Source organism: Polycladomyces abyssicola, assembly GCF_018326425.1.
GTDB classification, from domain to species: Bacteria; Bacillota; Bacilli; order Thermoactinomycetales; family JIR-001; genus Polycladomyces; species Polycladomyces abyssicola.
The window spans coordinates 2,950,881-3,008,551 of sequence record NZ_AP024601.1 but is presented as its reverse complement, the minus strand read 5'-3'; the positions used below and the strand labels follow the sequence as shown (position 1 = coordinate 3,008,551).

At 52.7% G+C, this 57,671-nt stretch carries 53 protein-coding genes and 2 riboswitches (2 of these 55 cut by a window edge); of the genes, 39 read left to right on the top strand and 14 right to left on the bottom strand.

Annotated elements, in window-relative coordinates; translation table 11 throughout:
• Nucleotides 1–804, top strand: the 3' portion of a protein-coding gene (locus KI215_RS14915) for a glycosyltransferase family 4 protein (RefSeq protein ID WP_212773473.1). The gene continues 420 nt to the left of window position 1, outside the view; 804 of the gene's 1,224 nt are visible here — the last part of the coding sequence; its start codon lies beyond the left edge, outside the window; the stop codon is at nt 802–804.
• A 213-nt stretch (nt 805–1,017) separates the two neighbouring features.
• On the opposite strand, the gene KI215_RS14910 is transcribed toward KI215_RS14915, so the two are convergent.
• Complete coding sequence (locus KI215_RS14910; protein WP_212773472.1) at nt 1,018–1,962, bottom strand: LCP family glycopolymer transferase; 945 nt, start codon at nt 1,960–1,962, stop codon at nt 1,018–1,020.
• A 311-nt stretch (nt 1,963–2,273) separates the two neighbouring features.
• Here KI215_RS14910 and KI215_RS14905 point away from each other — a divergent pair, with 311 nt between their 5' ends.
• From KI215_RS14905 to KI215_RS14880, 6 genes are all read left to right on the top strand, one after another.
• Nucleotides 2,274–3,713 (top strand): NAD-dependent succinate-semialdehyde dehydrogenase, encoded by a 1,440-nt coding sequence (locus KI215_RS14905; protein WP_212773471.1) that lies wholly within the window; start codon nt 2,274–2,276, stop codon nt 3,711–3,713.
• Between the two features lie 306 nt (nt 3,714–4,019).
• Complete coding sequence (locus KI215_RS14900) at nt 4,020–4,943, top strand: SDR family oxidoreductase (RefSeq protein ID WP_212773470.1); 924 nt, start codon at nt 4,020–4,022, stop codon at nt 4,941–4,943.
• Nucleotides 4,944–5,210: 267 nt separating this feature from the next.
• On the top strand, nt 5,211–5,858 hold the full coding sequence (locus KI215_RS14895) for a sugar transferase (protein ID WP_212773469.1): 648 nt from the start codon (nt 5,211–5,213) through the stop codon (nt 5,856–5,858).
• Between the two features lie 460 nt (nt 5,859–6,318).
• Nucleotides 6,319–6,432: riboswitch (SAM riboswitch) on the top strand.
• Nucleotides 6,433–6,513: 81 nt separating this feature from the next.
• Nucleotides 6,514–7,500 carry a methionine ABC transporter ATP-binding protein gene (locus KI215_RS14890; RefSeq protein WP_212773468.1) on the top strand — a complete coding sequence of 329 codons (987 nt, stop codon included), beginning with the start codon at nt 6,514–6,516 and terminating at the stop codon, nt 7,498–7,500.
• Nucleotides 7,493–8,149 (top strand): methionine ABC transporter permease, encoded by a 657-nt coding sequence (locus KI215_RS14885; RefSeq protein ID WP_212773467.1) that lies wholly within the window; start codon nt 7,493–7,495, stop codon nt 8,147–8,149. The genes KI215_RS14890 and KI215_RS14885 overlap by 8 nt, the downstream gene beginning before the upstream one ends.
• Nucleotides 8,150–8,193: 44 nt before the next feature.
• Nucleotides 8,194–8,988 (top strand): MetQ/NlpA family ABC transporter substrate-binding protein, encoded by a 795-nt coding sequence (locus KI215_RS14880; protein WP_212773466.1) that lies wholly within the window; start codon nt 8,194–8,196, stop codon nt 8,986–8,988.
• Nucleotides 8,989–9,071: 83 nt separating this feature from the next.
• Here the strand turns inward: KI215_RS14880 and KI215_RS14875 are convergent, their stop codons facing one another.
• Entirely contained in the window at nt 9,072–9,707 is a 636-nt protein-coding gene (locus KI215_RS14875) for a YigZ family protein (protein WP_212773465.1), read from the bottom strand.
• Between the two features lie 396 nt (nt 9,708–10,103).
• Complete coding sequence (locus KI215_RS14870; RefSeq protein WP_212773464.1) at nt 10,104–11,213, bottom strand: LCP family protein; 1,110 nt, start codon at nt 11,211–11,213, stop codon at nt 10,104–10,106.
• Between the two features lie 301 nt (nt 11,214–11,514).
• Between KI215_RS14870 and KI215_RS14865 the strand changes: the two genes are divergently transcribed.
• From KI215_RS14865 to prfB, 14 genes are all read left to right on the top strand, one after another.
• Nucleotides 11,515–13,812 carry a S8 family peptidase gene (locus KI215_RS14865; RefSeq protein WP_212773463.1) on the top strand — a complete coding sequence of 766 codons (2,298 nt, stop codon included), beginning with the start codon at nt 11,515–11,517 and terminating at the stop codon, nt 13,810–13,812.
• Nucleotides 13,813–14,052: 240 nt separating this feature from the next.
• The gene (gene metK, locus KI215_RS14860; RefSeq protein WP_212773462.1) at nt 14,053–15,246 is read left to right on the top strand and encodes a methionine adenosyltransferase; all 1,194 of its coding nucleotides are present in this window, start codon (nt 14,053–14,055) and stop codon (nt 15,244–15,246) included.
• 302 nt (nt 15,247–15,548) lie between these two features.
• Nucleotides 15,549–16,298, top strand: a complete 750-nt coding sequence (locus KI215_RS14855; RefSeq protein WP_246512137.1) for a response regulator — start codon at nt 15,549–15,551, stop codon at nt 16,296–16,298.
• Between the two features lie 58 nt (nt 16,299–16,356).
• A complete protein-coding gene (locus KI215_RS14850; RefSeq protein ID WP_212773460.1) occupies nt 16,357–16,764 on the top strand; it encodes a hypothetical protein in 408 nt (135 codons plus the stop codon).
• Nucleotides 16,765–16,913: 149 nt separating this feature from the next.
• The gene (locus KI215_RS14845) at nt 16,914–18,614 is read left to right on the top strand and encodes a helicase-related protein (RefSeq protein WP_212773459.1); all 1,701 of its coding nucleotides are present in this window, start codon (nt 16,914–16,916) and stop codon (nt 18,612–18,614) included.
• Complete coding sequence (locus KI215_RS14840; RefSeq protein ID WP_212773458.1) at nt 18,611–19,315, top strand: ComF family protein; 705 nt, start codon at nt 18,611–18,613, stop codon at nt 19,313–19,315. The genes KI215_RS14845 and KI215_RS14840 overlap by 4 nt, the downstream gene beginning before the upstream one ends.
• 122 nt (nt 19,316–19,437) lie before the next feature.
• Nucleotides 19,438–19,713, top strand: coding sequence for an HU family DNA-binding protein (locus KI215_RS14835; protein ID WP_212773457.1), 276 nt, complete (start codon nt 19,438–19,440; stop codon nt 19,711–19,713).
• A gap of 320 nt (nt 19,714–20,033) precedes the next feature.
• The gene (locus tag KI215_RS14830) at nt 20,034–20,804 is read left to right on the top strand and encodes a basic amino acid ABC transporter substrate-binding protein (protein ID WP_246512136.1); all 771 of its coding nucleotides are present in this window, start codon (nt 20,034–20,036) and stop codon (nt 20,802–20,804) included.
• Nucleotides 20,805–20,953: 149 nt separating this feature from the next.
• The gene (locus KI215_RS14825) at nt 20,954–21,640 is read left to right on the top strand and encodes an amino acid ABC transporter permease (protein ID WP_212773455.1); all 687 of its coding nucleotides are present in this window, start codon (nt 20,954–20,956) and stop codon (nt 21,638–21,640) included.
• A gap of 10 nt (nt 21,641–21,650) precedes the next feature.
• Entirely contained in the window at nt 21,651–22,373 is a 723-nt protein-coding gene (locus KI215_RS14820) for an amino acid ABC transporter ATP-binding protein (protein ID WP_212775227.1), read from the top strand.
• Nucleotides 22,374–22,708: 335 nt separating this feature from the next.
• Complete coding sequence (locus KI215_RS14815; RefSeq protein ID WP_212773454.1) at nt 22,709–22,909, top strand: cold shock domain-containing protein; 201 nt, start codon at nt 22,709–22,711, stop codon at nt 22,907–22,909.
• Between the two features lie 207 nt (nt 22,910–23,116).
• A complete protein-coding gene (hpf, locus tag KI215_RS14810) occupies nt 23,117–23,668 on the top strand; it encodes a ribosome hibernation-promoting factor, HPF/YfiA family (protein WP_212773453.1) in 552 nt (183 codons plus the stop codon).
• A gap of 366 nt (nt 23,669–24,034) precedes the next feature.
• Nucleotides 24,035–26,566 (top strand): accessory Sec system translocase SecA2, encoded by a 2,532-nt coding sequence (gene secA2, locus KI215_RS14805; RefSeq protein ID WP_212773452.1) that lies wholly within the window; start codon nt 24,035–24,037, stop codon nt 26,564–26,566.
• Nucleotides 26,567–26,748: 182 nt separating this feature from the next.
• A protein-coding gene (gene prfB / locus KI215_RS14800) for a peptide chain release factor 2 (protein WP_212775226.1) occupies nt 26,749–27,868 on the top strand; the annotation gives its coding sequence in 2 pieces (ribosomal slippage) (nt 26,749–26,820 and nt 26,822–27,868; 1,119 coding nt in all).
• Nucleotides 27,869–28,140: 272 nt separating this feature from the next.
• Here prfB and KI215_RS14795 read toward each other — a convergent pair.
• From KI215_RS14795 to KI215_RS16215, 3 genes are all read right to left on the bottom strand, one after another.
• Nucleotides 28,141–28,341 carry a cold-shock protein gene (locus KI215_RS14795; protein WP_212773451.1) on the bottom strand — a complete coding sequence of 67 codons (201 nt, stop codon included), beginning with the start codon at nt 28,339–28,341 and terminating at the stop codon, nt 28,141–28,143.
• Between the two features lie 392 nt (nt 28,342–28,733).
• A complete protein-coding gene (locus KI215_RS16220; protein ID WP_338048309.1) occupies nt 28,734–29,597 on the bottom strand; it encodes a flavin monoamine oxidase family protein in 864 nt (287 codons plus the stop codon).
• 93 nt (nt 29,598–29,690) lie between these two features.
• Entirely contained in the window at nt 29,691–30,155 is a 465-nt protein-coding gene (locus KI215_RS16215; RefSeq protein ID WP_338048308.1) for a flavin monoamine oxidase family protein, read from the bottom strand.
• A gap of 214 nt (nt 30,156–30,369) precedes the next feature.
• On the opposite strand from KI215_RS16215, the gene KI215_RS14785 reads away from it, so the two are divergent.
• A complete protein-coding gene (locus KI215_RS14785; protein WP_212773450.1) occupies nt 30,370–31,470 on the top strand; it encodes a DUF6687 family protein in 1,101 nt (366 codons plus the stop codon).
• An 84-nt stretch (nt 31,471–31,554) separates the two neighbouring features.
• Here KI215_RS14785 and KI215_RS14780 read toward each other — a convergent pair whose 3' ends face one another.
• From KI215_RS14780 to KI215_RS14770, 3 genes are read right to left on the bottom strand one after another with little or no spacing between them, the layout of a single operon-like run.
• Complete coding sequence (locus tag KI215_RS14780; RefSeq protein WP_212773449.1) at nt 31,555–32,199, bottom strand: ABC-2 transporter permease; 645 nt, start codon at nt 32,197–32,199, stop codon at nt 31,555–31,557.
• Nucleotides 32,196–33,059 (bottom strand): ABC transporter ATP-binding protein, encoded by an 864-nt coding sequence (locus KI215_RS14775; protein ID WP_420830148.1) that lies wholly within the window; start codon nt 33,057–33,059, stop codon nt 32,196–32,198. The genes KI215_RS14780 and KI215_RS14775 overlap by 4 nt, the downstream gene beginning before the upstream one ends.
• Nucleotides 33,056–33,445, bottom strand: coding sequence for a GntR family transcriptional regulator (locus KI215_RS14770; RefSeq protein ID WP_212773448.1), 390 nt, complete (start codon nt 33,443–33,445; stop codon nt 33,056–33,058). The genes KI215_RS14775 and KI215_RS14770 overlap by 4 nt, the downstream gene beginning before the upstream one ends.
• A 192-nt stretch (nt 33,446–33,637) precedes the next feature.
• Between KI215_RS14770 and KI215_RS14765 the strand changes: the two genes are divergently transcribed.
• The 15 genes from KI215_RS14765 (at nt 33,638) to KI215_RS14700 (ending at nt 51,289) form a co-directional block, all read left to right on the top strand.
• Nucleotides 33,638–34,066: an RrF2 family transcriptional regulator gene (locus KI215_RS14765; RefSeq protein WP_212773447.1), complete on the top strand. Its 429-nt coding sequence runs from the start codon at nt 33,638–33,640 to the stop codon at nt 34,064–34,066.
• A 111-nt stretch (nt 34,067–34,177) separates the two neighbouring features.
• The gene (locus tag KI215_RS14760) at nt 34,178–35,227 is read left to right on the top strand and encodes a sulfite oxidase (RefSeq protein ID WP_212773446.1); all 1,050 of its coding nucleotides are present in this window, start codon (nt 34,178–34,180) and stop codon (nt 35,225–35,227) included.
• A 93-nt stretch (nt 35,228–35,320) separates the two neighbouring features.
• Nucleotides 35,321–36,106 carry an enoyl-CoA hydratase-related protein gene (locus KI215_RS14755; protein WP_212773445.1) on the top strand — a complete coding sequence of 262 codons (786 nt, stop codon included), beginning with the start codon at nt 35,321–35,323 and terminating at the stop codon, nt 36,104–36,106.
• Nucleotides 36,107–36,315: 209 nt separating this feature from the next.
• Nucleotides 36,316–36,942: a hypothetical protein gene (locus tag KI215_RS14750; protein WP_212773444.1), complete on the top strand. Its 627-nt coding sequence runs from the start codon at nt 36,316–36,318 to the stop codon at nt 36,940–36,942.
• Between the two features lie 159 nt (nt 36,943–37,101).
• Nucleotides 37,102–37,236, top strand: a complete 135-nt coding sequence (locus KI215_RS16150; protein WP_275956716.1) for a hypothetical protein — start codon at nt 37,102–37,104, stop codon at nt 37,234–37,236.
• 146 nt (nt 37,237–37,382) lie between these two features.
• Nucleotides 37,383–38,417, top strand: coding sequence for an N-acetyl-gamma-glutamyl-phosphate reductase (gene argC / locus KI215_RS14745; RefSeq protein ID WP_212773443.1), 1,035 nt, complete (start codon nt 37,383–37,385; stop codon nt 38,415–38,417).
• A gap of 40 nt (nt 38,418–38,457) precedes the next feature.
• A complete protein-coding gene (gene argJ / locus KI215_RS14740) occupies nt 38,458–39,723 on the top strand; it encodes a bifunctional glutamate N-acetyltransferase/amino-acid acetyltransferase ArgJ (RefSeq protein WP_212773442.1) in 1,266 nt (421 codons plus the stop codon).
• Nucleotides 39,724–39,857: 134 nt separating this feature from the next.
• On the top strand, nt 39,858–40,730 hold the full coding sequence (gene argB, locus KI215_RS14735; RefSeq protein WP_212773441.1) for an acetylglutamate kinase: 873 nt from the start codon (nt 39,858–39,860) through the stop codon (nt 40,728–40,730).
• Nucleotides 40,657–41,859 carry an acetylornithine transaminase gene (locus tag KI215_RS14730; protein WP_212773440.1) on the top strand — a complete coding sequence of 401 codons (1,203 nt, stop codon included), beginning with the start codon at nt 40,657–40,659 and terminating at the stop codon, nt 41,857–41,859. The genes argB and KI215_RS14730 overlap by 74 nt, the downstream gene beginning before the upstream one ends.
• The gene (locus KI215_RS14725; protein WP_212773439.1) at nt 41,819–42,889 is read left to right on the top strand and encodes a carbamoyl phosphate synthase small subunit; all 1,071 of its coding nucleotides are present in this window, start codon (nt 41,819–41,821) and stop codon (nt 42,887–42,889) included. Before KI215_RS14730 ends, KI215_RS14725 begins: the two co-directional genes overlap by 41 nt.
• A gap of 22 nt (nt 42,890–42,911) precedes the next feature.
• The gene (gene carB / locus KI215_RS14720; RefSeq protein WP_420830198.1) at nt 42,912–46,148 is read left to right on the top strand and encodes a carbamoyl-phosphate synthase (glutamine-hydrolyzing) large subunit; all 3,237 of its coding nucleotides are present in this window, start codon (nt 42,912–42,914) and stop codon (nt 46,146–46,148) included.
• Nucleotides 46,145–47,104 (top strand): ornithine carbamoyltransferase, encoded by a 960-nt coding sequence (gene argF, locus KI215_RS14715; RefSeq protein WP_212773437.1) that lies wholly within the window; start codon nt 46,145–46,147, stop codon nt 47,102–47,104. Before carB ends, argF begins: the two co-directional genes overlap by 4 nt.
• Before the next feature lie 477 nt (nt 47,105–47,581).
• A complete protein-coding gene (locus KI215_RS14710; RefSeq protein WP_212773436.1) occupies nt 47,582–48,961 on the top strand; it encodes an MFS transporter in 1,380 nt (459 codons plus the stop codon).
• Between the two features lie 265 nt (nt 48,962–49,226).
• On the top strand, nt 49,227–49,877 hold the full coding sequence (locus tag KI215_RS14705; protein ID WP_246512135.1) for an ABC transporter ATP-binding protein: 651 nt from the start codon (nt 49,227–49,229) through the stop codon (nt 49,875–49,877).
• A gap of 149 nt (nt 49,878–50,026) precedes the next feature.
• A complete protein-coding gene (locus KI215_RS14700) occupies nt 50,027–51,289 on the top strand; it encodes an ABC transporter permease (RefSeq protein ID WP_212773435.1) in 1,263 nt (420 codons plus the stop codon).
• A gap of 131 nt (nt 51,290–51,420) precedes the next feature.
• Here KI215_RS14700 and KI215_RS14695 read toward each other — a convergent pair whose 3' ends face one another.
• From KI215_RS14695 to KI215_RS14680, 4 genes are read right to left on the bottom strand one after another with little or no spacing between them, the layout of a single operon-like run.
• A complete protein-coding gene (locus KI215_RS14695; protein ID WP_212773434.1) occupies nt 51,421–52,158 on the bottom strand; it encodes an ABC transporter ATP-binding protein in 738 nt (245 codons plus the stop codon).
• On the bottom strand, nt 52,142–52,915 hold the full coding sequence (locus KI215_RS14690) for an ABC transporter permease (RefSeq protein ID WP_212773433.1): 774 nt from the start codon (nt 52,913–52,915) through the stop codon (nt 52,142–52,144). The genes KI215_RS14695 and KI215_RS14690 overlap by 17 nt, the downstream gene beginning before the upstream one ends.
• Nucleotides 52,899–53,198 carry a thiamine-binding protein gene (locus KI215_RS14685; RefSeq protein WP_212773432.1) on the bottom strand — a complete coding sequence of 100 codons (300 nt, stop codon included), beginning with the start codon at nt 53,196–53,198 and terminating at the stop codon, nt 52,899–52,901. Before KI215_RS14685 ends, KI215_RS14690 begins: the two co-directional genes overlap by 17 nt.
• Nucleotide 53,199: 1 nt before the next feature.
• On the bottom strand, nt 53,200–54,198 hold the full coding sequence (locus KI215_RS14680; RefSeq protein WP_212773431.1) for an ABC transporter substrate-binding protein: 999 nt from the start codon (nt 54,196–54,198) through the stop codon (nt 53,200–53,202).
• A gap of 84 nt (nt 54,199–54,282) precedes the next feature.
• Nucleotides 54,283–54,393, bottom strand: a riboswitch (TPP riboswitch).
• 415 nt (nt 54,394–54,808) lie between these two features.
• On the opposite strand from KI215_RS14680, the gene KI215_RS14675 reads away from it, so the two are divergent.
• Nucleotides 54,809–57,022, top strand: coding sequence for a cell wall-binding repeat-containing protein (locus KI215_RS14675; RefSeq protein ID WP_212773430.1), 2,214 nt, complete (start codon nt 54,809–54,811; stop codon nt 57,020–57,022).
• Between the two features lie 155 nt (nt 57,023–57,177).
• Nucleotides 57,178–57,579: a DUF2283 domain-containing protein gene (locus tag KI215_RS14670; protein WP_212773429.1), complete on the top strand. Its 402-nt coding sequence runs from the start codon at nt 57,178–57,180 to the stop codon at nt 57,577–57,579.
• A 79-nt stretch (nt 57,580–57,658) separates the two neighbouring features.
• Here KI215_RS14670 and KI215_RS14665 read toward each other — a convergent pair whose 3' ends face one another.
• Nucleotides 57,659–57,671, bottom strand: partial view of a zinc-binding dehydrogenase gene (locus KI215_RS14665; RefSeq protein ID WP_212773428.1) — the 3' end only. It continues 998 nt past the right edge of the window; 13 of the gene's 1,011 nt are visible here — the last part of the coding sequence; the start codon falls outside the window, past its right edge; its stop codon occupies nt 57,659–57,661.

Here is a 57,671-nt window from a genome sequence, read left to right as displayed (position 1 = left end):
TCGTTGATCAAGATGGGCGGGCTGAAAAATCCGCGCGTGGTCCGTCTGCTCACGTGGATGGAATCATTTTTGTATCGTCATGCCGATCATATCGTCGTGTTGACGGAACACCAGCGGAAGTTTATCAGGGACAAAGGAATCGATCCGGCCAAGATCGAGTTGATTCCCAACGGGATCGTGGTGGGTTCGTGGGAGCCCGATCCGTCCCGCAGAAGCGAAATACGAAAGAAGATGGGGGTGCCGGAGGATCATTTCGTCGCCATCTATTCGGGGGCGCACGGTCCGGCCAACGCATTGGAATACGTGGTCAAGGCTGGACGTCATCTTGAACCCGGCATTTCCATCGTCCTGATCGGGGACGGTCCGGAGAAGGAGAAATTGAAGCGGATCAAGGAAGAAGAACAGTTGGACAACGTCCATCTGCTGGATCCTGTACCCAAATCGGAGATCTTCGATTATATCGCTGCGGCGGATTGTGGCATCATCTCGCTCGCGGACAATGAGATTTTCCGCGGGGCACGCCCCAACAAGCTGTTCGACTACACGTTTGTCGGCAAGCCGATCGTGACCACGGTGGACGGCGAAGTGCGCGAAATCGTGGAGAAAAACGAGGTAGGGTTGTTCAGTGGGGCGGAAGACCCCGTGGGGTTGGCCAAAGCGCTGGCACAAGTGCGCGGCTTTTCCCGTGAGAAACTGGCACAGATCGCAGAAAACGGTCGCCGCTACATCGATCGTGAAGGGGATCGAAGGAAGCTGGCCAAACAGTTTTACCAGCGTTTGCGCACATTGGTGAAAAAGGATTAAACGACGAACGAAACCGGTCGGAATCTACACGACCGGTTTTCTCTTTTCAGTCCACAGCAACAGGGAGAATAGAATGCGGGCAAAGTATGCTTCGCTGAGAGGAAATTGCCCGATAGGATTGGCGTTCCTGGTGTTCTGATGCTCAGTAGAGCCTGAGATATGGATGGACCAGACACGCCCGAAGCAGAAGCGCCAAGGGGCGCCGTCAGCCAATCACGGCATCAGAGGCGATACGTCTCCGTCACCGGTCAGCTCCAAGTGTTGCCGAAGCAGGCGTTGCACCCGGTTAAGCTCCTCTTTGTCTACAACGTAGTAGTACACCCCATCGATGTAAGTGTTATGTCCTCTCAGATGCTGGGTGTGTATTTGAGCGATCGAACGGTAGATCTGTTGAAATGTGAGCAGTTGCATGGGCGACATATCCGTTTTCACGTTTTCTCCGAGGTGTTGAAACACATTGTCCAGTCGGGTGATGGAGCTTAACGAAGTGCTTTTGTGCAGAATCGCTTTGATGACGAGTTGTTGCCGCTCGTTTCTCCCAAGATCCCCCCGAGGGTCTGCTTTTCGCATCCGGGTGAAAGCCAATGCTTCTTTTCCGTCCATGGTCATGGTCCCCTGATGGAATGTGTATCCGTTGTACGTAAAATCGAACGGAACCCGAACCTCCACGCCGCCCAGCTCGTCCACGATTTTTTCGAATCCCAGCATGTTCACTTCCACATAATAGTCGACAGGCACGTCCAAAAATTGCTCCACCGTCTCGATTGTCAGTTTGGTTCCCCCACGTGCATAGGCATGATTGATTTTGTCTTTTCCGTATCCGGGAATGGATACATATGTATCACGGGGAATGTTCATCATCCAGGCTTGTTTTTGTTGGGGATTCACCGTGACCAGAATCAATGTGTCGGTACGGCCGACATCGCCTTCCCGTTCGTCGACTCCCATCAGCAAGACGGTAAAGGGATCTTTGTGAATGTCGACCGCGTATGATCGTTTCGCCGATTTTTCCCGTGGATCGTACGCCTTGTTGGCTGCTAACCAGATTTCGTAAGCGTAATAGCCCACGACACCGGCCAAGATCAACATGATGAACAAAAACCACTTCCACCAGCGGCGTCTTTTTCGGTGTCGCTCCATTCGACTGATCAAGGCCATTCCTCACTCTCCGATGAAGTAGCAGAACCAATTTTGTTATTATATTATTTTATCGAAGGAAAAACACACCATGCAAGGAATGAAGAAGGAAATTCCTTTGTAATCAGGAGATTTCGGGAAAGTTTGTTTGGAAAGCGGTCGGGGTAAACGGAAGTTGGAGATTACGGAATGCGGATTCCGCCTGTTTCTGTACAAGAGCCGGGGTGAATCCCATCGTTTTGTCCGATTTAGACGTTATGGAAGGAATTTGCCTGCAAGCTGCGGAAGAATAAGGCGGGAATCCTCATGATTAGGAAAGGAGCGTAGAAGAGATGTTGAAATATCAACTCTACATCAATGGAGAGTGGATCCCGTCGGGGAATGGACGCACATTTTCGGTCACCAACCCCGCAACCGGCGAAATAGTAGGAGAAGTGGCAGATGCGACAACCGAGGATGTACGGCGTGCGGTCGAGGCTGCTCACCGTGCGTTTCCCGATTGGGCCGCCCGTACTGCATGGGATCGGGCTACATATCTACGTAGGGCGTACGAGTTGATCATGGCGCATCAGGACGAGCTGGCTGAACTGATGACCAGCGAACAGGGTAAACCGCTGCCTGAAGCCAAAGGGGAAGTGCAATACGCAGCCGGCTTTTTCGAATGGTATGCCGAAGAGGCCAAGCGGATCTACGGCGACACCATCCCAGCCAGCCACCCGGACAAGCGGATCCTGGTCCTGCGACAGCCTGTTGGTGTCGTAGCCGCCATCACGCCATGGAATTTCCCGGCGGCGATGATCACCCGCAAGATCGCTCCCGCGTTGGCTGCAGGATGTACTGTGATCGTCAAGCCGGCAGAACAGACACCGTTGACGGCGCTCCGGTTGGCGGAATTGTTTCAGGAAGCGGGGATTCCTGCCGGTGTGGTCAATGTGGTAACTGGAACTGATCCGCGGACCATCGGTGAAATTCTGCTCCGTGATGAACGTGTGCGCAAAGTGACGTTTACCGGGTCCACGGAAGTGGGCAAATTGATCATGCGGCAAGCGGCCGATACCATGAAAAAGGTAAGCCTGGAATTGGGTGGACACGCCCCGTTTATCGTGTTTGAGGATGCCGACTTGGAGAAGGCGGCACGGGAAGTCCTCACCAGCAAATTCCGCAATGCGGGGCAAACGTGTGTCTGCACCAACCGGATTTATGTCCATGAAACGATTGCGGATGCGTTTGCTGAAATCCTGGTCAAACAAGTGGAACAACTCCGCGTGGGTAACGGAATGGAAGCGGGTGTTGACATCGGTCCGCTCATCGACGGACAAGCGGCGGAAAAAGCGGAACGACACGTCCGGGACGCCGTGGAAAAGGGTGCCCGCGTTTTGACTGGCGGACACCGCCGCAGTGAGGGAGATGTCCACTTCTTCGAGCCGACCGTGCTGGTAGGTGTCACGGATGAAATGCTCGTCCAAAGGGAAGAAACATTCGGCCCCGTTGCGCCGATTGCCGTTTTCCGCGATGAAGACGAGGCGATCCGCCGTGCCAACGATACGCCCTACGGATTGGCCGCTTATCTGTACACACGCAATCTGGCTCGCGCCATCCGCGTTTCGGAGCGGTTGGAGTACGGGATTGTCGGCATTAATGACGGCCTTCCCTCCACGGTACAAGCGCCGTTTGGTGGCATGAAGGAATCCGGCATCGGACGGGAAGGCGGCAAATACGGTATGGAGGAATTCCTCGAAACAAAATATGTTTCTGTTCGTCTTCACGATTAAAACAACATGGCCGGCTTCGCAAAGCCGGCCATTTTTTGCCATCCGGATGGGGTGAGACACAATCTTTGGATATTTTGTGCCGTCTGCCAAAACGGAGTGGATAATACAGCGCGGAACGTGTACAATCAAAAAAGAGTATGTAACATTGGTGTAATATTTCAGGTAGAAAGCATACGGTACTGTCACAGGTGTCCTAAATCACGCCTGTTTCGCATAACATGCAGGAGCACGGGCTTGTTCGCAGTGAGCCTTTCACTTCGGATTTTCCGTGGCGATGCCGTCCACAGTATAGAGAGGAGTAATAACATGAAAGTGTTGGTTACGGGAGGAGCTGGGTTCATTGGTTCCCACATCGTCGATCTTTTGTTGGAACGCGGTGACGACGTAATCGTGGTGGACAATCTCAGCACGGGACAGGAAGCACATCTGAAGCCGGAAGTGTTGTTTTACCGCATGGACATCACCGATCATCGTTTGTCCGACGTTGTCGCCGAAACACGGCCGGAAGTGGTCATTCATCAAGCTGCACAGATCGACGTCCCGACGTCCGTGCGGGATCCGTTGCACGACGCCATGACCAACATCATCGGGACGCTCAATTTGCTGGAAGCGTGCCGTAACGCTGGTGTGCGAAAGGTAGTCTATGCATCATCTGCGGCTGTATACGGCAATCCCGAATATTTGCCGATTGATGAAAAACATCCGGTGGCACCGCTCTCCGGTTACGGTATTTCCAAACACACGCCAGAACATTATTTGCAAGTGTATGCCCAATTGCACGGGTTGGCCTACACGGTTCTCCGTTATGCCAACGTTTACGGTATCCGTCAAGACCCCCGCGGGGAAGGCGGTGTCATCTCCATTTTCATCGAAAAGGTGCTCAAAGGTGAACCGATTACTGTTTTCGGAGATGGCGAACAGACGCGCGATTACATCTACGTGGAGGATGTGGCACGCGCCAATGTAGCGGCGCTGACCAACGGGGACGGACAGATTTTGAATATCGGTACCGGACAGAAGACGTCCATCAATGAGCTGATCGCCCTGTTTGAGGAAGTGATCGGCCAAAAAATGGAAATCCATCATGCTCCGGACCGTCCAGGAGATATTAAGCATAGTTACTTCGACAACCGGCGTGCGATGGAGGTATTGAACTGGCGACCGGAGACGGATCTTTCCGTGGGATTGCAGAAAACATTGACGTATTATCGCGAACGGATCACCCGATGATTGAAATATGCCCGTAAAAAACGTGAAACGTTTTTGTAACAAAACACGTCTCAATTATATAGAGGGATCTCTTGATTACTCCATCCTGCTGGGTTTTTCAACTGTTGTAACCAACCGGCAAAACACAGTATACTGATTACGAGTTACCTGGAGTACGGAACGGTCAAACCACGAAACAAACAAGTTAGCAGGTGGGGGTCGCCCCAATGGAGCGGCTCAATTCGGGGAGGATTTGTGGCAATTATATTAAGCAGGAGTGGTTTGCGGATGCGATCGAAAGCAGTGTATGAAGGGGACGCACACTTGCTCTCGGAAGGCGTGTACCAACCGCCTTCGGGTTGGTACCCGATTGCCAAACGGGTATTTGAAATCATTTTCTCTATTACATTCTTGATTTTAACCTTGCCGGTGTTGGTGTTGACCGCAATTGCCATCAAATTGGAATCGAAAGGTCCAGTCTTCTACAAACAGGAACGCGTTGGCTTGCACGGGAAACCCTTCTATATCGTCAAACTGCGCTCCATGCGGGTGGACGCGGAGAAAAACGGTCCGCAATGGGCATCCAAAAACGACCCCCGAGTAACCCGTGTAGGACGGTTTATCCGCAAGACGCGGATCGATGAAATTCCGCAACTGATCAGCGTCTTGAAAGGGGATATGAGCTTGATCGGCCCGCGGCCGGAACGACCGATGTTCACCGAGAAATTTGCCGCAGAAATTCCCGGATTCAAGAACCGCCTGTTGGTAAAACCGGGTTTGACCGGATGGGCACAGGTAAACGGCGGTTATGACATGACACCAAAAGAGAAATTCGAATTGGATATGTACTACATCAAACGACAATCGTTCGCGTTGGATATGCGCATTCTGTTGCGTACGGTATGGGTGGTACTGACCGGTAACGGTGCCCGTTGAGCTCGTTTCTCTACACACCAAAAATAAAACGGATTGCCCCGAGGGTAATCCGTTTTTTCCCGTTCCTGTTCTTGTGTATCACAAGGCTATCCCGACACATGATGCTCCGGCTGTGGCAATCCCCATCAAAAGGTCAGCCGAAGGGCCATGTACAGCAGAAGCCAAAACGGGAGGCTTAAACCGGTCGCGTTGATGAGGCCGATCCAAAACGATTTGCCAACAACCGTGCTCATGTCGGGCACCTCCGTTGCTTGTTTCCTTGGTTGTTTTTATTATACGCGAATGTCAGTCTCCGTAGAGGGTTTTTGGCCATTTGTAAACGAAATGTAATCTCATGGTAATCTGCTGTCATTATTCATCAAAAAAATTTGTATATTATGGGTAAAGAGAATGACGTTGACATCCTGAATGTTGTCATGGTAGTATGTAACTTGACAACTTCATAAGACGATGTTGCGCGCTCTTATCAAGAGAGGTGGAGGGACTGGCCCGATGAAACCCGGCAACCGTCCGCGGTATGTACGCGGAAATGGTGCCAATTCCTGCAGAGCCCATCGGTTCTGGCAGATGAGAGAGGCGATTTTATAATATATAAGATCCCTTTCTGCTCTGGCAGAAGGGGATTTTTTCTTAGAGACAGGTGGTGAATGATACGATGATTGTACTCGACAAAGTGAACAAAGTGTACCCTTCCTCGAAAGACGGGGATGTGGTCGCGTTGCAGGATATCAATCTCCGCATCGAACGCGGAGAAATTTTCGGGATCGTTGGGCACAGCGGTGCGGGGAAAAGCACGCTGCTTCGATTGCTCAACGGGTTGGAGAAACCCACTTCGGGCAGCGTCACGGTGGATGGCATTTCCATTTCCGAAAGCAGTGAGCGAGAGTTGCGCGAAGCGCGAAAGAAAATCGGAATGATTTTCCAACATTTCCACTTGCTTTGGTCTCGTACCGTGTGGGAAAATGTGGCTTTCCCCCTGGAGTTGGCCGGCAAATCGAAAAAGGAAATCCGGGAAAAAGTGGATTCCTTGCTGGAACGGGTGGGACTTTCCCATCGGGCGAATGCGTACCCCGCTCAACTGTCCGGGGGACAGAAACAGCGTGTCGGAATCGCACGGGCCTTAGCCAACGATCCGAGCGTCTTGCTGTGTGACGAGGCGACATCGGCGCTGGACCCGGAAACGACAGCCTCCATTTTGCAATTGTTGAAGGATATCCACCGGGACACCGGCATCACGATGGTGATCATCACGCACGAAATGAGTGTGGTCAAACGGCTGTGCCATCGCATGGCCGTCATGGAAGCCGGTAAAGTGGTGGAACTGGGTGAGGTGGAGACGCTGTTCCGGGAACCGAAGCACCCAGTTACCCAGCAGTTCGTTCAGTCCTATCACACTGAAAAACTGGAAGCTTCAAAAGAGCATGCCGATTTGATCCGGGTGCGGTCGGACGATTTGGATCGTATCTGGTCCCGCTTGGCTGATTGGGTAAAACAAGGCGTGACAGTGACGATCTTGCCTGACCAAGAGGAAAACGACGGAACGGTTGCCTTACAGGTGAGCGGAGAACCGTATCAAGTTCGGAATGCAGTGGAGGAGATCCGGGAATTCGGGGGCAGATCGGAGGTGATCACGCATGTTTGATCAACTGGACACCACCCTTTTGTGGCAAGCAACCGGGGAAACATTGTACATGGTTGCCATCTCCACGTTTTTCTCGGCATTAATCGGCATTCCGTTGGGTGTGCTCCTCGTCATCACGGATAAGGGTCATCTGTGGGAAAATGTGGTGATCCAGCGGATCTTGGGCCTGATCGTCAACTTGTTCCGGGCGGTGCCGTTCATTGTGTTGGTCCTGTTTCTGTTTCCGTTGTCCAAGCTGTTGGTCGGTACCACGCTCGGCCCGACGGCGGCCACGATTCCCTTGATCGCTGGAGCGGCACCTTTTTACGCGCGTATGGTGGAAACGGCTATCCGGGAGATCGACAGGGGAGTGATCGAGGCCGCCCAAGCGATGGGAGCCACCCGGATGCAGATCGTCCGTATGGTGCTCCTGCCGGAAGCTAAGCCGGCGATCATCTCCGGTTTGACTGTCACCTGTGTCGCCCTGATCAGCTTCTCGGCGATGGCTGGCATTGTGGGCGGTGGCGGATTGGGTGACGCAGCATACCGCTTTGGGTTCCAATCGTTCAACGATCAAATGCTGTACGCGTGTGGCCTGTTGCTCGTCGTATTCGTTCAGCTGGTGCAGTGGTGCGGCGACTGGTTGGCGCGACGCGTCGATAAACGATAATGCAAAGTAACCGGCAAATTCAATGGAACTAGGAGGATGCGATAATGAAGAAATGGTGGATCGGCCTGCTCGCAATCGTCATGATGTTGACGATGACTGCATGCGGCGCAGGTAAAAAAGATGAAGCAACCATTCGTGTGGGAGCGACGCAAGTTCCTCATGCCGAGATTCTGAACCATATCAAACCGATCCTGGAAAAACAGGGCGTCCATTTGGAAGTGCGTGTGTTCCAGGATTATGTCCTGCCCAACAAGTCAGTGGAGGAAGGGGAGCTGGACGCCAACTACTTCCAGCACATTCCGTGGATGGAAGCCTCCAACAAAGAGCAGGGCTGGCATTTGGTCAAAGTGGTGGGTGTACACATCGAACCGATGGGCGCCTATTCGAAAAAGTACAAATCCAAATCGCAGATTCCCAACGGTGCGACCATTGCCTTGCCCAATGCCACCAGTGAAATGACACGGGTGCTGTTGCTCTTGGATCAGCAAGGCTTGATCAAACTGGATAACCGTCAAGGTGACAAAACGCTCAACAACATCAAATCCAATCCGAAAAAACTGAAGTTCAAACCGCTGGAACCGGCGATCTTGCCGCGTGTGCTGGATCAGGTGGACGTGGCGATCATCAACACCAACTATGCGTTGCAAGCCAATCTGAATCCGTTGAAAGACTCACTCTTCATCGAGGATAAAAATTCTCCCTACGTCAACGTATTGGCGGTCAAAGCGGGCAATGAAAAGAAACCGGCCATCCAAAAGTTGGCCAAAGCGCTCACTTCTCCGGAAGTGAAAAAGTTCATTGAGCAAAAATACAAAGGCGCCGTCATTCCGGCGTTTTGATGAAAAACCCCCACGCTGATGCGTGGGGGTTTTCGCTTTTCCGGCGATAAAACATGGTCCCTGATGGGAAATGACCAGATACCCTAGGACTTCACTTCTTTTTCCCGGAACATCGTTTCTCCTTCGGTAACGGAGGCCCTTCCGTTGGTCAGTTCAGTCACCCATTTTGTGACCTCGGCTTCTTCGCCAAGTGGTACCCAGAGGTGCCAGGTTACTTGATCCGTAAACTCCGGCGGATCCATGTCGAATCCATGGGTGCGCAGTTCATGTTCCATTTTGCCGACGAACGAGTAATCCGTCGTAATGGACATTTTTCTGTGCAAAATGCGTTCCACTTCCCCGGCGGTATCAATACCGGCGGCGGCGCATTGGCTGTACGCGCGGATCAAGCCGGAAGCGCCCAGCTTGATCCCCCCAAAATAACGGGTGACCACGATGACCGTATCATGCAAGTCTCGATTTCGGATCACTTCCAAGATGGGACGGCCGGCCGTTCCTGCCGGTTCGCCGTCGTCCGACGATTTTTGCACTTGGGTGCCGCGGGTGACGTAGGCGTAGCAGTTGTGGGTCGCATCCCAATGCTTTTTGCTGATTTCCTCCACAAATGCAGCCGCCTCCTGTTCGGTGGAGACACGGTTGACGCGGGTGATAAACCGCGATTTTTGAATCACGATTTCTGTTTCTCCATAACCTTTCACGGTTCGGTAACGGGTTTCCATTTCCTTCACCTTCCTGTCATCAGCCTACAATCATCCGCATGCGGCAGGGATGAACCGATGTTTTGAAAACCTTTGTCGAAAGGGTAGCCGCATATTCCAACATCCACTATCCTAATAAACAAATCCACTCAATACCAGTGAAAAGGATTGAACGTGCATGCGTATATGGTTTGTCATGCCGTCTGTTTATAAAGAAAGTGTGATGGTGGGCAATGCGGTTGTTTCCTATTTACCGTCGTGGAAACGAATCCACACATCATTTGGTGACGGACCGGGCCGATGGTGGATTAGGAGGGAAAATCGACTGCTCAAGCTGGGCAAGATGATCAAACAACACCGCCCCGGAGCGCTCCCTCCGCCCGATATAATCTGGGACCCAAAAAAAAGAGGGCCGACTTAGTAGTCGGAACCCCCGTTTTGATCGTATGAATCACTACCGTCACCCAACGAACCATCTTGTTGCTCGTCCCCATCGGATGACGAATCATCGAGAATGCCTTCGGTTGGATCAGGTCCGGGAATTTTTTCAGGTTTCAGCTCCAGCTGTTTGCGCAGAATGTCACTGATCCGTTGCCGTTCTTCTTTGCTGACGAAGAAATACCAGTATTTCAGTCGTTTGTTTTCACCTTTGATGGTGATGGTCTGAATGTTTTTCTTAGGTATGTCCCGGTAGATTTTTTGCAAGGTGATCATTTCGTCCACGGTAATGCTGGTGGAGACATTTTCACCCAACGATTTGAGAATCGTGTTCACTTTGGTGATGTTGTCAAAGCTGACGATCTTGTCGATCAGCTGGGTGACCACTTCGCGCTGGCGCTGGTTCCGTCCCTGATCGCCCAACGGATCCTGCTTGCGCATCCGGACGTAAGCCAATGCTTCCTCCCCGTCCAGATGGTGTGGTCCGGGGTTAAATCGGATGACCTCGCCGCCAAATGTCTCCTGATGAAAGGGAAATTTGACGTTGACGTCTACTCCCCCCAAGGCGTCAACGACATCCATGAACCCTTTAAAGTTGACTTTGGCGTAATAATCTACGGGAACATTGAGAAAGTTTTCGACGGTTTCCACGGTGTTCAGTACGGGACCGACGTTGCGGGCACGTGCCCATGCAGCGGCGGAGTTGATCTTATCCTTGTGGCCGTTGGTGTTGGCGATTTCCACATAGGTATCCCGTGGGATGCTCACCACTTTGATCGAGTGTGTTTTCGGGTTGACGGCCGCCAAGATGATCACATCCGGTCGCCAATTCTCACTTTCCCTTCGCACGTCGGTTCCCAGCAGCAAAATGTTGACGGGGCTGTCAACCGATACAGCTTTGTCGCGTTTTTTGGAATGGTCACGAGCAAGTGGCTCGTATGTACCGGCCAATACGCCCCACGTTTGATAAAAGAAATAAGCACCGATAACCAAAATGAGGACGAACAATGAGGCGACTGATCGCCATATCCATTTGCGTCTTCTTTTTTTGTTGACTCTCGCTACCCTGCTTTTTCCGATCCGTTCCATCGTATTCCCCGCTTTGCAAAGCCTTTCACGTCTCTCACCATACTATCATCAGATCAGGCTGACCATCAAGTAGAAAAGACGAATATTTTCGGGAAAATGAAGGATTTATACAAGATGGTCGTACCACTTGATGTAAGCCGACTTCCTATGTATATAACGGTCAATCCAATAGAAAAGTTTCATAGTCGCCAATCGTTCCGAGTCGTGATAAGCTAACGTTAATAATGACAAAGTCGTAGTCGCCGGGAAATGCGATGGCTCCCGGAGGCCAGCCAGATTGAGATGGAGTGGATGAGCGACGATGAAAAAAGTCGTTTGGGTCACCTGGATCTGCCTGTTCGCTGTGCTGATCGCCTCCGCTTGCGGACAGGCGCCGCGTGAGAACAGAGGGAACGAAGAGGATTCGTCCAAAACGGTGTCCCACCGGGAGTGGGTGATTAAGTGGAAAGGAGAGGCGGACCCGGATTTTTTGAAAACGGTGGATATCCTTCACGAGTCACTGGATCCAAAGGATAACGGGCAGACGATGCTGATTCGGCTGAAGCCCGACGTGGATGAGGAAAAATGGGAATCCCGTTGGTCAGGTGATCCCCGTGTAGAGTATCTACACCCCAATCACAAGTTCAAGGTGGAAAGTCGGGTATCGATGCAATATCGTGGCGGTAACAGAACATACTACCTGAAACGGATTCGTGCCGAAGCCGCTTGGCCTTTGCTTGTCAAATGGAAAGAGCAAGGCCGGATCTCCAATGTAACCGTTGCCGTTGTCGATACGGGTGTTGATTTGAGTCACCCCATGTTGGCCCCGTTTCTGGTGGCAGGCGCCAACTTGCGTGACCCGGCACAACCTCCGCAGGATCACATGGGCCACGGTACGCGGGTGGCGAGTGTGATTGCCGCCGTTTGGGGCAGTGCCGGCGGGAAAAAGAGTCCGTTGATCGGTTCGGCTCATATCATGCCCATCAAAGTGATGGAGGATGGGCAGGATGGAGATGTGTACCATACGGCCGAGGGGATCCGTGAGGCAGTTCGCCGGAAAGCCGATGTGATCGTGTTGGCGCAGGGAAGTTGGACATATTCCGAGACGATGGCAGAGGCGGTCCAAGAGGCCGAACAAGCGGGCGTGACGGTTGTCGGAGCCGCGGGAAACGCCAGCATGAATGACAACGGTGACATACTATATGATCATCCCCTCTATTATCCCGCGGCGTTTCCTACCGTATTGGGTGTCGGTTCGGTGGATGTGGAAGGTCAACGCGTCATGACTTCCAACATGGGTTCGGGGCTGGATGTCATGGCTCCGGGAGAAAATATCTGGTCTGCGATTCCCGGTGGCAAATACGGATACGATTCCGGTACGTCGTTTGCTGCCCCGCAAGTAGCCGGATTGGCTGCCTTGGTCAAGGAACGCTTTCCCTCTTTCACCCCCGCTCAGATTCGCAACTTGATCCGGCAAACAGCCAGGCCGTCGGGCGAAGAACGTTGGAATATCCTGTACGGTTTCGGCACAATCGATGTATATCGTGCGATGACCGCCAAACTGGAGCCGGACATTTTCGAACCCAACAACAGTGCCGGAAAAGCCATGCCCATGTCGACGGATCAGGTTTACCAGGCGACTCTCCACTCCTCATCTGATGCGGATTGGTACCGGATTCATCTGTTTCACCCTGGCACGCTGGTGTTGACGTGTGATGCCAAGCGTCAGGCCCGTATGCGCATTCGCGTGGAAGTGGAACGAACGGGTCAGACGGGTGAATACGACCTTTCCTCTCAACCGCTGTTTTTGACTGTTCCGGGTGGGCAGATCCGGTTGAAAGTGTGGGCAATCGACACACGTGAGCCGATTTCCTATACGTTGACCAATGCCTTTTCACCGCAGGTGGATCGAAATGAAAACAATGATTACCAATGGAATGCCACCAAAGTAAAATTGACACCGGGTTTGGTACCAATCGAAGGAACTTGGCACAAACAAAGGGATATGGACTGGTATCAGCTGGAGATTCCCCGTCCCGGTATGCTGGAAGCGCGATTGGATGTTGTTACGCCGCGTGCCGATCCTGTCCTGTTTGTGCAGGAGGATGAAAGCTGGCACACAGTCCGAGTCGATGTCAAATCAGAGGGAGAAGAGGAGACGATTCGCCTCCATGTGCCCAAAGGTTATCTCTATGTCCGGGCGTCGGATTACGGCGGCAATCCGATCGTTGAACCGTATCACCTGATCATTGATTATCAACCTGAGATGACCGACGCATCCGAGCCCAACGACCGCTCGGATCAAGCTACGCTCCTCTTCCCGGGCGAAACTGTGACGGGAAGGCTGGCGGGGCCTGTCGATTTGGATTGGTACGTGTTTCAGGTGACGGAACGATCACGTCACACCATTCGGTTGCAAATCCCACCGGGATGGGAAGATGTGGAGATGATCCTCTACGATTCGGGGATGCGGGCGTTGAAACAGGTACGGTTGTCCGATTCCCGTCGGGTGGCGGAAGTAACGCACATGATGGAAATTGGGAACTATTACATCCGACTCCAATCATCCGGAAAAAGGGGAGAAGGTGCGTATTCATTGGTGTTGAAACGTCCAGGCTGATCATCGAATCCTGTCGAAAAAAGGGAAAAGAAGGGTTGTCTTTCACATCCGTTTTCGATATCCTATATATTGATATAGGTCAGACCGAATGGAAACGGTTTGTGCATGGTCAACAGCTTGATAGATCATGATGTAATGCCGCCGTTTTCGAGGATGCCTCAAGGTGAAGTCAAAGCGCCTTTCCTCGAGGAAAGGTCTTTTTTTATGTTTACTGTTTGTAGGAAAAGGAGGAGTGTGACGATGCCGAAACGCAGTTTGTTTACTTCGGAATCGGTGACAGCCGGTCATCCGGACAAAATCTGCGATCAAATTTCCGACGCCGTCCTGGATGCGATCCTGGAAAAAGATCCTAATGCACGGGTTGCTTGCGAAACATCCGTCACAACGGGTTTGGTGTTGGTGTCGGGTGAAATCTCCACGACTTGTTATGTAGACATTCCCAAAATTGTACGGGAGACCATCAAGGAAATTGGGTACACACGCGCCAAATACGGCTTTGACGCTGAAACGTGCGCTGTGTTGACCTCCATCGATGAACAATCCCCGGATATCGCGGCTGGGGTTAATGAAGCGCTGGAAAAACGGGAAGGTCAAATGACCGAAGAGGAAATCGAAGCGATCGGTGCCGGTGACCAAGGTCTGATGTTCGGTTTCGCCACCAATGAAACGCCGGAACTGATGCCGCTTCCGATTTCGTTGGCACACAAACTGGCCCGTCGTCTGCACGAAGTACGGGTGAACGGCACCTTGCCGTATCTGCGACCCGACGGCAAAACGCAAGTAACCGTCGAGTACGAGGACGACAAGCCGGTGCGGATTGATACGATTGTCGTGTCGACCCAACACTCCGAGGATGTCACCTTGGAGCAAATCAAGAAAGACGTACATCAACACGTGATTTCGCCGGTGGTTCCGCAAGAAATGCTGGATGACAAAACGAAATACTTCATCAATCCCACGGGCCGTTTCGTGATCGGGGGACCGTTGGGCGATGCCGGATTGACCGGTCGGAAAATCATCGTGGACACTTACGGTGGATATGCACGTCACGGCGGTGGCGCCTTCTCGGGTAAAGATCCGACGAAAGTGGACCGCTCCGGTGCTTATGCAGCGCGTTACGTGGCCAAAAACATCGTGGCAGCTGGATTGGCCGACAAATGCGAAGTGCAGCTGGCGTATGCCATCGGTGTGGCCCGGCCGGTTTCCATCCGTGTAGATACGTTCGGTACCGGACGGGTGGACGAATCCGTGTTGGTGGACTTGGTACGCAAACACTTTGATCTGCGTCCGGCAGGCATCATCCGTCAGCTGGATCTGCGTCGACCGATTTACAAACAAACCGCGGCTTACGGGCATTTCGGACGCAACGACTTGGATTTGCCGTGGGAACGTACGGACAAAGCCGAAGTGTTGCGCCGCGATGCCGGTTTGTGATGGGAACGATCGTTTGAAGAGAAGGGTGGCTATTCCGGCGCAGCTGCCGGAGGCCATCCGGCTCTCACCATTAGACGGTCTCCGTTTTCCCGTTCCGTTTACCGAAGCGGACCGACTCAATTAGATACAATCACTGCCACTTTGTCAGCAAATTTCACCGCCGTTTTGGCGGTTTTTTTCATGTAAACGGATTGTACAAAACAGTTTCCTCCACATGTCAATAATGGTAGAATAGTACTGGATATCCATTCAGAAAATTCGACGGAATTTTCCGTTGTATGGCTGGTAGAAGAGGTGAGAAGGTGATCAAACGCCTGTCACTTCCCGCATGGCAGCCGCCGCCGTCTGAAACTGACCTTCGTCGCCTTTACGTGATCCGTATGGTTGTGGCTGATCGGCACCGGTTGTTTCGTGAAGGGGTGAAACAGATCCTTTCGCAAATGGACTGTCCCATCTCGTTTGTCGATTGTGGGGACGGTGAAACGGTATTGAAGGCTTGTCGCGAGAATGTTCCGGACTTGGTGTTGATGGACTTGGATTTATCCAAGGGAAGTGGAGTGGACATCACGATCCGACTGAAAGAGGAGTATCCGCAGTTGCCGATCATCCTGCTTTCAGGTGAACGGGAGACGACCACGGTGGTGGAAGCCGTTCGAGCAGGTGCCTCCGGTTATCTTCCCAAAGATGTGGAGGCGGAAGATCTGATGGAGGCGGTGCGCTTGGTCCTTGCGGGTGAAATCTATATTCATCCGCGGGCGAGCGGGCAACTGGTACAGGAGATCCTCCGAATCAGCCGGCAACAACGGGAATTGACAGCTATCGTCCCCGAATTTGATGTACCTGAATGGCCGGATATCCTGACCCAGAGAGAGATGGATGTATTACGGCTGATGGCGCAGGGGAAAAACAATCGTGCCATCGGTGATGTGCTCTACATAAGTGAAAAAACGGTAAAGAATCACGTGAGCAACATTTTGTACAAATTGGGTGTTCAGGATCGCACGCAAGCTGTGTTGGTCGCGCTAAAAAAAGGATGGGTGAAGCTCCATTGACACCGCCGCACCCCTTTTTTCCCACGGCATATACTGTGGGCAAAGGAGGACGAGTGCGATGGTGCAATCGATCGTATGGGGAATCGTGTTGTACGGCGTCATGTGGTTTTTGATGTACTGCATCGCCAAAGCCTGTTGGCGTCCCGTCCGTGTCGACCGGGTTCATCTCATCCTCTTGACGCGAAACAGCCAGGGATCCATCGAATGGGTCATCCGTTCTTATGTGTTTTGGCATTGGATTCAGGGCAAGTCCAGCCGCATCACTTGCGTGGACCGATGCTCCGTTGATGATACGTTGTCCATTCTTGCCCGTTTCCAGGCACAGTTGCCAGGGTTGGAAGTGGTGACCGTGCAGGATGAGAATGAAATGTGGCATGAAGTGACGACACGAAGCGGATCGGATGTCCGTAGGGTTTGGGTGATGGATCTCCGTTCGCCGAACCGGACCATACAGGTGTTGTCCTGAGCAGTTCTGACGGACGACACTGACAGAGATCCGGAGGTTTTCAACAAAAGTGTATATCCGTCAGCAAGTGGAGCGCAGGTCAGCGATGAAGGAAGCGAACCTGCGTTATTTTTATGGGCTGAGGCATTTCGCTAAAGAGGGGTAAGGTCATGTTTACGCTATATCAGGTGACGATGAGAGGAGAACACCCTCATTGGGGGATCAGTTTGGCTCCTGAAGTGGACGAGCGGTTTTGGCGGAATCAGGGGAGGGAGTTCCGCATAACCGGTTGGTTTGAAACGATTGGACAAGCTTGGTGTGTTTTACGGAAACATGCTCCAGAAGTATCGTCGCCGATCGGGAAAGGGATGGCGTACTTCGAACAAACGGCCGATGATGATGGTCTGTCGGCAGGACGGAATTACGGAATGGCGATATGGAATATATTGGGTGGTCGTGTGCTGTTGGGGGAGGAAATTCGATCGTTATTGCGATTTCGGTGGGGTGAGGATCCCGATCCGGTGGCTCTGCGTATGGGTTTGCAGTGGTTATGTCTGATGGGGGTGGCAGAATACATGCCCGCTGTCGAAATCACCGGTCCCGCGGTGAAGTGGCGTTGCAGCCGCTGTGGCAGTGGACCGTCTCGGTTATTTCAGACGGACTGTAAACGGTGCCGTCAAACATGTGCCTCCTGCGATCACTGTCTCGTATTGGGCAGATGTCGGTCATGCGTTCCGTTGTTTCGCATCCGGCCACCCGAGGCGCGTACGGATCACTCCAATGGGGTTCGCCTCTATCTGCCTCAACTGACGCCCAAACAACAAGAAGTTGCATCAGTACTGGAAAGCTGGCGCGATAGACCGGAACGGACACTGTTGTTGTGGGCGGTGACGGGAGCTGGCAAGACGGAGGTTTGTTTGCCGTTGGTTCGCCGGACACTGCAAAGCGGGCATCGGGTGCTGTGGGTGACACCACGACGCGATGTGGTGGACGAGTTGTATCCGCGTTTGAAAAAGGCAGTGGAAGGCGTTCGGGTAACGGCCGTTCATGGGGGAACGCGATCGACATGGGCAGACGGAGAACTCGTGATCGCTACGGCTCACCAAACCTGGCGGATGTACCGCCGGTTTGCTCTGGCGATCATTGACGAAGGGGATGCTTTTCCATTGTATGGGGATCCCGCATTGCAATCGGGGGTTGATCAAGCCTTATATAAGGACGGGAAAGTAGTGTGGGTGACGGCCACTCCGCCGATGGTCTGGCAGAGGAAAGCACGGCGGGGCGAATTGCCCGTTATTACCCTGCCCGCCCGATTTCACGGACATCCGTTACCCGCACCCGAACGATGCGTTGTTCGGGATTTGTGGAATAAGGTGAATCACAGCAGACCTGTTCCGCCATTGTCCGATTTTTTGCGTCGCCTGATGGAGACTGGCAAACAAGGGTTGATTTTTGTGCCACGGGTGTCGGATTTACCGTGTCTGTTGCGGTGGATCACCCGGAAATTCCCTGATATGACCCGGTTCTGTGCTGCTGTGTCCGGAAAAGAACGCAACAGAAGGGAGATCGTGGAGCGGTTTCGCCGGGGCAGGGTTCGTGTGTTGATCGCCACGACCGTCTTAGAGCGAGGTGTGACGGTGCCCGGCTGTCAAGTGTTGGTGTTGGGTGCGGACCATACCGTTATGGACACCGCCACTTTGGTTCAGATATCGGGTCGGGCAGGGCGGTCACCGGAAGATCCGGAAGGGATCGTCCGTTGGATCTCAGAGGAATGGACGGAAGCACAGCGTCGGGCGATTCGGGAAATCAAGAAGATGAACCGATTGGCGTACCAGGCGGGGTGTCTGCATGCGTCCGGAGTGAAGCGATGATCAGGGGATGGCGGTTTCCACTGCCCAGGGGTTGTCCGTTTTGCGACACGCCCGTCCGTTCTCTCCCATGGGCGCCGGTATGGAAGCGAATCTGTCCGCATTGCTGTGACGGGTTTTCTCCTATTGCCCCTCCCTACTGCCGGCGTTGCGGAAGAGCGGGCAGGGAAGGGATTTGCCCGGATTGCCGCTCCCACCCTTATCCGGAACTGATACAGAATTGCAGCGCAGTCTCCTACACGCCCCACACCCGGGAAGTCATTCGTTTGTACAAATATCTGGGCAGGGAGCGATTTGCCCGTCCGATGGGGGAGATGATGGTGTCGGTCGCTGCTTGCCGAGTACGGAAACCGGATGTTATCTCCTATGTTCCCTTGCATCCCTCCCGGTTGGTAGAGCGAGGGTTCAATCAATCGGAGCAATTGGCCCGCTTCATCGGAAAGAAATGGGGAGTACCGGTGGTGTCTTTGTTAGTACGGTCGTCACCCACCCGACCTCAAAGTCAACGATCCCGGGCGGAGCGTTTGCAGTCGATGGAGGGGGTCTTTGAATTGCATCCATCGATCCCTGTCGGAAAGTTGGTCGCTGTAAATATATTGTTGGTGGATGACGTATATACGACCGGTGCCACATTGGGCGCTTGTGCCCGCGTACTGGTACAGGCGGGTTGCAATTCGGTCCGTTCTCTGACATTTGCGCGGTGAAAAAGGGAAAAGTCAGTCTATCTATCAAAAAAGAGGTATAAACCGCAAAAAGATGGGAAACACAGGGTAATAGTCATGATCCACAACCCAAAAAACTTGTGAGAGAAAAGGAGAGTTGACACATGAACAAATCGGAACTGGTCGATCGCGTGGCTGCGGCGACGGGGAAAACGAAAAAAGAATCGGCTCAAGTGGTGGAAGCTGTGTTGAGCGCCATCGCCGAGGCGTTACGTAACGGTGAAAAAGTTTCGTTGGTCGGTTTTGGCAACTTTGAGGTTCGCGAGCGTGCCGCCCGTACGGGCCGCAACCCGCAAACCGGTGAAACGATCCAGATCGAAGCCAGCCGGGTCCCGGCATTCCGTCCCGGCAAACAGCTGAAAGAGGCCGTCAATCAATAAGTGAAGAGCCGCCAATTGGCGGCTTTTTTTATTAAGAAGATCTTCCTGTATTTGCTACAGGACTTTATGGGCTGAAAATCGAAAGAAGTATTGCTAAAGATGATAAATTAGGAATATTTCTTCTATTGAAAGCAAAAGAGAGAGGGGAGAGTTGCCAAAACATACAAATTGAATATATATACAACAGCACTTATAATAACTCAAGGAGGATTTTATCGTTGCTTGTGATATGAAAGGAAGATTTCCATCTTCCGAGATTTCACCGTACATGTGGTGAAAGACGAGTATGTTTGAATATGCAATCTCAAGGGGGATTAAACATGAAAAAATGGGGAGTTTTGATCTTATCGCTGGTATTATTGTTCTCACTTGCAGTGACCGGCTGTGCCAAGAATGACGCGGGCGCCGGCGGCATCGTCAAAGTGGGTACCGACGCCGCCTATCCGCCGTTCGAGAAACAGGGAGGGGACGGCAAGCTGACCGGCTTTGACATCGAACTGATGAACGCGATCGCCAAAGCCGGCGGATTTGAGGTGGATATCCAACACGCCGGTTGGGACCCCATGCTGGACGCCGTGAAAAACGGCAAACTGGATGCGGGGATCTCGGCCATTTCCATCACGGATGACCGCAAAAAAGTGTATGACTTCTCCGACCCGTATTTTGATGCCAAACAGTTGATCCTCGTACCGGCCAACTCCAGTGTAAAGTCGCTGAAAGATCTGAAAGGCAAGCGGATCGGCGTGCAAACGGGTACAACCGGTGAAATCGTCGTACAAAAGACATTCGGCAAAACGTATCAGGGCATCAAGGGATACGACGATACGCCGGCCGCGATCGATGATTTGGCCAACGGTCGTGTTGACGCCGTGGTGGCGGACAATGGCGTGGTGCTCGAATACCTGAAAAAACTGCCTGCCGGTAAGTTCAAAAAGGTGGAAGATCCGTCGTTTGAACCCGAACAATACGGAATCATCGTCAAAAAAGGGAACAAGGAACTGTTGAAGAAAATCAATAACGGATTGAAGAAAATCCGGGAAGACGGCACCTACAAGAAGATCTACGAGAAATATTTTGGTCCGATGCAATAAAGGGATGGGGTTGGGGAGTGCCCTTGTACTCCCCAACTTCCTGTTTTCAAAAAATTTCCTGTGGATATTGTGGATAAATATGTGGATAAATATGTGGATAAGTTGCGCAATTCATGATGAAAACAATCCTCCTGAAAAGAGGTGGATATATGCCAATCGATTGGTCCGTACTGGTAGAATACAAAGACTACTTTATCCGCGGATTCTGGACTACCATCGAATTGACAACGGTGGCTGTTTTGGTCGGGATGGTCATCGGTCTGATCTTGGGGTTGATGCGTCTTTCGCGCAGTCGATGGTTGATCATTCCGGCCCAGTTATATGTGGATATCTTTCGGGGCACGCCATTGCTGCTGCAAATCCTGGCTATTCATTTCGCTGTGATTCCCACCATTTGCGAAGAGTTGCTGGGCGTGAAACCACCCGAGGCGATCGTGTCCGGTTTCGTGGCCTTGTCGCTTAATGCCGGAGCCTATATCGCGGAAATTTTCCGCGGCGGCATTCAATCCATTGAAAAAGGGCAGATGGAAGCAGCCCGCTCGCTCGGTATGACGTACGGACAAGCCATGCGGCATGTCATTCTTCCACAGGCGTTCAAACGGATGTTACCTCCGCTGGGAAACGAATTTATCGCCTTGCTCAAAGATTCGTCTCTGGTGACGATCATCGCGGTCAACGATATTACCTACGCCGCCTTCACCACGGCGAAAAACACGTTTGAACGCTGGGCCCCGTACATCGCGTCAGCCGCCCTGTATTTCATTTTGACGTATGTTCTTTCGCGCATCGTCTTTTTCCTGGAAAACCGCTACCGTACCGACAGACAGGAGGGATGATCCGATGGCCATGATCCGGGTCGAACATCTGCGCAAACAATTCGGCACATTGGAAGTCTTGAAGGATATCAGCGTCGAAATTCAAGAAAAAGAAGTGGTCTGTGTGATCGGTCCCAGCGGTTCCGGGAAAAGCACATTTTTGCGCTGTCTCAATCTCTTGGAACCCGTCTCCGGCGGCAAGGTGTGGGTGGACGGGCATGATCTGACCGATCCCAAAACGGACATCAACAAGGTACGAACCGAAGTGGGCATGGTGTTCCAGCAGTTCAACCTGTTTCCCCACAAGCGTGTGATCGAAAACATCACGCTGGCACCGATCCAAGTCAGGGGCTGGACCAAAGAAAAAGCGGAAATCAAGGCGATGGAGCTGTTGAACAAGGTGGGCTTGGCGGACAAGGCCCAAGCTTATCCGGAACAGCTCTCCGGTGGACAGCAACAGCGCGTCGCCATCGCCCGTGCGTTGGCGATGGATCCGAAGGTGATGCTGTTTGACGAGCCCACGTCGGCCCTTGATCCCGAAATGGTGGGCGAAGTGTTGGCGGTCATGAAACAACTGGCCCAGGAAGGGATGACCATGGTCGTCGTCACCCACGAGATGGGATTTGCTCGCGAAGTGTCCGACCGTGTGTTGTTTATGGACCAGGGCGTGATCGTTGAAGAGGGGCCGCCGAACGAGTTGTTCAATGCTCCGAAGCACGAACGGACCCGTGCCTTTTTGAGCAAAGTTCTCTAGGGCGTGTATGTGAGGGAGCAATGTTTTTCCGGGCGAGCGACTTACAAAGCCGCTGCTGAGCGAAGGGCAGGAAACGCAGGGTTGGAATCACGGGCAATTTCCTCAAAGCAAAGCGTACATTGCCCGCGTCCTCCGCTGACGGGTCGAAGTGGCCATCATCTGCTTCCCTGCAGGTCGCGGGGGAAGCGAGTCTGGAAAAGTGAATCCTCAGGAGATCATTGACCGGTTTGGAGAAATATTCTTGACTTTGGTGCGGCTCAATGATATAGTGAAAAAGCATTATGAGATTTACCCGTCTCATTTGCGTATTTAAATCAAGAAGGGAATGTGTTTTCATGCAAGGCAAAGTCAAGTGGTTCAACGCGGAAAAGGGTTATGGTTTCATTGAGCGCGAGGGTGGCGAAGACGTATTCGTTCACTACTCGGCCATCCAGGAAGATGGATTCAAAACCCTGGATGAAGGTCAGTTTGTGGAATTTGACATCGTGGAAGGTCCGCGTGGACCACAGGCTGCGAACGTCACGAAAATCGGGTAATCGTTTTTCCTTGACTGGATGAACAACCGATGACTACTCACCCCTTCGCTTCGGCGAAGGGGTTTTCGTTTTGATTCGACGTTTTTTGATGTCATTGATTTGTTAAGAATAGGTGAAGTACATTTTGAGAAATGATGAATAAAGGGAAGGAATTTTCGGATATTTAAGGAATAGATAATGTATAAAGCGAAAAGGGGGATTCGCTTCATGAATTATGTCATTCGTGGAAATAACCTCGAAGTGACGGAAGCTTTGCGGAATTTTGTTGAAAAAAAGATCAGCCGTCTGGAAAAGTATTTCGACACCCCTCCTTCCGCCGATGCACACATCGCCCTCAGCGTCATTCGCGATGATCACAAGGTGGAAGTGACGATTCCCTTTCCAGGCGTGCTGGTTCGCGCGGAGGAAAAAAGCGCGGACATGTATGCTTCCATCGATCTGGTCGTGGAAAAGCTGGAGCGTCAGATCCGGAAGTATAAAACCAAGATCAACCGCAAACCCCGTCAGGAAGGAAGCCTCCGTTCGCAGCTTTATGAAAACGGAAACACCCCCGCCACTTCGGTTGAGGATGAAGAAGAGCCAATTGAAGTGGTTCGCACGAAGCGTTTTCAATTGAAACCGATGGATGTGGAAGAAGCCATCATGCAGATGGAAATGCTTGGACATAACTTCTTCGTATTCACCAATGCGGATACGGATGAAATCAATGTAGTGTACCGAAGAAAAGATGGGCGGTACGGTTTGATCGAGCCTGAGTAATAAGGAAATATAAGGAATTTGATATTCGGGTTTACCGGTGAAGATTGACGGGAAAGACAAAAGTGAACCCGGAAAACACCCTCGACACCCCCATAAGTGGTCTCCCATTCACTTGACCTATCATTCAAATGGATTAAGATCGTGCGGATCGGCCAAACAGGCCGGTCTCAGGCGGCAGTGATTTCACTGCCGCCTCGTTTTGTGATGAAGAGAGGGACAAAAAGCTTTCGAACCTTTTGCGAAAAAAGTGAAATTCAGCTGGTATTTTTGGTAAACTAATAGTTGATACCTTCCTTGGAATTTCGTGTGACATTCGGATGTCGCACTTACCAATATTACCCGGATGATGGGGAAGGGGATGAAATAATGCTGGGTTTGCTCAAAAAGCTGATCCCGGATGCCAACGAACGCGAATTGAAACGTTGCTATAAAATTGCTGATCAGATCGAAGCGCTGGAACCGGAGATCTCCAAACTCTCCGATTCAGAGCTCCGGAACAAAACGGACGAGTTTAAAGCGCGCCTGGCGGAAGGCGAAACACTGGACGATCTGCTTCCGGAAGCGTATGCGGTCGTTCGGGAAGCGGCCAAACGCGTGCTGGGCATGCGTCATTTTTACGTTCAGCTGGTGGGCGGTATCGTCCTGCACAACGGCGACATCGCCGAGATGAAGACCGGGGAGGGGAAAACCCTGGTCGCCACGTTGCCAGCGTATTTGAACGCCTTGGAAGGCAAGGGTGTCCACGTCGTAACGGTGAACGACTACCTGGCCAAACGGGATAAAGAGTGGATGGGCCAGGTATTTGAATTCCTCGGCCTGAGCGTCGGGTTGAACCTTCCTGGGCTCACTCCTGAAGAAAAGCGTGCCGCTTATCAAGCGGACATCACTTTCGGGACCAACAACGAGTTCGGATTTGACTATCTGCGCGACAACATGGTGCTGTATCCCGAGCAGATCGTGCAACGGGATCTTCATTTCGCCATCGTGGACGAGGTGGACAGCATCCTGATCGACGAAGCACGGACGCCGCTCATCATCAGCGGGCAGGCCAACAAAGCGACTGATTTGTATTACGTGGCTGATCAGTTGGTGCGCCGTCTCCGCCCGGAAGAAGATTACACGGTGGACGAGAAGACGAAAGCGGTCTCCCTGACTGAGCAGGGTGTGAGCAAAGCGGAAAAATTCCTGGGTGTGGACAACTTGTACGACGTGAAAAATATCACTTTGAATCACCACGTCCAACAGGCGCTCAAAGCGCATGTGCTGATGAAGCGGGACCGCGACTACGTCGTCAACGAAGACGGCGTTGTGATTGTGGATGAGTTTACCGGCCGCCTCATGCACGGACGCAGGTACAGCGACGGTCTGCACCAGGCGATTGAGGCCAAGGAAGGCTTGCAAGTCCAACGGGAAAGCATGACGTTGGCAACGATCACGCTGCAGAATTATTTCCGCCTGTACAAGAAACTGGCTGGGATGACCGGTACGGCCAAGACGGAAGAAGAGGAATTCCGCAAGATTTACGGTATGAATGTGGTGCAGATCCCGACGCACCGCCCGATGATTCGCAAAGACATGACGGATCTGCTCTACAAGACTGAAGAGGCCAAATTCAAAGCCGTCGTTGAGGAGATTGTCCGTCGGCACAAGAAGGGGCAACCCGTGCTGGTCGGGACGGTGTCGATCGAGAAATCGGAACAATTGTCCCAGATGCTGAAAAAACGCGGTATTCCCCATCAGGTTCTCAACGCCAAAAACCACGAGCGCGAAGCGGAAATCATCGCACAGGCGGGGCAAAAAGGTGCCGTCACCATTGCCACCAACATGGCTGGTCGCGGTACGGATATCGTCTTGGGCGAAGGTGTGGCCGAACTGGGCGGATTGCATGTCATCGGCACTGAACGGCACGAAAGCCGTCGGATCGACAACCAGTTGCGCGGACGTTCCGGCCGGCAGGGCGATCCGGGTTCGTCGCAGTTCTATCTGTCGTTAGAAGATGATTTGATGCGACGGTTCGGCTCCGACAGCATCAAAAACATGATGGATCGCCTGGGGATGGAGGACGACCAGCCGATCGAGGGCAAAATGTTCACCAAAGCGGTGGAAAACGCGCAGAAAAAGGTGGAAGGCATGAACTTCGATGCCCGTCGCTGGGTATTGCAGTACGACGATGTGCTGAACCAGCAACGGGAAATCATCTACAAACAGCGTCGCGAAGTGCTGTTCAGCGACAACCTGCGCGATGTCGTCCTCAATATGGCCAAAGACGTGATCGAACACGTGGTGAAGGCCCACACATCCGAAGACACGTTGCCGGAAGAGTGGGATCTGGAGTCGATCCTCGACTACATGGAATCCAACCTGCTCCCGCCTGGTATGGTGAGCGAAGAGGACTTGCAGGACAAGGAACCGGATGAAATCATCGAAGCGCTGTACGAAGCCGCGAAAAAAACCTACGATCAGCGTGTCGAGGAGATCGGCTTCGACCGGATGCAGGAATTCTCCAAAGTGGTCATCCTGCGCACGGTGGATCGCAAATGGATGGATCACATCGATGCCATGGACCAATTGCGGCAGGGCATCCACCTGCGGGCATACGGACAGACCGATCCATTGCGTGAATACCAGTTTGAAGGCTTTGAGATGTTTGAGCAGATGGTGCGCGAGATCCAGGAAGAAGTGGTCAAATACATTACGAAGTCCAGTGTGGGCGAAGAGATCGAGCGCGAAGAGGTGGCGGTCAATACCACCGCTGTACACAGCGATTCACCAGACAAAGGAGAGGCCAAACGTCAGCCGGTCCGCCGGGCGGAAAAAGTGGGGCGAAATGACCCTTGTCCGTGTGGAAGCGGCAAAAAGTACAAACACTGTTGCGCTCGTGCAAAACAAACGGGTTGATGGGATATCATCAAGCAAAAGGAAAATCCGTCTCGCATCTCAGGAGGCCCCCCTTAAATTGGGGGCCTTTTTCGACAAGCCCCTTTGTGTTTCTGCTGATTCGAATTTCGTTCCGGATTGCGTTATAATTGGAAAGGTACGTTTCCTTGAAACGGAAAAGTGCGAAGAGGTGATTAGTCGTGATTTCATTGGGTGAACTGAAGCAGGAAGTAACCAATACAGCCAAGCGATTGGCGGATATCAGGGGGTCTCTTTGACCTCGACCAGAAAAAAGCGCGCATTGCGGAATTGGAAGCGAAAATGACTGCTCCCGATTTCTGGGACGATCAGCAACAAGCGCAAAAAGTGATCGACGAGGCCAACGGGTTGAAAGCCCAGGTCGAAACGATGACCAAGCTGGAGAAGGCCCACGAAGACCTGCAGGTTCTTTTGGAGTTGGCCGCCGAGGAGGAAGATGAGTCGCTCCTGGAGGAAGCGGAGGAAACGATCCGTTCGCTCAAAAAAGAGATGACGCAGTTTGAGCTCAGTCTCCTGTTGAGCGAGCCCTACGACAAAAATAATGCGATCCTGGAGCTCCACCCCGGCGCAGGCGGAACTGAATCGCAGGACTGGGCTTCGATGCTTCTTCGGATGTATACGCGCTGGGCGGAACGCAAAGGATTCAAGGTGGAAACGCTGGATTACCTGCCGGGTGAGGAAGCGGGTATCAAAAGCGTCACACTGTTGATCAAAGGGCACAATGCCTACGGATATCTCAAAGCGGAAAAAGGTGTACACCGTCTGGTACGGATTTCGCCGTTTGACGCGTCCGGGCGCCGGCATACGTCGTTTGTCTCCGCCAACGTCATGCCGGAAGTGGATGATGACGTAGAAGTGGAGATCAAGCCGGAAGAGCTCAAAATTGATACGTATCGTTCCAGCGGCGCCGGGGGACAACACGTCAACACGACCGATTCGGCGGTGCGGATCACGCACTTGCCCACCGGCATCGTCGTGACATGCCAATCGGAGCGTTCGCAGATCAAAAACCGCGAGCGCGCGATGAAGATTCTAAAGGCGCGTCTGTATGAACGCATGATGGAGGAGCGGCGCAAACAGATCGACCAGTTGAAAGGGGAGCAGACAGAGATCGGTTGGGGCAACCAGATCCGCTCTTATGTCTTCCACCCCTACAGTCTGGTCAAGGATCACCGTACGCAGGTTGAGGTGGGCAACGTGCAAGCCGTTATGGACGGGGAGATCGATGTATTTATCGACGCGTATCTCCGTCAAAAAATCGGCGGCCAACAATCGAAAAAGTGACGACACCAAGGACCGGGGCATTTTGCTCCGGTGAGGCCATTGAAAAACCCGGCGGAAAAAACCGCCGGGTTTGTATATGGATTGGGGAATGATTTTTTTGTTGAACCCTTCCAAAACGGTCACGGATTTGAGCAACAGATGACCAATCAACCTTAAAAAGGAGTCTCTCTGGTCAAAGTGGGTGAGCACTGAATAGTGGAATGTGAAACCTAAAAAGCCCCACAGGAGTTGAGCTCCAGTGGGGTAGTTCTGAATGGTTTACTTCTCTGTTTTTACAGCTTCACCACGTTGGCGGCTTGATCACCACGGTTGCCTTTTGTGATTTCAAAGCTCACTTTATCGCCTTCATCCAATGTCTTAAATCCTACACCATTGATCGCGGAGAAATGAACGAATACATCATCTCTGCCTTCCACTTCGATAAACCCGAACCCTTTGTCAGCATTAAACCATTTAACGGTTCCTTGTAGCATGTGTGAATTCCTCCAAAAATATTTGTATTGATAATATTTCAGGCATTCATTCACACATTATAAAGAATGACAAATCGAAACTTACCACCCTTTATAACATGTGTGAATTATATACCCTCAATATTATAACCAGAATTTACTATACCATAAATATCCTGTTTTGTAAAACAAATTTTAATCCTCCTCAACTCATATTGCATGCAGATCATTTGCTCAAACCCCAACGAATGCGCCAGTGCGCCCCGATTCTGTCCAGCATTGGGCGACCGCCCAAAACAGGGAACCTTCGGCAATTTCCCGACCGTGGCCCCGCCGCTCATGATTTCCGATGAATGCTCAACAATTCCAACAGGGCCTTCCATCCGTAACCGATCGTTCCCATTGGCCCTGTATTACCGCGAAATGCGTTGTACTTCATATGCCGCACGAATACCGGATTCCACGGCTCCCTCAATCCATACGCGATGAGTGGAGGTATGCTCCCCAGCGAAATGAACCCTGCCTTCGGGTGTGGCCAGATAAGGAGCCAGGGCGGACTCCTGTCCGGGTTTGAATACGACAAAATCCCCGGCAATATAAGGGTCTTGCCGCCAAGACTTGGAGATGCCCGTCACCGCTTCCCGATACACCACATCCCCGTGGATGGCGGCGAGATTGCACAGCACTTGCCGTAAACGCTCCTCTTCGGGTTGACTGTCCCAGACCAGTGTGTCGTTTTCCCATGTGTAACTGGCCAAAATAACCGCCGGCCCCTTGCTTCCGATGCCATGACTGGGGTAATGCGTCAACCGGGAGGGGAGGTCGGTCACCGTTTGACCGCCGCGAATTCCCTCCTTCTCCCAAAACCGGCTTTTGAACTCCACGCCGATTTTGGTGGCGGCAACATAGTGAAGCTCACGGATCGCTTTTCGTTTGTGGTGGGAAAAGGCGTGATACGGCACCACTTTTACCAGTCGTAAAGCGGAAAATGGAATCGTGATGATGGCATAATCGCCTTGATAGGATGCGTGTTTTCTGGTTTTGGTACTGACCGTGCGTATGGTAACGCGGTCCGGATCACAACGGATACAATCCATTTTCTGTCCGAACATGATATGCTCTTTCAACCGAGCGGATAATGCACGGGGAAGACGGTCGTTTCCCCCTTCGATTTCATAGAAACGCATGTTGGGGTCCAGGTAGACCCTTAAAATCCGGTAGAGCTCCAAAAAGGATAGTCCCGACACCCCCTGTGCGGTCATCAGTACTCGGATCATCTCGACGGCACCTTCGGACAGTCGAATACCGAAGGGATTATATTTCAAAAAAGTGTCCAAGGAATAATTCGTCATTTCCTCTAAAATCGACCGCTAATATCGTCGGCGATACCGTTGAAATAGCCTACGGATCCCAACCGCTACTGTTTCAAACAATGCTTCTGCTGTTTTCCCTCTCTCCTGCGGAGCGACCGGATAATGTAACTGATCCGGGTTGCGTTCGTATTCCCACCGGCGAAAGTTGACGCCATTGACGAAAATGCGGTCCTCTGGCGTGCTGTTAATAAACGGTCGGATAGGAAGACGGAGTTTGCGAATGTACTCCAACACCAGATTGTGCGTGTATGGAATGCGCATCGCACCGGCTTCGAAATGGAGTCCAGGGGAGAAAGGGGAACGGATCGTGTAAATCCGGCCACCTACCCGGTCGGATGCTTCCAAAATCACCACTTGGTGGCCTGCTTCTTTCAACAGGGATGCCGCCACTAGCCCGGCCATGCCTGCACCCACGACCACGATTTTTTTCGGATGATTGGTACGCCCTAACCCGTTTCGCACGATATTGATCATTTGTGAAGGTGTCAGTAGGATTGGGAATCCCCCCTTCGTAGCTGAGACGATACACTTTCTATCTTATGTGGGAGAATGGGGAAAAAGGCTGATGAAACCCTAAATGTTGCTTATCATAGCGTAGGATCTTATTTGATACTTTCAAAACATTTTAATTTATTATATAATGAAATCAACCCATAACAGGGAGGCGCACCCGAAGATGAACTTCTACATACTGGGGAGTAAAACCCGTCGTCCGGCCAGCCGTAAAACCATCTTTGTCGACGGAACGCATGACGACAGTTTCAGGGAGGGCGTCGATCTGGAGTTGAGTCATTGGATTCCCAATCGGACACCGGATCGTTTTCGGGCTGACACGTCGACCGAGATTTGCATGAATTTCATTCGGGAGGAGTTGACCGATGAATGGGATTTGGCCATCAACAACCATTTGGACGTCGATGGGGTTCTGTCGGTATTTACACTGCTTCATCCCGATTTTGCGCAAAAGTATCGCACTGTGATCGTGGAAGCGGCAGAAATGGGTGATTTCTGGGCGTGGGGAGAAGAAGGGGCACAACGGCTGTTTCAAGGGTTGACGTTAAAAATGAAAGCTTTGCGTGGCGCAAAAACGGATATTCGCAGGATTTATGAAGAATGTTTCGAAGAAGTTTTTCGGTTGGTGGAGGATGCTCATCCGAACGTCTGGGTTCAAACGGGGATGGATGCGTTACGGGAGTCGGTCGACCGGGTGGAACGGGGAGAGATTTGCAGGACGGTTGTGCACCCGAGATTGGTTCATTATGCCATTCCGCGGCATCTGGCCGAAGCGAGCTTGATCAAAGCGCTCCATATTCCCACCTTCAACGCGCCGTTGAGCGATGACATGTGGCTGCACCCGCAAACACGCAACCGCCTCGATCGCGAAAAGGTTCATTTGGTATCGGTGGATACGGAGCGGGGAACCTACTACGATCTCTGGTACCCAGGTTACATGTGGGCGGACACGCCGAACTCGTGGCGGGCACCCGGTTTTTATTTCAGTGGCAGTACCAACGGGTATTATTACGGTCACAGGCCGTTGGAGAAGGCGGTAGAAAAGTTGGGCGCGATAGAGCCGAATCGGGGCCGGTGGATCATCGCACGCGAATTGTCTCCCTTTTCGAGCATTACGGGACGAAACTATCCGGTGGTGGTGTCGTTTATGGGAGAAGACGGATCTCCGGCGCCTAGCGGCATTTCCTCCGATTCGGTGGCGGAAATCCTTTCGGAGGCATTTGCTGAATCTCATCATTTTGGTTTGAAGGAGTTGAATAGATAACCGCCCTTTATCGGGCGGTTGATTGTTTGACGGATTGCGGACACGAACGACCCAAGAATTCCACGGTTTCAGGAATATGGAGTATCAAAAATCCTTCTTTTGATACAAAAACAGAGAAACGCGGTATGATCCGTATAACAGGGCCAATGCGGCAAACACGATGACAGCGGCTTGCAGTGCGAAAGGAGATCCGGTCAGCGGCCAATCAAGACTTTTTACCCAATTGGCGAATAAAAACAGACCCGTTCCGCCCACCGCCAAAACGACGAATAACAGATATTGCATCATATTCCAGTCGAAAGTGAGAGCGATTGGAAAAAACAAAGCGGCGAGTACCATGATGCACACCAGTGCCCAGAATACATCCTGCATCGTAAACAGTGATAGGGTAAACGGATTGTAGTTAAATCCGAACCGGGCGATGAGCAGGGCGGCCAGATTGACCAGAAACACCATCACCACAGAGATCAATGTATACAGGAAAATACTTAAATATTTGGATGCGACAAAAGATCGGCGGGTGATGGGGAGGCAGTTGAGCAATACGGATGTTCGCTGCTTTTCGTCATACTGAATGGAGCTTGTGATCAACATATAGGCGAGGATGACGATGGTGACCAGCTGGTTCATCTTGGTCAGTACCATGTTAACAAAAGCGAAGAATAGCGCGACGAGAAACATGTATTTCTGCACACGCAGATCTTTGACGATCAAACGCCATACATTCAAGCGGAACGCCCTCCTTTGATCGTAAAATACATGATGTCTTCCAGTGACGGCTTCTCCATCACACAACGGTCACCCAACAGTTGATGTACCTGGTCCGCGTCGGCAGCCAACCCTTCAAATCCCACATCCGTTTCCCGCACGCCGATCAATGCTTGACGCGCTTCCGGCGTGAGCCATCGGGTATCCCCTTTGACCAAGGCATATGTCTCTTCAATCCGGTCTTTGGTCTCGTCCCATACCACGCGACCTTTGTGCAGAAAGATGATGCGGTCGGCGATCTGTTCCAGATCCGTGGTGATATGGGTGGAAAAGAAGATGGTTTTGCGCTCGTCCAGCATGATCTCTCGCAACAAATCGAGTATCTCTCGACGAAAGACGGGATCGAGGCCGGATGTGGGTTCATCCATGATGATGAGATCCGGTTCGTGAGCGAGGGCGAATGCAAGCGACAGTTTCATTTTCATTCCCTTGGAGAGGTGCTTGATTTTTTGGTGGAGCGGGAGATCGAAATCGCGGACGTAACGTTGAAACAACCGCTCATTCCATCGTTTGTAAAAAGGGGCGATGATGCGTTTCATCTCATCAGCGGTGAGATGTTCGTAGAAATGGTGTTCATCGAACACAAAGCCGATACGTTCTTTGATCTCCCGACTGTGTCGGGATGGGTCCAGTCCGAATATCCGAATTTCCCCCGAATCGGGGATCAGAAGTTGCAGGATGAGCTTGATTGTGGTGCTTTTGCCAGACCCATTTTCCCCGATAAAACCTGTGATGTATCCCTCTTCCAATGAGAACGAGACGTCCTGAAGCGCAAAACCCCGAAAGGCTTTGGACAGATGTCGGACTTCCAATGCCTTCATGATTCCTGATCCTCCCCGCAGTCACATTGTCGTACCCAAGTGATCAATTCCTCACGGCTTAAGCCGAGTTCTGCGGCTTCTTCCACCAGTTGTTGCAAACGGCACCGCAGTTGGGAGATCCGTTGCTCTCGAAGCGTATCCATGGTGTTTCCCGGAGCGATGTAGGATCCTTTCCCAACGACGGATCGGATTAATCCCTCCCGTTCCAGTTCTTCATATGCGCGCTTCGTCGTAATGACGCTCACCCGTAAATCCCGGGCCAATTGCCGGATGGAAGGCAGTGGATCTCCCGGACGGACGGCGCCTATTAAAATCTGATGTCGGATCTGGTCGATGATTTGTTGGTAGATCGGTTCTTTCGAAGAGTGGGAAATCGTGATGTTCAAACAATCACTCTCCATCATGAATAGTGTGTATATACAATATATACACTTGATGAATCGATGTCAATCCGCATTTTGTTCGGATATGCAAAAACACAGGTACATATTTGTCGCCATGTGTATATACATATAACCGACAGGGTGTAACATCATTGTCGACCATTCTGCTCGGGATGGTAGGGATGGGAGGAAAGCATGAAGGTTTCCAGCCGCGGGGAGTACGCCCTGCGTGCCTTGTTGTTGTTGGGGTTACGTAAAGGGGATGTGGTTCCCATATCGGAGATTGCGGAAAAAACGTTAGTTCCCAATCATTATTTGGAGCAGATTTTGCTTCAGTTGAAAGCCAACGGGTACGTGAAGAGCAAACGGGGGGCCCAAGGCGGATATTCCCTGCGACTTGCGCCTGAGGAGATAGTGATCGGAGAAGTGATCCGCAAGCTGGAGGGACCGTTGGCCCCCATGAGCTGTGTCAGTGTGACGGCATACGAACCGTGTCCGTTGGAGGGGGATTGTCTGTTGAAACCGTTGTGGGCGTTGGTTCGAGATACAGTGGCGCACGTATTGGACCGGACGACGCTGGACCATTTGCTGCAGGGGAAAACGGAAGGAGGACCGACCGGCTGATCGAGGGTGCAGAGGAGGATAGCCGGACCGGGTGATGACCAGGCTATGTTTGATTCCGCTCAACGGGGTTTCTCCATCATGACGGAACATGCTGCAGGAAGGTGGAATGGGATGAAACCGTCACGTCCACAACAATTGTTTCGTAAGACAGTAACGATGCAACCGGAGAATCAAAGTTCCCCCGTTCGTTGGATCACGGATTGGATGACACCGGACGGTTTATGGTACCGTCGAAATCATTACAATTATCCTGCGTCGAAAGTGGACGGTTTACAAGTGGTTGGTGCGGTACGTTGTCCCTTGACCCTGAGTTGCGAAGATATCCGGTCCAGACCAGCCAAGTCAGTGGTGTCGGTGATGGAATGCGCGGGCAACCGCAGAACCTTATTCCGCCCACGAGTATACGGCGTACCCTGGAATGAAGGAGCCATCAGCCAGGCAGAATGGACGGGCGTTCCGCTCCGTGATTTGTTGCAGGAAGCCGGTATCTGCTCTACAGCCCGGGAAGTCGTGTGTTGGGGTATCGATGGAGAAGGGAAGGATAAGGGGCCATTTGCTCGGAGCTTACCCCTCGGCAAATCACTTCACCCGGACACGTTGGTGGCTTATGCCCAAAACGGTCGACTACTGTCACCGGAACACGGTGCCCCTCTGCGGCTGATTGTGCCGGGTTGGTATGCGATGGCGTCTGTGAAATGGTTGAGCCGTATCGAAGTGGTAACGGAACAGTTTCAAGGCTACTATCAAAAGGAAGATTACCACTACTATCCCTTTCCCCACAGTGATGAGGGAAAAAGACCCGTCACTGTTCTCCGCGTCAATTCTCTCATCCGGTATCCCCATGATTTTTCGGTGCTGAAAACGGGGCATCACCGGGTGGAGGGGCTTGCGTGGACGGGAAAGGGCGTGATCAGGAGAGTGGAGGTTTCTGTCGACCGTGGGGAGCATTGGCATCGCGCACGGCTACAGCAACGCCCCTGGGATCATCCCTACGCATGGGTTCAATGGAGTTGGAACTGGAAGGATCTGCAACCGGGGAAATACGAAATCTGGTCGCGGGCGGCGGACACAGCTGGCCGTATGCAACCGCTGCGGGCCAAATGGAATCGGAAAGGGTACGGGTACAACGCCGTCTGCCGTTCACGGGTACAGGTGGAATAGGATGGATCAATCGGATGGGAAGGAAGTGCACCATTCGACAACGAATTCATATCCAGACATGGATCCAGATGACGAACCAGGAGGTGTTGCAGCGTGGAATGGAACAATATTGTGCTGGAACAAGGAAACGGATGGGCACTTTTGACCATTCAGCGGCCGCAGGTGCTCAATGCGCTCAATCGTGAAACGTTGGAGGAATTGTCCGATGCGGTCGATTGGGTGGCGCAAAATGAAGACGTGCGCTGTTTGATCATAACAGGAGCGGGAGAAAAAGCTTTCGTTGCGGGGGCCGACATAAGCGAGCTGAGGCAAATCGAATCGGCTGACGAAGCACAACGGTTGGCCGCAAAGGGGCAGGCGCTCTTCAGCAAAATTGAAGAGCTGGACAAGCCGGTGATTATGGCCGTCAACGGTTTCGCCTTGGGTGGCGGGTGCGAGTTGGCGATGAGCGGTGATATTTTGATCGCGTCGGAAAATGCCAAGTTCGGTCTACCGGAAGTGAATCTGGGCGTGATTCCGGGATTTGGCGGAACCCAGCGATTGGCGCGGTTGGTTGGGAAGGCGACCGCGAAATACTGGTGTTTGACCGGGGAAATGATTTCTGCCGCTGAGGCATATCGTTTGGGATTGGTACAAAAAGTGACGTCGCCCGACAAGTTGCTGGACGAGGCGAAGCGGCTGGCGGAAGTGCTTGCCAAAAAGGCGCCCATTGCCATGAAATACATCAAACGAACAATCAATCAAGGAGCGGAGACGGATTTGCAATCCGGCTTGCAGTTGGAGGCGGTTTGTTTTGGTCTGACTTTCGATACCCGGGATCGCCTGGAAGGAATGGATGCTTTTCTTCAAAAACGGAAACCGGAATTTCAAGGGAAATAATGTGTCGACTGCCGGTTGGATTAACCGGCAGTTGTCGTTTCCCGGGAAATAACCATCCGTCGCGTCGATTTAAAAACGGGGCGGATTTGACAAAAGATGCGGGGATTGCTACAACTTTTCTGTATGGGGACGGCGGGAAACGATGGTGTTCACAAACCGACTGACACCAATCGTGAGCAAAGTGCGTTCATTTTCAGGGAGGTGTAACATTGATGGTATGGTTGCATGCCATGCTGTTGGAGGGGGTTTTTAGCTTGATCCCCGTATATGTTTGGATTATTCTCGCTGTGGTGATTATCGGTGCGGTAGTGGGATCAATCTGGTTGTCCAAAGTACGTGGCAAGGAAGTGGAAGAGCTGGAGCGCATGTTTCAGCGTGATTCGGAGGACATCGATTTCACCGAGTTTTCCATTCTGGAACGCCGGGCCAAGCGTGAAGAGCAAAAACGAAAAGAGTTGAAAGAACTGGAGCCGCGTTACCGTCCCAAATTTGATGAGGAAGAGGAAGAAAAACGCGGCCTATTGGGTTGGTTGAAAAAAGGGAAGAAAGACGAAGAGCCGGAAGAAGAGGTCAATTGGGAACCACCGTCCTATAAAGAAGAAAAGGACAAGTCGGATCATGTGTTGGTTGATCCGGAAATCAAACGGCAAAAAGAACAGGAGACGGAGGAATGGGAGGGGGAGGAAGAGTCAGGAGAGCAGGAAGAAAACGAACAGGAACCAGCCAAAATCCCGTTCAAGCCTTCATGGTTGAAGGAAAAGGATCCTGCCGCCAAATCAGGCAATCCGTTTGATTCCGAGTCAACATTGCCGCCCAGAAACAAGCGGAAGAAATAATCATGGTGAATGGGGTCATTAAAGAGAAGGGAAAACATTTTCCCACGAGTGGCGTTTTTGACGACATAATCAGACACACCTGATAGCCGGTAGTCTCGGTCGTTACGTATAATGACGGTCAATGGGTTGCACCCTGATGATAACGAGGGGGTGAGACCATTGGCCGAACAACGTGGAAAGCGTGTGACGGAAGAGTCTGAGGATCGAAAAAACCTGATGGAACAGCCGCAAGGAAAAACGGACTCCCGAAACTCCAACTATACCAAAGAGCCGAATCACTTGCGGGCACAGTGAAATCAATCTCAATTAGAAGTCTTGCAATCGTCCCTCCAAACAGGGGCGATTTTTTTTGTGTCGAAATGAAAAAAGGGGGTTGAATAAATATGAATATGGCCGTATAATGATACAAACTTCGGCCGCGCGAGGAGGTAGCGTATCCAGTGAAAGCAGTTGTAATCGGATCGACCGGTTATGGTGGCATCGAATTGATCCGATTGTTGCAGGGGCACCCAAATGCCGAGATCGGCGCGATGGTATCATCTTCCTCGGCGGGAAAACCGCTTGGGGAAGTGTACCCACACGCGGCGCACCTCACGTTCACCTTGGAAGAAATGGATGTAGACGGTATCGCGGAAGTGGGGGACGTGATCTTTTTTGCCACGCCTCCGGGCGTCAGCGGCAAATGGGCGCCTACTTTTTTGGAGAGAGGGAAGATCGTCATCGATCTTTCCGGGGATTTTCGATTGGGGAACCCTGACACCTATCAACAGTGGTACCAACGTGAACCCGCGCCGGTCGAATGGATGGAACGGGCGGTGTACGGGTTGAGTGAATGGTACGGAGAACAAGTCGCCCAAGCGACGTTGATCGCCAACCCAGGATGTTATCCGACAGCTACGTTACTGGCGGTTTTGCCATTATTGAAAGAGGGACTCATCCAAACTTCTCCGCTGGTGGTGGACGCCAAATCAGGTGTATCCGGAGCGGGACGAGGATTAAGTGAATCCAAATTGTACTGCGAAGTGAACGAAAATCTGTACCCATACAAAATCGGAGTACATCAGCATACACCCGAGTTGGAGCGGTTTGCGGAAGCGGAATCGGGCGAGCCAGTGAAAATCCTGTTCACGCCGCATCTGATACCAATGAACCGCGGGATCTTGACCAACGTATACGCCCAAGCAAAGCCGGGCGTGACCGGTCACGATGTGGCTGACTGCTATCGGTCGTACTATGAAAACACCCCATTTGTTCGGCTGAAACCAGAAGGAGAATGGCCACAGACCAAGCACGTGCGTGGCAGCAACTACTGCGATCTGGGATGGCATGTGGACGAACGGACGGGAACCGTCACCGCCGTCGCCGTGATCGACAATTTGATGAAAGGAGCGGCAGGTCAGGCGGTCCAAAATCTGAATATCCGGATGGGATGGCCGGAAACGGCGGGCTTGGAAGGATTACCGTTGTATCCGTGATAGAGACGGAACACGATGAGAAAAAGGGGAGAAACAGAAGATGAGCGGAACGGACGTGGCCCAGCTGCAACAAACGGCGATTGACGCGTTTTCAGTGGTGGAGCATCCACGGATTCATTCGCCCAAAGGGTTTTACGCAGCAGGTTTGCACTGTGGCATCAAACGGAAACGGAAAGATCTCGGTTGGATCGTCTGTGAGGTTCCCGCTTCCGCCGCTGCCGTGTACACGATGAACGCCTTTCAGGCGGCGCCGTTGAAAGTGACGCGCGAGAGCTTGGAAAAAGAGGATCACCTCCAAGTAATGCTGGTCAACAGCGGCAATGCCAATGCTTGCACCGGTCCGCAGGGGGAAGCGGATGCGTATCGGATGCGCAGGGAAACGGCGGAACTGTTCGGGATCTCGGAGCATTTGGTGGGGGTCGCTTCCACCGGGGTGATCGGCGAGTTGCTGCCGATGGACCGGATTTCAGCAGGGCTTCGTGCATTGCGAGAGCAAATGGACCAGGTAAGAGACAGCGGTCACGACGATTTCGCCCAGGCCATCTTGACCACTGACACTTGCACCAAAGCCGTGGAAGTGGTCGTCGCGGTCGAAGGTCAGGAAGTGAGAATCGCCGGTGTCGCCAAAGGATCAGGCATGATTCATCCCAATATGGCCACCATGCTGGCGTTTCTTACAACGGACGCGGTGATCGAACCGGCGGTATTGAGGGGACTGCTGAGAGAAGTGACGGATGAGACATTCAACATGATTACCGTCGATGGCGATTGCAGCACCAATGACATGGTGGTCGCGATGGCAAGCGGATTGGCTGCACACACCACCGCCCTTCAGCCGGATCATCCGGATTGGCCAGCGTTCCGCTCTGGTTTCGCTTATGTATGTCGTCGTTTGGCACAGATGATTGCACGGGATGGGGAAGGAGCGACCAAGCTGGTGGAGGTGACTGTCAGTGGTGCACCTACGCAGGAGACGGCACGGCAATCGGCCAAGGCGGTGGTGGGCTCCAATCTGGTCAAAGCAGCGGTATTCGGTGCCGACCCCAACTGGGGACGGATTCTCTGCGCAATCGGATACGGCGCGCCGTTGATTGATCCTACTTCAGTGGACGTAAAAATCGGAGAGATTCCAGTGGTGAAAAACGGTTTGCCCGTCACGTTCGATGAAGAAGCAGCCCAATCGGTCTTGAGCCGTGACATGGTGAAATTCCATGTCGACTTGCATCAAGGTGAGTTTGAGGCGACCGCATGGGGATGCGACCTGACGTACGAGTACGTGCGCATCAATGCTTGTTACAGAACATGATGTCTCCTGTTGGCATCCGATGTCCCAGAGCGAAGCTGACAAAAATGCTCCGGGCGGGTGCTGATTTTCTGGTTGGCTTGCATATTTATACAGAAAGGTGTTTTTATATACAGACCGGAGAGGAGAGAGGCGACATGGTTACCCGCAACATCATGGTTATCAAAATCGGCGGCAGTTTGATGGATCTGCTTCATCCATCGTTTTTTTCCACCTGTGTCTCTCTCTTGGAGCGGGGGTGGCAGCCCGTCATCGTACACGGAGGGGGTCCCTGGATCAACCGCTGGCTGGAGAAAGCCGGAATTACGCCCCGCTTTGTTGATGGCTTGCGCGTTACGGACGCTGACACATTGGAAGTGGTCGAGATGGTATTGGCCGGTGTAATCAACAAACATTTGGTTACCCAGTTCACGCAAGCCGGTGCACGGGCGATCGGAATCAGCGGGATCGATGGTGAGCTGATCCGGGTGAAACAACGCGATCCCTCCTTTGGTTATGTGGGCGACGTGACGGAGGTGAATCCGATCATGTTGCAGGGGCTGCTGGATCAAGGATGGTTGCCCGTTGTCGCATCGCTGGGTGTGGATGCAACCGGTCAACATTACAACGTTAACGCCGATCACGCGGCGGGGGCGATTGCACAGGCGCTGAAGGCACACACCTTGGCGCTGGTGACCGACGTCCCCGGCATCTGGAAGGTGGAAAACGGGGAGAAGCGCGTGCTGCGGCACGTCACACCTGAGCAGATCGACGACATGATCGCTGACGGCACGATCGCCGGCGGTATGATCCCGAAAGTGACAGCCGGGATGCGGTGCTTGGGCGGTGAAGTGGAACGAGTGATGATCGTCGACGGACGCGCTCCGCAGAAGTTGAAAGATGGTAAACAAGCGGTGTTTGCAGGCACCAGCATTGTAAAGGGAGTGGTGAGAAACCGTGGCTCTGTTTCCGACCTACACGCGGGTTCCGGTCCGCGTGGCGAGCGGCAGCGGCAGTATCCTGCTGGATGAAGACGGCAAGCGTTATCTGGATTTCACTTCGGGATTGGGCGTGTGTAACCTGGGGCATTGCCACACGGCCGTGACGACGGCGGTGGAAGCCCAGCTGAGGCAACTGTGGCATGTGTCCAACCTGTTTCACATTCCGTTGCAGGAACAGGTGGCGGATTTGCTGGTGCAAGCCAGCGGACTGGGGGCGGTATTTTTCTGCAACAGCGGAGCGGAGGCCAACGAAGCGGCCATCAAACTGGCGCGGAAATACGCTCGTGAAAAACGGGGAATCGAACGTCCCATCATCCTGACGTTCCGAAAATCCTTTCACGGACGAACACTGGCCACATTGACGGCGACAGGTCAGGACAAGGTAAAAACAGGATTTGATCCCTTGCCGGAAGGCTTCGTTTACGCCACTTATAACGACTTGGGATCTGTAGAAGAGGCATTGACCCCAGATGTGGCCGGGGTGTTTCTGGAACTTGTGCAGGGTGAAGGAGGCGTCCGACCCGCCGATCCGGCGTTTGTGGAGGGATTAGCCCGGTTGTGCGCCGACAAGGGTGTGCTTCTGATGGTAGACGAAGTGCAGACCGGAATCGGACGGACCGGTAAACTGTTTGCCTGCGAACATTATGGCATCGTACCGGATATCATGACGTTGGCCAAGGGATTGGGCAACGGGATGCCAGTCGGGGCGATGCTGGCCAAAGCTGAATACGCGGGCGTGTTCGGACCCGGTTCGCATGCTTCCACGTTTGGTGGCAATCCGCTGGCGATGGCGGCTGCAAGGGCGGTACTCACGGAGATGAAGCAATCGGATGTGTTGTCCCGAGCGGCGGAACACGGCACGTGGCTGATCACCCGTTTGAAGGAAAAATTGGAGGGTCGGCCGGGAGTGGTGGAAGTGCGCGGGTTGGGACTGATGATCGGGATTGAGTTGAACCAACCCGTTGCTCAGGTAATCGAGGCTGCTCGTCAACGCGGTTTGCTGGTGAGCCCTGCGGGACCGCAAGTGGTTCGTTTGTTGCCGCCGTTGGTCACGGAGCGTACCCAATTGGAGGAAGCAGTGGATATTCTGACAGCCGCATTGGAGGAGGTGGAGAAGGGTGAAAGCGTATCTGGTGTTGGACACGGGGGACGTATTTGAAGGCACTTGGATTGGGCAGCCGTCGGAAGTGTTGGGAGAAGTGGTGTTTACCACCGGAATGACCGGTTACCAGGAGGTGCTGACCGATCCGTCCTATGCGGGGCAGATCGTGACGTTTACCTATCCGCTGTTGGGCAATTACGGTATCGTACCGGGGGAGGAGGAGAGTGTCCGCCCGCATTGCGCCGGTGTCATTTTGAGTGAAGCATACGAGCAGGCGGACACCTCGTTAAGCGAATGGCTGCATCGTTACGGCGTGACCGGCATCGCCGGCGTGGATACGCGCACGGTGGTGAAGATCATCCGTGAGAAGAAATGCGTGCGCGGGGTGATCTCCCCCGTGCCGAATCCGCATGTGGAAGAATGGCCCGATCCCTGTTCCCTGCACTGGGTGAGTCAAGTGTCAGTGGCCAAACCCGTGACCTATGACGGAGAACCCTTCTCTCCCCACATCGTGTTGGTGGACTTTGGGGCGAAAGCCTCCATTTTGCGGTCGTTGCAGGAGCTGGGCTGCCGGGTGACCGTGGTACCGTTTCATCTGTCTCCGTCGGAGGTGGCCAAGATGGAGCCCGACGGGTTGCTCTTTTCCAACGGACCCGGCGATCCGAAAGCATTGTTGCCGTACTTGTCCGAGTGGGTGCCGTTCATCCAGAGGATACCCACGATGGGCATTTGTCTGGGCCATCAGTTGCTGGCCTTGGCGATGGGCGGTGACACAGGACGTCTGTCGTTCGGTCATCGTGGAAGCAATCATCCTGTCAAGGAACTGGAAACAGGACGGGTGTGGATCACGTCGCAAAACCACGGATACGCGGTGCGTGAAGAATCGCTGGACCCGGCCCAATGGCGGGTGACGCACCGACATATCCATGACGGATCGGTAGAGGGAATCGCCCACCGGCAATATCCGATTCTGGGTGTGCAATTTCATCCTGAAGCACATCCGGGTCCGTCAGACGCTGCGGAAATCTTCCAACGTTTTATCGAGACGGTACAGCAGAAGAGGAAGGTGACGATCCATGTCGGCTGATGCAGTCAATCCGGAACAACCAGTGCCAAACCCAAAACCCGTTCGCAGCGTGCTGGTGATCGGCTCCGGTCCGATCGTGATCGGTCAGGCCGCCGAATTCGACTATTCCGGTACGCAGGCATGTTTGGCACTGAAGGAAGAGGGCATCCGCGTCATCCTGATCAACAACAACCCGGCCACGATGATGACCGATCCGGATGTGGCCGATGTCATCTACATGGAACCGCTCACCGTCGATGTGGTGACAGAGATTATCAAACGGGAACGGCCCGATGGATTGCTGGCCACAATGGGTGGGCAAACGGGGCTCAACCTGGCGGTGGCCCTGCATGAGAAAGGGGTACTGGAGCAATACGGTGTCCGTCTGCTCGGAACGCCGATCGAGACGATCATCAAAGGAGAGGATCGGGAAGCATTCAAGCAGATGATGGCGGATATCGGAGAACCCGTCCCCCGGAGCCAAACCGTGTCGACGGTGGAGGAAGCGGTGGCATTTGCCGGAGAAATCGGCTACCCCGCCATCATCCGCCCGGCCTACACCTTGGGCGGGTTCGGCGGCGGGATCGCCCGGAATGAAACGGAGCTGCGCGAGATCGCCCGCAAAGGCCTCACGGCCAGCCCCATCCGCCAGATTCTCGTGGAACAGAGCATTTTGGGATGGAAAGAGATTGAATATGAAGTGATGCGGGATCATGCTGATACGTGCATCACCGTGTGCAACATGGAAAACATCGACCCCGTCGGTATCCACACCGGGGACAGCATCGTCGTGGCCCCGTCGCAAACGTTGACCGACCGTCAGTATCAACAGTTGCGGACGGTGGCGTGCAAAGTGATCCGTGCCCTGGGCGTGATCGGCGGGTGTAACATCCAATTCGCCGTTCATCCCGAGACGGGGGAATACGCCATCATCGAAGTGAATCCGCGGGTCAGTCGCTCCAGTGCGCTGGCTTCCAAGGCGACGGGGTATCCGATCGCCCGCATCGCCGCCAAATTGGCGGTGGGATACCGCCTGGACGAGTGTATCAACCCTGTGACGGGCCACACGTTTGCCAGCTTTGAGCCGGCGCTGGATTACGTGGTGGTCAAATTGCCGCGTTGGCCGTTCGATAAATTCCCGTACGGGGAACGCAAGCTCGGCACACAGATGAAGGCCACCGGGGAAGTAATGGCGCTCGGTCGCAACTTGGAATCGGCCATGTACAAAGCGATCCGCTCATTGGACATGGGATTGGACGCGCTGGTATTGCCTCAATTTGCCGACTGGAGCGACGAAGCGTTGGCACGGGGCTTGGAGGAAGCTGACGACCGGCGTTTGTTCCTGATCGGGGAAGCCTTCCGTCGCGGCTGGAGCGTGGAAAAGGTGCTTCAGTTCACCAACATTACGCCCTTTTTCCTGCACAAACTGCAGCAGATGGTGGAGTTGGAACGGAAACTGGCGGAGCACACTTGGGAATCGGTTCCTGACGATCTGTTGAAAAAAGCCAAAGAATGGGGCGTGGCCGACTCCTGGTTGGCACGGACGTGGGGTGTTTCGGAAAATGAGGTGCGCTCACGCTTGCAACAAAAAGGATGGTCTCCGTCATACAAATGGGTGGATACCTGTGCTGCCGAATTCGTCGCGGAAACCCCGTACTTTTACTCCACTTGGAAAGGAAACGACGAGGTGGAGACCGCATCCGCCGAGCGTCGCGTCTTGGTGGTCGGCTCGGGTCCGATCCGGATCGGGCAAGGCATCGAATTCGACTACTGCTCGGTGCACACGGTGAAAGCCCTCAAAAAAAGGGGAATCTGCGCCGTGGTGGTAAACAATAACCCCGAGACGGTCAGCACCGATTACGCCACGGCCGACCGATTGTATTTCGAACCACTTACCGTGGAAGACGTCCGGCATGTCGCCGAAAAAGAGATGGTTGACGGCGTGATGGTGCAAACCGGCGGGCAGACGGCGGTCAAATTGATCCAGGGGTTGGAGAAAGCAGGTTTGCGTTTGTACGGCACCTCGTCCGATGCGATCGATCGGGTGGAGGATCGTGAGCTGTTTTATCGCTGGTTGAATGAGCTGGAGATACCGCACATTCCGGGGGCGACGGCCGCTTCTCCAGAAGAGGTTTTCGCACTGGCGGAAAAGCTGGGTTATCCTCTGTTGTTGCGTCCTTCCTATGTGATTGGTGGACAGGGGATGATGGTGGTACACAGCCCCACTCAACTGACTACGGTAATGGCGACGTACGATCAATACGGGGTGACGGAAGCCGCTTATCCGCTCCTGCTGGACCGATTCATGGAGGGGATCGAAGTGGAGGTGGACGCCGTCACCGACGGTCGGGACGTGGTCATCCCCGTGTTGGTCCAGCATGTGGAACGGGCCGGTGTTCATTCCGGAGACAGTATTTCGTTTCTGCCGGCGATCGACCTGCCCGACGCGGTGCGCCACCGGCTGATCGATTACACGGAGCGGATGGCTCGTTCCTTGTCACACAAAGGATTGCTCAACATCCAGTTCGTCATCCACGACGGAGAGGTGCGGGTGTTGGAAGTCAACCCGCGTGCGTCCCGGACAGTGCCCATCGTCAGCAAGGTTACGGGGGTACCGATGATCGAGTGGGCCACTCGGGTGCAGATGGGCGAAGCCCTGGCCGCTTTTGCCCCTACGGGACTGCTCCCCCCACCTCCGATTGTAGCAGTGAAAGCACCGGTGTTTTCCGCTGCCAAATTGCCAGGCGTCGATCCTGTCCTCGGACCCAACATGAAATCGACCGGCGAAGTGCTGGGGATGGGTTCCACACCGGAGATCGCCATGAAAAAAGTATTGCCGTCGGCTGTCGGTGCACCTTTGCCCGAACTGAGTTCCCGCACCCGGGTGTTGTTGTCAGTATCCGACGTCAAAAAGCATGAGCTCGGCTCGCTGGTCCGCGAATTGTCCGCCAAAGGGGTCTCGCTTTACGGAACGCCTGGGACAGCCCGTTATATCCTGCAGCAATGGGGAGTCGAGGTGAAGAGCCTGACCGAGGAGGAGTGGACGGAATGGTTGAAGGCCAATGGCGACAAAGTCGTCGTCAATGTGGCCACCCGTGGCAATGATCCCAAGCGCGCGGGGTATCGACTGCGCCGGGCGTGTCTGGCATGGCAGGTGCCTTGCTTCACTTCCCTGGAGACGTTTCTCTGGTATGTCCGCATCGCTGAAGAGTCTACACCGGTGGAGCAGGCGTTGGTTCCCATTACCGCAACCGGATGGAAGGAGGTCGTCCAACCATGAGTGTCGCATTGGTTCCCGTACAAGCAGAACCGTTGAAAGGACGGGACTGTCTGTCGCTGGCAGACTGGAAACCGGAAGAAATCGGGCTGATTTTGGATGTAGCCCAAAGATTGAAGGAGAAACAGCGTCGCGGAGAGCGCTACACACCGTTGGCAGGCAAAACGCTGGCCATGATTTTCGACAAACCGTCCACCCGGACACGGGTGTCGTTTGAGACAGGGATTGCCCAATTGGGTGGATATGCGCTCTCATTGAACCGAAATGAATTGCAGATGGGCCGGGGTGAGACCATCGCGGATACCGCTCGTGTGCTGTCCAGGTATGTGGACGGGATTCTGATTCGCACCTTCGGGCATCGCACCGTGGTCGAGTTGGCCCGGTATGCCGAGGTGCCCGTCATCAACGGACTGACCGACTTGCACCATCCGTGTCAGGTGTTGGCCGACCTGCTCACCCTTCGGGAGAAAAAAGGAACATTGGCCGGTCTGAAGCTGGCTTTTGTGGGCGACGGGAACAACGTGGCTCATTCCCTCCTTCACGGTTGTGCCGCGATGGGCGTTCACATCTCCGTCGCTGCCCCGGAAGGGTATCAGCCGTTGCCGGATGTGGTGGAAGAAGCACGGCAAATCGCCAAGGATACGGGAGCGGAGATCACGATTACGACCGACCCGGCTGAAGCGGTCCAGCAAGCCGATGCCGTCTATACCGACGTGTGGGCCAGTATGGGTCAGGAGGAGGAAAAGGAACTCCGCAAACAAATCTTCGGCAGTTATCAGGTGGATGCGAAATTGATGAGCAAGGCGAAGCCGGATGCCGTTTTCCTCCACTGCTTGCCCGCCTATCGTGGATGGGAAGTGACCGCCGACGTACTGGACGGACCACAATCCGTGGTGTGGGATCAGGCGGAAAACCGCCTGCATGCCCAAAAAGCGCTGATGTTGCTGTTGATGGGTTGAATGGGTCATATCGTTGTTTGGATATAGAAAAAATCCTGTAGGCCCGCATATGTTCGCGGCTTACAGGATTTTTTCTTTCACAGCATATATGTTTCAGCTTTGTCGCTTTCCCGTTTTTGGATTTTCTCCATTAAGTTTCTGATTTGATTGTGACTTGCTCCACACAGCTAAAGTACCAGAGGCACTCCCTTTGGTCGCCGTGGGCTTCTCGCTTCATTTGGCGTGGCAACCCGCCTCCATCCAAGAAGGCTTCGTCCAAGCCTAGAAAATGTTTAGTTCTAATAGCCCGTATCTCTAAATTGGGAATTTTTATTGATCCATAACGATTATCATAGTACGATAAGGAAGGAAATAACAGGAGCCAGGCTACCCACCTCAGTGCAGAGGAATTGATCTGTCCCCCCTAATCAGCTTCTCATTTTGAAAACCATTGAAGGGAAAAGCGGTGGTTCTTGCGATTTATTGGAGATGATCATCATGACATTGGCTGATCAGCGATGGTTGATCTTTTGTATTGCTTCGGGTGTGTTTGCCAGTGTGATGAGTACCTCTATGCTCTCCATCGCGTTCCCCGATCTCGTCCAATTCTTTTCGATCAGTTATGAGACACTTCAGTATAGAAACATCCTGTTCTTTACTTTTTTTGCGGTCGGGCTTCCGTTTTTCGGGAAAATTACAGATCGCATCGGTGCTCGACTGGTGTATCTGACGGGGTTGTCCCTTTTTGTTTTGTCCTGTTTGATCAGCAGTGTGATGACCCACTGGTACGGCTTTTTGTTTTTCCAATCGACACAGGCTGTTGCTGATGCGATGATCGTCCCGGCAATCGTGACACTGATTCGGCATCATTTTCCCGACGAGCGGGTGGGATGGGCGTTCGGTTGGTTTTCCGCCACCTTGTCATTGGCCACCATTGTGGGACCCGCTTTGGGGGGATTGATTCTCAAAACCTACGAGTGGCACGCGCTCTTTCTCGTTCTGGCCTTTTGTGCCTTGATCAGCTTGATACTTGGTTGGATACGTATTCCCGCCTACTCTACTGATGAAAAACCGTCCGGAAATGCGTCCATCCCTTGGATCAGCAGTTTGTCACTGTTGGCAGGGATCATCATCCTGCAAATGTTTTTGTTGGAGCCAAGCAACATCGGCATGCTGGTAGCAGCACTTTCGGCTCTGGGAGGATTCTGTTACGGAGAGGCGAGACACATGCCCCTGTTGCCCAAAGGGTTTTATTGGCATACTCGTTTTCTGAACGCTTGCGTACGTGTCTTTCTGATTTTTATGGTAATCAACACCATCGCCCTCTATGGCCCCAGTTATCTGCGGGATGTTCACCATTGGCCGACGGATCGGATCGGATGGGTGATCCTGGTCGAGTCGGTGACCGGCATGCTCTTCGCCAATCTGGCTGGCAGGGCGGCGGACCGGTATCCGTTGTCGGCGATGGGAAGCGGTATGGGGTTGAGCCTTCTCGGTATCAGCCTGTTGTTGTGGACGGCTTTTGGTGTCGGTTCCATATGGATGTTTCTCTTCATCTATTTATTGATCGGTATTGGTCATACCCTTACCATGCCCGCGCAGAACAAAATCGCGTTGCTGAGTGTCCCGAGGCAACAAACGGGTAACTATATGGGACTTTTTCAAATGATACAGTTTCTTACAGGTGCATTCGCAGGGGGTGTGTTCGGTTCACGGGTGGAGACAGACGGAGTGGGACGGATCGATCCCTTCGGCTTCCGGTGGACGATGTGGATCTGTGTGGGATTATTGGCCGGAGCGTTCATTACGGTGTTGGTTGATCGGTGCCTGTCCAAAAGGCGGACAGATCAGTCGGATGCATTCGACGCCTGCCATTGAGGGAAGGGGATGACGTGGCGAAAGACGGTGTTTTAAGAGATTAGTGCGTGTCTGATTGCTCATTGGAATGCCCTTATCCAGCGACGAAACCATCAAGCTGGCAAAACAGGAGTGAGAGGAAAAAGGCGCATCTGGATCAAAATCGTTGATCAGACAAACACCAGTCGAGGGGAACGGAAGGATATGCAATGCAAAGGACGGGGCGAGTCAACATGGAAGTGTTGCAAGTCGATCTTCGGCAAGCTGGCTCGGGCAGGCGCAGGCAGTGGTACACGATATATCGTTTTCGCTGAAAAGCGGTGAAATGATGGGATTGATCGGTCCCAATGGCGCAGGAAAAAGCACCACCATTAAAGCGATTTTGGGCTTATTGGAAAACGTGGACGGTCGGGTGAGCCTGACAGGCCCCCGCCAACGGTACAGTTATGTGCCGGAGCACCCGGTACTGTACGATGACTTGACAGTGTGGGAGCATCTGGAATTGGCGGCTTCCGCTTATACGATGCCCCGTGATGAATTTGAAAAGAAAGCCGATGAGCTGTTGGAGCGGTTTCAAATGACGAAAGAGAAGCATCATCTTCCACGAAGCTTTTCCAAAGGGATGCAGCAAAAGGTGATGCTGATCGTAGGATTTTTGTTGCAACCGGACCTCTATATCGTGGATGAGCCTTTTATTGGTTTAGACCCGCGGGCGACCAAGGAGCTGCTGTGTTTGTTGATGGAAGAGCGCAAGCGCGGGGCAGCCGTGCTGTTGTCGACGCATGTGTTGGATACGGCCGAAAAGATCTGCGATTCGTTTCTCCTGCTTACGGGAGGGCGATGTGTGGCTCGTGGCACGCTGGCGGAGCTACGGTCGCGGATGGGACGTGAGGAAGCATCGTTGATGGATTGTTTTGATTTCCTCACGTCGGCCTAGGGGGGTCTTCGCTCAGTCAGGGCTTAGGTCTTCGCTCGCCTGGGAAAACATTGCTCCCTTACGGAATGACCAGACAAGCCCCAGGAGAACAACTTTCGTACATAGGCGATCGGACACATGGATTGGACACGCCCCAGGAGGTGCAACCCATGTCGCCGCAGAAATGGTTTCTTCGGAGATGGTGGTCGGATTGGCGGTTTCAGTACCAGGTGTGGCGAACCGTGATCGATTGGACGGTGGCGTTGTACCTGATCGTCCCCAGTTTGGCGATTCTCATCGATCGCTACCTCGCTTGGTGGAAAGAAGAACCGAGCTGGCTTAGCCCTTTGCCGCCCAGTTCCCTGGTGGGGATGGCTTTTTTGTTGGTTTGGCTGGGATCGCTGCGATTGTACATCGAACCGGCTGATCAGTTGTTTTTGCTGCAACGGACGGAGTGGATGCGACGTTTTCTTCGCACCGGCCTTCTTTTTGCATGGATAAAGCAAGCGTTGGAGAGTTTGTGGATCACGGTTCTGCTGTGGCCGCTATTCCGACAAAAAATGGACGTTTCCTTTCCGGCAGTTGTGGCTTGGTGGATATGGATCTGGCAAGCCAAAGCGTGTGTGGCTCTTGTCAAAAGGAGACTGACCGTGATGGAACGCCCCTTCCTGAAACGGGTGTGGACGGTATTGTTCTTCATAGCTGCAGGGATCGGATTTGTCACGGTCGGTTATGAAGGGATCGACAATCCGGCAGTATTATTCACAGCGGCCACGATACTGTTGGGGTGCTGGATGATATGGATGCGTATGCGCGTCCGAGAGCAGGGAACCTGGCTTCAGGATATGGCGTATGAGCAAACCCAGCGGTTGAAGTGGGCATCGTTTATTATGGGCAAGTCAGGTGTGTTGAACCGCCCTTCCTATTGGGTCAAAAAGCGGCCGTGGCTGTTCCCGCGTTCCGGTAGGATATTTCGGAAGCAGACAGCCGCTCATGTTCTTGCGGAAGCGGTCATCAAATCCTTTTTCCGCAATGGCCAACAGTTGATCCAATACGGTCAATTGGTGGGCGTGTGCACGATGGCGGTCGTCGTTTCCCCGTTTTGGTTGCGATGGGGGTTATGGTTGCTGTTTTCCTTATTGTTGGGGTTATGGGTCCGTTCCTATTGGCGTGGGTGGTGTTCCCATGCGCTTTTTCGTGTGTGGTTTCCAGAGGGGAGCATTCCGAAAAGCGGGTTCATCATCGCCTTTTCCGTGCTGCATCTACTTGGGTTCCTCCCGCTGTCCGTAGCGGTTGGCATTCCTTCTTTCGGCGGTTGGGGGGCGTTATGGATGATCCCTGTCGGTTGGGGAGCAGGGCGATTAACCGTCCAACTGTTTGCCAGTTGGGAAGTATCTACCGGTGTACCCAGTAGATCGGGTTTTCCTGGGTAACCCTTTTTTTCCTTTGATGTTTTGTCTAGAATGAGGTGTCCCGTGTTTTAGGTTTTTGATAAAGTCTGCGGGTCCGAATTTCCTGTCTCCGCTCCACCGCGACGGGAAATTCGGACCCGCTGCATGCATTTTTATGTTGGCAAGAGAAGGTTTTCAATTTCCAGGTGCAGCGCCATCCAATCGGCTGTCCCGCGCAAGGAGAAACGGTCGCCGCGGGAATATGGCACTGAGATCTCCCGAAGTACCCGCATCGGCTGTCGGCTTAAGACATAAATACGATCAGACAGGAGGAGCGCTTCTTCAATGCTATGGGTGATGAAAAGAACTGTTCGCCGTTCCGTTTCCAAAACGGTTAAGAGCCATTGTTGCATGTGGGTGCGGGTAAGAGCGTCTAGCGCGCCGAACGGTTCATCCAGGCACAAGAGCTCCTGTTTGCTGGCCAGGGCACGGATAAACGCAGCGCGCTGTTGCATGCCGCCGCTCAGCTCATGCGGATAACAGTGGGCCACATGGTCAAGCCCCGCCTTTTTCAACAAACTCTGCACATGCGAAGGATCCGGGTGGCCATTCAGCTCTTGGGCCAATCGGACATTTTGTTCAATCGTGCGCCAGGGAAACAGGGAGGGTTGTTGGGGCATGTAAGCGATATGCCCTCTTTTTCCGCGAATGGGTTTGCCGTCGAGCAGAATTTCTCCCCGTTTCGGCTTGTAGATCCCGCCGATGAGATAAAAAAGCGTGCTCTTTCCACTCCCGGAAGGGCCGATCAAAGAGACGAATTCCCCCGGTTTGACCCCGAGCGAGAGGTTTTCAATGATCAGTTGTTGGTCATAGGCAAAAGCCAGTTCTTTCACCTCAAGTTTCACGGCCATCTCCTCCCTTCCTGGTCTGCCAGCGTAAGGTCCAAACTTCAATGAGGGAGATTGTGGCAAAAAGGAGCAAGCTTAAACCCGCGACCAACAAGATGGCCACAAAGACCCGATCCGTTCGGAAGGAGGAAGAGGCCAGTTGCATCATCACACCCAACCCGTCTTTTGCTCCCAGCCATTCCGCAATCACAGCACCCATCACGCTATAGGTGGCCGCCAGTTTGAATCCGGAAAAAAAGGAGGGAAGCGCGGACGGCCATTCCAGTTTAAAAAAGCGTTGCAGGCGCGAAGCTCCCGCCATTTCCATATACCTGATCAGTGTCCGGTCCGTTTGCTGAAAACCATCCAAGGTGGACACGGTAATCGGAAAAAAGCAGACCAGGGCCACGACCATCACTTTCGGTTCCATCCCAAAACCCAGCCAAAGAATGAGCAGGGGAGCGAGGGCGATCAATGGGATGTTTTGCGATAAGATCAGCAATGGGTATATCAATTTCCTCAAAAGACTGGACCAGTGCAAAAAGACGGCTGCCATCAAACCGATGGCCAGACCCAAGAGCAAGCCGCAGATGGCGATCCATGCGGTCGCGAACAAGTTTTCCGGGATGCGTGTCCACTCATGGACCAGGGTTGTGAAGATGCGGGAAGGGGCCGGCAACATCCAAGGATCAATGGACCATAGACGAACAGCCGCCTCCCACAAAAGCAGGAGGACGGCAAAAAACAGGATGGATGGTCCGTAGTTAAACCGTTTCATCATATTTTTGCGTCAACTCTTTCATGGTGATACCATCCACATTGTGATAGATTTTCACGTGCGAAAGGATGCTGCGACAGCCCATCTTCACCATTTCTTCATTCATTTTGGCCACGATGGCAAGGAGCTCGGGCAGTTCGCCTTCCATGGTTGTTTCCAGCGGACCGACCCGGAAAGGCACCCCAGCGTTTTGAATGATTTCAATTGCCCGGTCGACGTAGGGGAACACACTTTCCCCGCCCGGCGTATGCGGGAGAATTTGAATGCTCAAGAGTGTACTGGCCATCTCAATTTCCTCCTTGGGGCAAGAACTGATTGGTAAAAGCTTTACTCGGGTCAAAGTTGCCTTTGAGCAGCTTGTGCTCCTTCATCCAGTTGGCGTACCTGGCCCACACTTCTTGTTTTTGATGGCCCCAAACCGGCGCATCCGCTTGATAACGCGGGCTCAACCATTCTTGACTTTTCTTTACCAGCTTCGGATCGAGGTCAGGAACCGCTTTGGAAAGAATGGAAGCAGCATCGTCCGGGTGATCAATGGCATACTGATATCCTTTGCTCACGGCGCGCATAAACGCTTTGACTGTTTGCGGGTCCTGCTTGATCTCTTTTTCGCTCGTGATCAACACCGGAGTATAGTAATCCAGATCTTTGGAGTAATCGGTCAGATAAATGATGTTCAGCTTCATGCCGCGAAGTTCAGCTTCAATGCCCGTCCAACCGTAATAAATCCATGCAAAATCCACATTGCGTTTGACGATGGAAAAGAAATCCGCATTTCCTGTGTTGATGATTTTTACCTTGTTGGGATCCGCATGATCCCCTTCCATCAGCGACGTGATCATTTGCTTTTCAATCGGGGAACCCCAACCGCCATAGGTTTTGCCCTCAAAATCCTTGGGGCGCTTGATGTTTTTGTTTGCAGGTGAAGCGAATCCCGAAGTGTTATGTTGGATGACCGCCGCGATGGAGACGATGGGTATCCCTTGAGTACGTGCTTCGGTGACATTTTCTTGGTAGCTGACGCCAAACTGGGCGCGTCCGGAAGCCACCATTTGTTCAGCACCGCTCTGTCCCGGTTGAATAATATCCACATCCAACCCTTCTTGTTTAAAATAACCTTTTGCTTTCGCCACATAAAGGCCGGTATGGTTGGTGTTCGGGGTCCAGTCCAGAACGAGCGTCACTTTTTTCAGTCCTTTGCCCGATGAATCGGCCCCCGGCGTACTGCAGGCAGTGGCCATGACCAGCAGGAGAACCAAGCTCAAAAGCCATCCGATCCGTTTCATTGATAGATTCCACCTTTCAAAAAGAAATCAATCCATAAAAGAAAGCGCCTTCCTGATCCGGAGGCGCTGATATGCACAGAAAGCGAACGATTTTCGATCTTTCCCTACGCCGGAATTACCCGGATCAGGTTCCTAGGGTCAGTGTATCGGTACACTTTCTCAGCCGGCCATTATCCAGCTCCCCTCGAATATTCGATTGGTACGGGCTTCATTATACGAAAGCATATCGTTTTTGTCCATAAGAGGGAGGTGATGGAAAGATAAAAAGCCATCTTATCTCGAAAAGCGAACACAAGTAGAAACACTGTCCATCCCTTGAGGGTGTCCCAGTAACAAAAACCGTTCATCTCAAATACAACTTTTTCTATTGGATGAGATTAGGAAAATAGCTTGACTTAAAATAGCTAGAACTTAAAATATTCCTAGCGATGTCAATAGAAGAGGAGGGGACTCTGAGAAGCGCATTTCCGGGCTATACAGGTCGGCAGGAACGGATAGATCTGATTCAATTAATACAAGACAGAAAATTCGCTCAAACACTACTCGGTGTGATACCAGTCATTGATTCTTCCAAGATAAAACATCGCTGAATGGGAGAAGGGGGAATTTCATGCGGCGCCGGAAAAGTCGGCTCCTGATGTATTTGATGGCCGGAATCGCAGCTTTTGTGGCATTTTCCTTACCTGTATATCCCTCCAGTTGGGCCAAGCCTCCGGCGGTGAAGGTGATGGCTGACAATGTTCGTCACCAAATCTGGGGTGACTTCGCCAAGGGAAAAAGCCAAAACGTCAAGATGGAATTGGAAGGTAAACAAACGGTTCTGACACCGAAACAGACTGGTCAGGACGCGGTTTACACTTCGCCGGTCATCCGTTCATCCATTGTATTTACGGATGTCGGTGTCCACTGGAAAAATCGGGCTAAAAACAAGATCAAAGCACAGTCCAACACCCGAATCGACGTGCGCTTTTCTTCCGACGGTCATCATTGGTCTTCTTGGAAGGAGGCCGAAGTCGATGCGGACATGACACCGGGGCCTGGCCACTCGACCGAAACATTCAGCCAATTGATCTACGCCAACAACGGACGATATTTCCAATACCGGGTCCAGATGCATTCGAACAAAAACGTGGTTCCTCGCATTAAGGACATTCAGGTGACGTTCATCAACTCGCGCGATGGGAAAAAAGTGGAGTCCAAGAAGTCTTTCTGGGACATCCTGTTTGAAAAAGTCCACGCCGCAGCCAACAAGCCGGACATTGTCTCCCGAGCAGAATGGGGCGCGGACGAATCCCTGCGCTACAATGCGGACGGAACGGAAAAGTGGCCGCGCGAATACCATTCGGTTTCGCACATTTTCGTCCATCACACGGACACGCCCAACAATGATCCCGACCCCGCCGCTCGCGTGCGTGCCATCTATTACTACCACGCCGTGACCAAAGGCTGGGGCGATATTGCCTATAACGCCATCATCGGCAGTGACGGGCGGATCTACGAAGGGCGAAAAGGGCAGGACAACGATGTGCTGACCAACGGCGTTGTAGGTGCGGGTACGTATGGGTTTAACAAAGGCGGTTTTTCCGTCTCCCTCATGGGCGAGTATCAATCCACCCCGTTGCCCGCCAACATGCGTCAGGCATTGGTGAAATTGTTGGCGTACGTCGCCTCCATCAACAATATCGATCCGACGGGGAAATCGGATTTTGTTCGGGATTACGAAGTGACTGATCCCAACATTCCGAAGGTGGATCACGATGTGCCCAACATCGCCGGTCACCGGGATTCCAAGTACACGCCTGGCACCTACTGCCCCGGCGATTACGTGTACAACGATTTGCCACAAATTCGACAGGATGTGGCGGCGGCCATTCAGGAGAGCAACATCAACACAAACCTGAAACGGCTGGACGGTGCCAACCGTTATGAAGTGGCGGTCAATGTTAGCAAGGAGTTGGAGAACCGCGGCTTCTCCTCGGACACCATCCTGCTGGCACGCGGGGATTTGTACACTGATGCCTTGTCTGGCGGACCGCTTGCCGCCAAGTCGAAGTCCCCCATCCTGCTGACGTCTACCACCTCTTTGCCGACGTCGGTACAGATGGAAATCCAACGTCGTCATCCGGCCAAAGTGGTGATTCTCGGCGGAACAGGCTCCGTATCCACCAACGTGGAAGCGCAGTTGCGTAATCTGGGCGTCCCTGCTGACGGGATCACGCGAATCGACGGACCCAACCGTTTTGCCGTTTCCGCTTCCGTAGCGGAACAAGTGGTGAGCGGTACGCCCACCAACACAGCCATCATTGCCAGCGGATTGACGTTTCCCGATGCGCTGTCCGCCTCAAGCATTGCGGCACAAAGAGGAATGCCCATCCTGCTGGTGGGTACCAACAGCGTGCCTGACCCGATTATGCAGTTCCTGAACAATCATCCGGAGATCAACCAGTTCGTTATCGTGGGTGGTCCGGCGACTGTTTCTGATACGGTGAAAGCGCAGCTGGAGACCAAGGGTACGGTGACCCGCATCAGTGGTGCCAACCGCTTCGAAGTGGGTGTCAACCTGGCGAAGTATTTCAACATGAGCGCTTCCTCTCTCGTCTTTGCACGCGGGGATCAGAACTTCTTCGCGGACGCCCTGTCCGGGGGACCGCTCGCTGGTTTGACCGGTTCGCCGATCTTGTTGACGACACCCACCAAACTGCCGGTGGAAGTGGAAACCTATCTGTCCGAGAATCGTGGGGTATTCCAAAAAGGGTACATCCTCGGTGGAACAGGTTCTGTCTCCACTGATGTGGCACAAAAAATCTCCGGTTACATGCAGTGAACGAACACAACCCAGTGGTACATGCCGCTGGGTTGTTTTTTTAGGGAAAGAGGTTCATATTAGGAGAAAAACCTTTATCATCGCTTTTGTGTTGTCCATTTTGCTCATGGGAAGTACTACCTAAGATTAAAAGGGTGAGAAAGAAGGTGAGCATAATGAAAGCTCAAGTAACTTATGATGATTACGCCGGGATGGGATATATCTATTTCACCCCGCCTACACCGGGATGTGTCGTGAAAACTGTTGAGCTTGAAGTAAATTCGGATTTGATGTTGGATTTTGATCGAAACGGTCGACTGGTTGGAATCGAGTTGGGTGGTAAGACTTCGGATCGTCTTAAGGAATGGGCCGGTCGGAACCATATTTTTGAAAAGCATTTTCACCATGACAAGGGTTATTTTTTCAGATTCATGATGACGGATCTTCCCCATACTCTTCAATACGCCGTTGTTGAACATGTTGTTTTCCACTTCAAAGATGATCGTTACAACGATTTCATCGGGATTGATCTATATGATATTGATCAATATTCAGAGTCGTTTTTAGTTGGTAATTAGGATCCATACAGAAAAAGATTTTTCATAAAAAAGCCCCCATAAAGGGGGCTATTAAAGTTCAAAATAGAAGGAGACGGTTTTACTCGGGAATT

Coding starts and splice junctions, on each gene's coding strand:
- KI215_RS14875 (WP_212773465.1), bottom strand. CDS start 9,707: ATGGAAACCCGTTACCGAACCGTGAAAGGTTATGGAGAAACAGAAATC.
- KI215_RS14905 (WP_212773471.1), top strand. CDS start 2,274: ATGTTGAAATATCAACTCTACATCAATGGAGAGTGGATCCCGTCGGGG.
- KI215_RS14785 (WP_212773450.1), top strand. CDS start 30,370: ATGAACTTCTACATACTGGGGAGTAAAACCCGTCGTCCGGCCAGCCGT.
- KI215_RS16220 (WP_338048309.1), bottom strand. CDS start 29,597: ATGATCCGAGTACTGATGACCGCACAGGGGGTGTCGGGACTATCCTTT.
- KI215_RS14765 (WP_212773447.1), top strand. CDS start 33,638: ATGAAGGTTTCCAGCCGCGGGGAGTACGCCCTGCGTGCCTTGTTGTTG.
- KI215_RS14710 (WP_212773436.1), top strand. CDS start 47,582: ATGACATTGGCTGATCAGCGATGGTTGATCTTTTGTATTGCTTCGGGT.
- KI215_RS14775 (WP_420830148.1), bottom strand. CDS start 33,059: ATGAAGGCATTGGAAGTCCGACATCTGTCCAAAGCCTTTCGGGGTTTT.
- KI215_RS14900 (WP_212773470.1), top strand. CDS start 4,020: ATGAAAGTGTTGGTTACGGGAGGAGCTGGGTTCATTGGTTCCCACATC.
- KI215_RS14830 (WP_246512136.1), top strand. CDS start 20,034: ATGAAAAAATGGGGAGTTTTGATCTTATCGCTGGTATTATTGTTCTCA.
- argB (WP_212773441.1), top strand. CDS start 39,858: ATGGTTACCCGCAACATCATGGTTATCAAAATCGGCGGCAGTTTGATG.
- KI215_RS14795 (WP_212773451.1), bottom strand. CDS start 28,341: ATGCTACAAGGAACCGTTAAATGGTTTAATGCTGACAAAGGGTTCGGG.
- KI215_RS14865 (WP_212773463.1), top strand. CDS start 11,515: ATGAAAAAAGTCGTTTGGGTCACCTGGATCTGCCTGTTCGCTGTGCTG.
- KI215_RS14675 (WP_212773430.1), top strand. CDS start 54,809: ATGCGGCGCCGGAAAAGTCGGCTCCTGATGTATTTGATGGCCGGAATC.
- KI215_RS14760 (WP_212773446.1), top strand. CDS start 34,178: ATGAAACCGTCACGTCCACAACAATTGTTTCGTAAGACAGTAACGATG.
- secA2 (WP_212773452.1), top strand. CDS start 24,035: ATGCTGGGTTTGCTCAAAAAGCTGATCCCGGATGCCAACGAACGCGAA.
- KI215_RS14895 (WP_212773469.1), top strand. CDS start 5,211: ATGCGATCGAAAGCAGTGTATGAAGGGGACGCACACTTGCTCTCGGAA.
- KI215_RS14670 (WP_212773429.1), top strand. CDS start 57,178: ATGAAAGCTCAAGTAACTTATGATGATTACGCCGGGATGGGATATATC.
- KI215_RS14845 (WP_212773459.1), top strand. CDS start 16,914: ATGTTTACGCTATATCAGGTGACGATGAGAGGAGAACACCCTCATTGG.
- KI215_RS14685 (WP_212773432.1), bottom strand. CDS start 53,198: ATGGCCAGTACACTCTTGAGCATTCAAATTCTCCCGCATACGCCGGGC.
- KI215_RS14880 (WP_212773466.1), top strand. CDS start 8,194: ATGAAGAAATGGTGGATCGGCCTGCTCGCAATCGTCATGATGTTGACG.
- argJ (WP_212773442.1), top strand. CDS start 38,458: ATGAGCGGAACGGACGTGGCCCAGCTGCAACAAACGGCGATTGACGCG.
- KI215_RS14820 (WP_212775227.1), top strand. CDS start 21,651: ATGATCCGGGTCGAACATCTGCGCAAACAATTCGGCACATTGGAAGTC.
- KI215_RS14825 (WP_212773455.1), top strand. CDS start 20,954: ATGCCAATCGATTGGTCCGTACTGGTAGAATACAAAGACTACTTTATC.
- KI215_RS14815 (WP_212773454.1), top strand. CDS start 22,709: ATGCAAGGCAAAGTCAAGTGGTTCAACGCGGAAAAGGGTTATGGTTTC.
- KI215_RS14695 (WP_212773434.1), bottom strand. CDS start 52,158: ATGGCCGTGAAACTTGAGGTGAAAGAACTGGCTTTTGCCTATGACCAA.
- KI215_RS14890 (WP_212773468.1), top strand. CDS start 6,514: ATGATTGTACTCGACAAAGTGAACAAAGTGTACCCTTCCTCGAAAGAC.
- KI215_RS14870 (WP_212773464.1), bottom strand. CDS start 11,213: ATGGAACGGATCGGAAAAAGCAGGGTAGCGAGAGTCAACAAAAAAAGA.
- argF (WP_212773437.1), top strand. CDS start 46,145: ATGAGTGTCGCATTGGTTCCCGTACAAGCAGAACCGTTGAAAGGACGG.
- hpf (WP_212773453.1), top strand. CDS start 23,117: ATGAATTATGTCATTCGTGGAAATAACCTCGAAGTGACGGAAGCTTTG.
- KI215_RS14850 (WP_212773460.1), top strand. CDS start 16,357: ATGGTGCAATCGATCGTATGGGGAATCGTGTTGTACGGCGTCATGTGG.
- KI215_RS14835 (WP_212773457.1), top strand. CDS start 19,438: ATGAACAAATCGGAACTGGTCGATCGCGTGGCTGCGGCGACGGGGAAA.
- KI215_RS14885 (WP_212773467.1), top strand. CDS start 7,493: ATGTTTGATCAACTGGACACCACCCTTTTGTGGCAAGCAACCGGGGAA.
- KI215_RS14700 (WP_212773435.1), top strand. CDS start 50,027: ATGTCGCCGCAGAAATGGTTTCTTCGGAGATGGTGGTCGGATTGGCGG.
- KI215_RS14910 (WP_212773472.1), bottom strand. CDS start 1,962: ATGGCCTTGATCAGTCGAATGGAGCGACACCGAAAAAGACGCCGCTGG.
- KI215_RS14840 (WP_212773458.1), top strand. CDS start 18,611: ATGATCAGGGGATGGCGGTTTCCACTGCCCAGGGGTTGTCCGTTTTGC.
- metK (WP_212773462.1), top strand. CDS start 14,053: ATGCCGAAACGCAGTTTGTTTACTTCGGAATCGGTGACAGCCGGTCAT.
- KI215_RS14680 (WP_212773431.1), bottom strand. CDS start 54,198: ATGAAACGGATCGGATGGCTTTTGAGCTTGGTTCTCCTGCTGGTCATG.
- KI215_RS14690 (WP_212773433.1), bottom strand. CDS start 52,915: ATGATGAAACGGTTTAACTACGGACCATCCATCCTGTTTTTTGCCGTC.